Genomic DNA, 57,671 nt, shown 5'->3' with positions numbered 1-57,671 from the left:
AAGGCGCCCTTTTTCTACGTTGAAACGTGCACCTGCAGTCGTCGTCCGACGACATCCATCAAATCACAGCCATCGCGCAGTGAAGTCACCAACACCCGCGCCAGCTCACTGTGGACACCCTCGCCAAACGCAATGCTCTCCAGCAGTTGCGTTGCGGTACGAATGCGGTAGGCCGCGGTTTCATGCAACACGTCCAGTGGTGCTTCAGTGTCGATCAGCAATGATGGGATGTTGCAGTCGATGCCAGTGATAGGCATGTATCGATCCATGATGAAAAACCTCCATTGGGAAAAGGCACACGATTATTCAGCGTTGGCAGTTGGACGACCTTCAGACGATCCCCGGGGCGGCTCCAGGTTGTCCAGCGCTCGATTGACCAGCAATTCGCCCAGCGCGGACAGTTGCTGAATACCCACAATGACATGGCGACGAGGGCCTTCCAGTTCACGGGCGAGATCGGAGGCCATGACACTCAGGGAGGCGAGGGTTTCAGAGGCGTGACAGAGCAGGGATTCCGTGTCGACATCCGGAACGACGGCGAAGAAATAGTTGGCAGATTCGGGACGTGTGTGAGTGCGCAGGGGCACGCTGACGAGTTGTTCGGTGACTTTGGCGGGATTGGATGAATCGACGGTGTTGTTGGGGGAATCGTTTGGTGATTCCGCGGATTGGATGGTGGATTTTTTCATAACAGAGCTCCTTGCAAAGTTAAAAAATGCAAGTCCCACACTGCCAGCCGGGACAAGGATGCTTACTGTACGCGTGTTATTAGAGAGGTAAAAACATTAATAATAAATTTAACTTTGTTAATCAAACAAGTGAACATCTGTGCAAAAAAATGATTATAAATGGTTAATATTTGTACATTTAGCAAGACTCGATAGCTACAAAAAAATAGACGATATATCCCCCGGCAAACTGTGCCGCACACGAAACAACCATTACTTCCTCATTTCTGTAAGAAATTTCGGTGATATGCCCCTACGCCCCCACCGCGACACATTATCTAACGTTTGCCAACGTGCTTACGGCATTATTTTGCACATAATTCAAGCATTCAGGATGTAGGGCTCTCTGAAAACAACACCACCATCGTTACTCAGCTGTATCGGGGAAATTTTCTCTAGCAATAAACAAACGGTGATATTTAATGCACAGAAAGAAAAAACAGAAAACTTGAAAAACAATATTAAGTATCTGATAAAAAGTCGCGGAGAAACACAACTATCACTATGCAACTCAATTGGTTTAACCAGAACTACGATATACAACATTTTGGAGGGTAAAGTTGTAAATGTTCAACAGTCCACAATTCGCAAGATTTCTGATTTTTTCGGAGTATCCTATAAAGAAATAGAAAGCATAGATTTTGAGGAGAAAGAGATAATCGAAAGTAGTATTTCCCTTCACGGAAACATGAATCCAGCCGCAGTCCCCATAATCAAAGAAAGCCTGCTTATTCAGAGTTTGGACAAAAGAATCGGTGAGCTAGCGACACTTCATCCCTTGACATACTATTTCGGTGCTGCGTGCAATTTAATCGGCGTGCTTCTTGAGAGCGAAATCAGTGGGACCAATGAACCTGGAGACCTGTTAATAATAAACAAGGGACATTTGAACAGCGATAGAGAAAAATTAATATACAACAAGACCACAAGAAAATTATTTATAGCCAATGATCGCGCTCTTACTTCTGATGTTTTCTGTGTAGTAGGGGAAATCATTGAGGAAAGGTTTAATGATTAACAAAGACGCGATCGAGAACAGTAAATATAAATTATTGGGATTTGAAAACGATAAAAACCTAGCAATAATCATGATTCTCTCCACTGGAAAAGTTATAAAAATAACGCTGAGCTCGCTATTAAAAAGCGAGATACTGGATAATTTAAACAAAGCAGAAATAAAAAGCGTGTATCGGAAGTTCTATTCTCGCGGAACCGCACCGACCGCATACGAAGTAAATGATCGTCACGAAGGAGCGTGGATTATTTTTGTTGTATTAAATCTAATACTTTTTACGCTGTACATCTTTACAAACTTCGCCACGGCAAAATTGTTTTATCTAGAGCAATTTAGCGTCATTGTCACCCCAGGTGTCTTCCTGTATCCATTGACATTTTTAATAGTCGACTTATTGAACGAATTTTATGGATTCAGGCTTGCAAGAAAAGCTATATTGTTCGCATTCTTAAGTAACGCTTTTATTTTTGCTCTATTAAACGCCACTAGCTATCTTCCAGGACTGCCTAGCTGGAAGCTTGATACTTCTTATGGCGAACTCATCAGCCATGTTTCATCCGTATTAGTGGCGTCTTCCGTCTCTTTTCTTTTTTCCGAGTACGTAAACTCTTATTTGCTATGTAATATAAAAGAGCTTACAAACTCCAGACTTATTTTTCTGCGAGTCTTTTTTAGTACATTCTTCGCAGTGATAATCGACAGCTTCCTTTTTTGCTTTATTGCGTTTTATGGAACCATGCAAAACAGCGAAATACTACATATAGCCTATGTTCAGATAGCTATAAAAATGTGTTTTGCTTTTTTTAATATTCTACCTGCCTACGGGGCGAGGTCATTGTTTAAAAGGTACACCGCTCGCATCCAAACACCATAAAACCAAGGGGAGCTAGCAGTTAATAGCTCCACCCTGATTAGCAAGTTTCATTTCACAAACCTAATTGAATTTTTAGACTACTTGTGATTTCTGCTCTGCTTTCCAGAAATTCATTTAATCCTTTCGCACGAAGAACACATGCATCGCAGTCGCCGCACCCACTTCCCATTACTCCGTTATAGCAAGTCAATGTGTGGTAACGAATCAAATCCAACTGCTTATGGTAATCAGCCAAAGCCCAAGTCTCAGCTTTATTAAGCCGCATAAGCGGCGTCTCGATTCGAATCTTATAACCCATGCCCAAGTGAATGGCGCTGTTCAACACCTTGACAAACTCATCACCACAATCCGGGTAGCCAGAACTCTCTGTTTCACAAACGCCTGTGATGACAGCCTCAGCGCCCACTTGATAGGCATAAATAGAAGCCAACGTTAAAAACAAAATATTCCTGCCTGGCACGAACGTATCAGGCACACCGCTCCCCGTACTTCTTGCAATTGGAATGTGGTCGCGCGTCAAACTACTAATGGCCAGTTCGCTCAACAATGAAGCGTCTATTACTTTGTGTACCTTCACACCAAGCTGTTTCGAAAGCTGTTGCGCCACTTCGATTTCCGCACGATGGCGCTGGCCATAATCAAACGTAATGCAATGAATTTCATCGTACATCGGCAATGCATGGATCAAGCAGGTGGTTGAGTCTTGTCCGCCGCTGAAAACGATAACGGCCTTTCTGGTCATGGTTCGTTCTTCCTTGGGGTGTCCCGGCAGGGTACCGGGGCCGTTGACCCTACCGGGAAGCTCAAACTCTGGGTGTGGGAGGTTTCCGAAATGACCGTCTCCGATTTCCGTTTGTGTCAGTTCTATGCTGGATGCCCGATGGATTTTCCAACCAGTCATCACTGATGACCCGCTTCAAACGGCAGTTACGCGGTCTCATTGATTACTTGGGCAATTCGACAATGGCGCTTTCAAACCTTTGGAAGATCCATTCTGTAACCCGCCCCCGGCGCGCCTTCATGCAACGCCGACTGAATGTTCGCATACAAGGCGTTCGCCTCGTGGGTAGTGATTGATCGCGAACAATCACGCAGTACAACGCGCAGAAGCACATTTTCCTGGCCCGGCAGCAGTCCGAGGCGTTCAATTGCCTGCACAGGTAAATCCGAGAATCCCCAACGTCCCTTGACCTGCATCTCCTCGATCCAGTCAGAGTTGTCGCCAGCAGCTTGTAACATCCTCTCGGTCAACACTTCCTCGCTTAACCCTGGCGTTACCGCCAACGAAATATCACGAGCAATCGAAGGCAAACGTGATACAGCGCTCCAGGGATTCAAATCATGCATCTGCGCCTGTACTCGTACGTTCTGATCACGCAGCAAGCGAATATCCGGAATCCCCTTGCGCAGCATGGTCAGTCGATCCAACCCCATCCCGAGCGCCAGCCCTCCATGACACTGCGGATCAATCTTCAAGCGCTCTAACAAAGACGTAGCAATACGACCGCACTCCAGCACCTCGACCGCAGCGCCGTCATTCAACACATTCACTTCTATTCCGCCCTCCGTGTAGTGATGCGGACTATCGCTGTAGACCCAACGCTTGTCAGGAACGGCTGATTTGAGGATATCGCTGACCAGACGCAACACGTGGTCATGCGTCGACAGTTCCGGATCACCCAGCACCCAGATATCCATTTGATGTGGTTCTGCGCAATGCCAACGATCCCGACTATCTCGACGAAAAGTGATACCTGGCGCGGCCAGCAATATCGTTTCCCCCGGTTGCCGCACATGAGCTGCACGCTGAAGTGCCGCCGGAATTTGACTGGTGGTTTGTGTACGCAAAAGGGAACACTCATCGACCCAACGGGTGTGTTCACTTCCAAGAGTGACTTCTGCTGGGTCATAACCCAGCAAACCGTAATTTTCTTCAGCGGACACAATTCGTGGTCCGGTCTGAAGTTGCGCTTGGGGCCAGCCTTTTTCAGCAAGCTCCTGAAGAACTTCATTTAGCAATAGTCGGACGGCGTGATCGGGTGCGCTTGCCTCGGTAAGATCAACCAGTAGTAGAGCTTGATGGACAGACGTATCTGTCAGGCATTTCTTTGATGCATGCACTATATAACCCTCTATTAACAGTTGAACATTTGCTTTCAAAAAACAAAACCCATAAATAAACCTAACGACATCAGGTCATCAGCCACAACCAAAAAAAAGGAAAATATTAAATTTTCAGAACAATATTACAGATACGCCCTACACAAATAACCTATAGAGCTTTACGAGGACTCCAACAGTAAATTAATTCTAAAAAACTCCTAACAAATTATTTAACACATCAAAAACCCTGTATTAATTAGTCCACTCCCAAGCATTTCAGGGAGTACAAACCAACAAAATGAACAAGGAAGATCAGATGAAAAAGAAAAACATCATCAAAGAAAAACTCAACCGAATCACTTCTGGCCCGGATAATTTTGGTTGGGCACCTCTGGCTTGGGCTCACACGGGGAAGTAAATAATACCAATGAGCGACAAGAACTCTCTTGCCGCTCATTGGAAAGAAGAGGAGGATTTTATGCCAACATCAAAAATAATATCGACGCTCTTTGGTCAGGGGGAGTTATCAATAATTTCGGATTCAGAAGACTTCCTCAGAGAATGTGCGCACCTAGGTTTCAATACGGCAAATATTTCTGAGATTGAGAAACTACCAGAAAACAGTATTATTTTTTAATTTAGCAATGACGCTGCAAAATTGACGTTTGATATCGCAAAAAACACAAAAAATAAAAAAGTTTTTTTTGCGCAACGCCATGTCGTCCTCATCCGAAATGCCGTTGCCACCGGCCACTACACCGAATTCCGAAGCGCGTTGGCACCTGGAGTCCTTGTTGTGGGAAATGCCGGAACAGGCGGGTGAAGCCTTTCTGCTCTCCCAGATTCACGGACATGACCGCACCCGGATCGCAGCGCAGCAGTCGGTGCACAAAAAACCGCTGACGCGTCGACAAACCCTGGCTTATCTAGCCTTGCTGTTGATCGCCTGCCCCGTTGGGCGCCCGTGACCTTCGAACCCCTACGCTCGCTTGCGCAGCCACTGCAAAAACCCCTTCTTCTGCACAACCTTAGGCGCTTCTTGAGTCAACCTCTGGGCCTTGTTCAAGCGGAAATCCAGCAACGCCTTCATCGCTTCGCCGATGTCATGCCGCGCATCCAGGCACGGTTGGAGGTATTCCCTCTCGATCCGGTACACGCTGCAGACCGTCTTGGCGCTGAAGTCCGCCGGCAACGCCGTATCCGACAAAATCCCGCCCTCGCCGATCACCTCTCCCGGCCCCATGCGCCCGGTTTCGAACTTGACCCCGCCTCGGCTCAGCTCCACCGATACGACGCCGGATTCAATGATGAACAAATGATCGCTGACCTCCCCCGCCGACAGGATCATTTCACCGGCGCGGAAGGTTTGCAGTGTCATGTTCTGGCTGAAGGTTTCTTTCTCTTCCTGACGCAGGGTCGAGAAAATGTTCGACGCGTCCAGCAATGCCCGTGGCCGTGACAGGTTGGCCGGTGCATTCGGTTCGTCGTTCGACAACAGGCTGACACCACTGGCCTGCAAGTGCCGGAACGCCAGGTCGAACAGCAGATTACGAACCATGCGTTTCTGGTCCATTGAGACCACGAAACCGCTGATTTCGTATTCCACGCCGGTGGCGCTGGTGCCCTTCAACGCTACGCTCGGCGCCGGTTTGTTCAACAGATAGCGGCATCCTTGCATCGCCCGTTCCAGCGCGTCGATCACCGTTTGCGGACGAGCGTGCGGGCTCAGTTGCAAGCTGATGGATACGCCGAAAATATCACTGGGCCGGCTGAAGTTGATGATCTTGGCCTTGGCCGCCAGGGAGTTGGGGATCACCGCCATGCTGCCCTGGGCCGTTTGCAGGCGCGTCGCGCGCCAGTCGATATCGGTGACTCGACCTTCGGTGCCGTCGATGGAGATCCAGTCATCCAGTTGATAGGGTTTGGTGGTGTTCAGGACGATCCCTGAGAACACGTCGCTGAGGGTACTTTGCAAGGCCAGGCCGACAATGATCGCCAACGCACCAGAGGTCGCCAGCACGCCCTTGACCGGCAGATCGAGTACATACGCCAGGGCGGCGATGATCGCAATCAGGAAAATCACCGCGCCGAGCAAATCCTGCAGCAAGCGCCCGGTGTGCCCGACCCGTTGCGTCATCACCGCGCCGATCAGCACCGTCAGGGTTCGTGCGCCGAACAGCCACCAGCCGATCTGCAAACCGGTGGCCGCCAGGTGCACCGGGACGTTGTCGGCCCAGGGCGCCGGCTCCATGGGGTTCATGCCCTCGTTGAACAGCAGGACACTGAACAACGAGAAAATCACCAGCCGCACAAACAGTTTCCAGTGGCTGCCATTGGCACTGAGCAGACGCCACAGCCCAAGATCGATAACGATCAAAGCCATCGCGCAGAGCAAAGGGTGATCGGTGAGCAGTGACAGCATCAAGCAACTCCAGCGAAGGCCAATGAGCGGAAGATCGCACACATTTCGCTTGTGGAGTTATAGCTTTGAAAAAATCGGCATAGGGGGCGGCCTTCATAGGCCACTCCCCTGCCACACCACCCGGCATGCGGGTCCGCACCGGGCGGTTCGAGAGATTGAGGTTATGAGAGTCGCACCAGTCCCAGCCTGTCGAACCATGCCACATCCAACACTCGATTCCGCTCAAATCGGCTGTTACGCCACCCGCTATTCGAGTTGGCCGCCACTTTCCGGGCCGTTTGACTGCTGGCTCCCAGCACCCTCAGTTCGCGGTAGATCGTCGGTCCACGCCGCCACTGCTTAAGCGGGATCGCTCGCAGTCGGTGTCGTATCCATTCGTCCAGCTCTCGCCAGATTTTCGGTGTTTGTGACAACCCAAAGTAAGTTTTCCAGCCCAAGAGATAAGGGCGTAGATTTTCGACGACTTGTCGCAGACTGCGGCCACCTGAGCGACGGGTGAGTTCGCGTATCCGTTGCTTGAACTGCTTGCGCGCCTTGTCCTCGACGTTCAAGCTCCCGATCCACTTCGTCCAGCAGCACATTCGCCAGCAACGGCGACACCGGGCCGCCTTGCGGCGCCCCGCAGCGGCTTTTCTCGGCCACGCCATTGATCAGCGTTCCCGCATCCAGATACGCCCGAATCAGCCGGATAACCGCCTGATCCGTAATCCGCTTGCGCAAACGATCCATCAAGATGTCGTGATCGACCCGGTCGAAGAACTTCTCCAGATCAACATCCACCACCACTCTGCGCCCACAAGACACATGGCGCTGAGCCGCCAGAACGGCGTCCTGCGCGCAGCGTCCCGGGCGAAAGCCGTAGCTGTGTTCACTGAAAGTCGGATCGAGTAATGGCTGCAAGACTTGCAGCAACGCTTGTTGGATCAAACGGTCGATGACCGTCGGAATTCCCAACTCGCGCTGACCACCGTCGGGTTTGGGAATGACCACGCGGCTTACCGGACTGGGCCGGTAGATACCGGATAGAAGCTGTTTACGAGTCGCCGCCCACTGAGTCAGTAGATGTTCGACGGTCTGTTCATCACCAGCAAGATCTGGGTCGCCAACTTCGCCAGGGATCGACTGATCGACAGCCTCAAAAAAAGCCTGCAAAAGCTGCAAACCGACTACCTGGACTTGACCCTGATCCACTGGCCGTCCCCGGAAGATCAAGTGCCGGTCGAGGCGCTCATGGGCGCCCTGCTAGAAGCCAAAACACTCGGAGTGATTCCTTCGTCGACCAAACGCATCGCGCCACACTGGGATTAAGCGTCAGTCTCTCTTGAGGCTCTGATCAAGGCGTGACATGGCGTGCTGCAATTGATCGACGGCCTCGTCGATCAACGTCGCGCGCCCCTCGGCGCAGGCACGCTCCAGATGTTCGCAGCACTCGATCAAACGTTCTGCACGGACCATGCGCGCACCACCTTTGATGCGGTGCGCCAGGTCTTGCAGACGGTGACAATTGCCACTGACGTGCGCTGCAAGCAGATCATCGCGATCGTAGAGGTTGGTCACGGCCAGTTCGCGCAACAATTGATTGATCAGCGTCCGGTCGTCACCGACGTATAGCTCCAGGCCGGTCAAGTCGATCTCGGACGTTGATTGCTCTTCAACCGGCGCTGGCGGCTCACTCACAAATCGGGACGCCAACCAGGCACGCAAATCCGCCAGCCGAATCGGTTTGAACAGGCAGTCATCCATGCCCGCCTCCAGGCAGCGGACCTTCTCTTCAGGTTGTGCATTGGCGGTAAATCCCAGAATCAGCGTCGGCGGCAATCCATGGGCACGCTCTTCATCGCGTATCGCACCTGCCAGCTCATAACCGCTGACCACTGGCATATTGCAGTCGGTGACGACTAAATCGAGCTCATGTTCGCGCCACTGCGCAAGACCGCGCTCGCCGTTCTCCACCTCCAGCACACGATGCCCCAGATAGCTCAGCTGGCGTGAGAGCAACAATCGATTGGCCGGGTAATCGTCGACCACCAGAATCGTCAGCGGCCGGGTCAGCACCTGCAAACCGCTATCCACCCACTCGCGGGGCAACAACGGTTGCAACGCGATCAGATCAAGGCTGACTTCAATCTGCGTCCCCAGTCCGAGGACGCTGACGAGCTGCAATCGGCCGCCCATCATTTCGCACAGAGAACGGCTGATGACCAGCCCCAGGCCGGACCCGTTACGGCCGGACTGCTGGCTGCTGCCGGCCTGCACGAACGGGCTGAACAATCGCTGTTGATCGACCAGACTGATCCCGATGCCGCTGTCCTCAATGCGCACACTGACTGCCAGATGCCCCGGCAAACCCGGGTCCACTTGCAGCGTCAGGCTCACCTCACCTTCACGGGTGAACTTGATCGCATTGCTCAGCAGATTGGACAGCACCTGCTTGAGGCGCGTGGGGTCGACCAACACGTCACGGTCGCAGTGCTCACCCAATTCCACTCGCCACTGCACATTCTTCTGCCGTGCCAGGCCTTCGAACACCTGGCACACCGACGCCACGAGTGTCCGCAGATTCGCTCGCGCAGGGGTCAACGACAAATGCCCGGATTCAATGCGGGCGATGTCCAGGATGTCGCCGATCAACGCCAGCAATTGCTGCGCGGCTTCGGACGCCACTTCAATGGCAGAACGGTCAGTGACGCCCTCCTCCGCTTGCTTCAGCGCCAATTCGAGCATGCCGATCAGGGCATTCATCGGCGTTCGGATTTCATGGCTCATGGTCGCCAAAAATGTGGTTTTGGCGCGATTGGCATCATCGGCAGCGTTCTTGGCGTCTCGCAATTGCCCGAGCAGTTGTTGGCGCTGACGGATCTGCCGACGCTGCCAGGCAATCCAGGCAAGTGCGAGCAACAACAAGGCGCCGGCCGCAGCAAATGCCTGGAAAATCCCTTCGCGATGACGCAGCCAATAGCTGTCATCCACCACCACATCATTGCTCCAACGGGCGACCAGTTCGTCCATCTCCTGGGGCGAAATGCTCAGCAACGCCTTGTTTAGAATCGACTGCAACTGCGGCGCATCACGACCGATGGCCAGGGCAATGCGCGCCGGTTCATCGCCCACGGTGCTGCTGATCCGCAGACGCTCGCGGTAATACCGGGCAATCAGGTAACGGGTCATGAACAACGAACTGAGCGCGGCATCGGCTTGCCCCTTCATGACCAACTCCAGACCTTGGGCCGGGTTTTCGACATCCACCATCCGCACATCCGGCGCCTTTGCCTGAATGAACGAGCGCATCGGATGGCTGTGGTAAATCGCCAGGCGTTTCCCTGCCAGATCGTCCAGCGTCCTTGGGCTACCGGGGCTGATTGCACTGACCAGCGTGTACGGATTCGTCACGTAGGGGCTGGTAAAACGCAGCTCGGCGACGCCTTCGGTCGTAGGGATGAGGGCGGGCAACACGTCGATCTCGCCAGCCTTGAGTTGCTGGATTTGCTGGTCCAGGGAATGCCCCCGCAGCACGTTGAAGTTCAAGCCGCTGCGCTGGCTGATCAGCGTCAGCAGTTGCGCCGTCAACCCGCTGAATCGCCCTTCGGCGTCGTAAAACGTCAGCGGCGCAAAATTCTCGACCACGCCGACATTCACCGTCGGGTGCTGATCCAGCCAGCGCTTTTCACTCGCGCTCAGACTCACGCGCTGCTGACCCATCATTTTGGCCTTGCCCACGCTCCAGCGATGCTCGATGGCCGAGCGTTGATCCATGGGGATCGCCGTCAGGGCCTTGTCGACAATGCTTTTCAAACGCACATTGCCCCCAGCCAATGCGAAACCGAACGGGTTAGCGTCGAGGCCGGACGGCCCCACCAGGTGAACGTTATTGAGGTTGTTGTAGTTGATCAGGTAATTGGCGCTGATGAGGTCACCGAGGTACACGTCATCCTGCCCATACGCCACCGCCCCAAGCGCATCGACCACCGAGGCATAACGTTGCAGGCTGGCCTCGGGATAGAAGGCTTCGACGGTCTGCGACGGCAGATAGTCATCGACCATGGTGATGCGTTTACCCGCCAGATCGACGGGCATTTGCTCGTCCACTCGGCTCACCAGAATGGGCTGATCTTCAGCATAAGCACTGGAACGGGTCAGCTCGGGATCGGCCGCCTCGAAGTTGTTGGACGTGCCGAGCAGGTCCAGATCATCGTGTTTGAGCGCATTCATGGCCGCTTCGCGTGTGCGGTAACGAAGCACTTCGATTTTGACGTGCAGCAGTTGCGCCACCAGCGCGGCATAGTCTGCGGTGATGCCTTCCAGTTCATCAACATTGCGCGTGATCTCAAACGGCGGATAATCCGGCCCCGACACCCCGAGGCGCAAGACTCGCTTGTCGCGCAGCCACTGCCAGTCCTTTTGATTCAGTTGGACCTGATAGCCCTCCACCGAGGAACGTCCCAGCAAATGCAAAAGCTGTGGCTCGTCAGCTTCCGCAACCGGTGCTCCCGGTACACAGAACAGCAACAGAGCCCACAAACAATTACGCATGATCAGGCTCACTCAGATCAGATGATTACGCTTGGCAAAATCCCTCAGGTGCACCGACGCTTCCACGTTGAGTTTTTCAATCAAACGGGTCTTGTAGGTACTGACGGTCTTGTGGCTCAGGTGCATGATGTCGGCGATTACCTTGTTGCTCATGCCTCGGGCCAGATGCTGAAAGATGGCCAGTTCGCGGTCGGAGAGTGTGTCGATCATCTGTTTTTCACTGAGTTGCAACGTGTTCAGCGACACCGACGCACAGGGAAGCTGGGCGAAATAGGTATAACCGGCCATCACGGCGTGAACCGCTTTGTGCAAATGCTGCAACGTGTTGGTCTTGGCGACATAGGCCGCGGCACCGGCGCGCATGCACCGATCCTGATAAAACATAGGCTCCTGCGACGTGAAGACCAGCACTCGGCACGGCACCTGACTGGCGTGGATCCGCGCCAGCACATCCAGCCCGTCGCCACCGGGCATCACCAGATCCAGCACCACCAGATCGGGTGAATGCTCCCGGACAATCGATAAAACCTCGTTACCGCTGGACGCTTCGTATATTTGTTTGAAGCCTTCTTCTTTCAATACCATTTTGACCGCGGCACGGACCACCGGATGATCGTCTCCAACCAGTACTGACGGCACTGACTTCATGTCAACTTCCTGTGCAAAAAACACGACGATTGAGAACTCAATGCCCATGAGCCCGGCCCGGTTAAACGCACCGGCTGCGCAAAGACTTTTGCATGAAAATCCGGACGCAACTACCTGACAGAAATGACAGTGCCGACGAACGGGAGACGAGGATCGATGATCGCCATCAGCCGCTGGATGGACGGCAAATCAGGCAACGTCGCATGGCTCACCTGAACGGTCTGTTGATCGCAGGCAGGAATGGGCGGCAACTGCGCCTGCTGGCCGTCGTAGATCAAAGCGTGATGAACCTGTTGGTTATCGAGGAAGAAATCGAGCAGGTTCAACGCTCCACCCGCCAGCGATGCATTGATGACGACCAGATCAACTGGCTCGCAACCGTATTCGACCAGGGCCAATAGCTCTCCCAGGCTGTGCACCGGCGCTATCCGGTAGTAGTCGAGTTGATTGAACAACCGCTCAACCTTCATGCGGTGAAAATGCAGCTCGTCGGCGATCAGGATACGTATGGCTTTGTTCGACAACAGGGGCCCCCAGAAGGTGTCGGATTTATGAGGGCGCAAGGCTACGGAAGACCTGTCGCGTTTTCTGTAGGACCTTTCCTAAATGAGCACCCTTTACTGCCAACCAAACCGGCGAATGTAGAAGCCTTTCACCGCGTGGGTCAGTGCCATGTACGCCAGCAAAATCACTGGCAAAAACACAAAGTACAGCGACGGCAGCGCCTGCGGTTTGAAGTAGTGCGCCAGTGGTCCCATCGGCAGGAAGATACCCACGGCCATAATGATCACGGTCATTACCATCAGTGGCATCGCCGCGCGGCTTCGCAGGAACGGAATCTTTGGCGTGCGGATCATGTGCACGATCAGGGTCTGGGTCAGCAGCCCGACTACGAACCAGCCGGACTGGAACAGGGTCTGGTGATCCGGGGTATTGGCGTCGAACACGTACCACATCAGGGCAAATGTGCTGATGTCGAAGATCGAGCTGATCGGTCCGAAGAACAGCATGAAACGCCCGACATCCGCCGGTTGCCAGCGCTGGGGTTTGCTGAGCATTTCTTCATCGACGTTATCGAACGGGATGGCGATCTGCGAAATGTCATAAAGCAGGTTCTGCACCAGCAGATGCAACGGCAGCATCGGCAGGAACGGAATGAACGCGCTGGCCACCAGCACCGAAAACACATTGCCGAAGTTCGAACTGGCGGTCATTTTGATGTACTTGAGCATGTGGCAAAGGTCCGGCGCCCTTCCAACACGCCATCCTCCAGCACCATCAGGCTTTTTTCCAGCAGGATGATGTCCGCCGCTTCCTTGGCGATGTCCACCGCGCTGTCCACCGAAATACCGATATCAGCGGTGCGCAGCGCTGGCGCGTCGTTGATGCCGTCGCCCATGAAGCCGACGACATGACCGTTGCCCTTGAGCAGACGCACGATGCGTTCCTTGTGCGACGGCGTCAGTTTGGCGAAGACATTGGTGGACTCCACCGCCACCGCCACCGCCAGTTCGGCGTCGCTCATGCGCTCGATGTCGTTGCCCATCAGCAGACCTTGCTGCTCCAGGCCGACTTCGCGGCAAATCTTCGCGGTCACCCGTTCGTTGTCGCCGGTCAGCACTTTCACCGCGACGCCGTGGGCGGCCAGCGCTTTGAGGGCTGGCCCGGTGCTTTCTTTGAGGTCAGCGCCTGTTCGCGTGGAGACTGCCAGCACTTCTTCCACCGCGCCCTTGCAGATCAGCAAGGGCGAATGATCTCGCTCGGCGACCACCACCGACATCCGTCGGCGAGTGAAGTCGAACGGGATCACGTCGACCTTGCAAAACGCCGTGCCGACTTTCAGTTCACGGTGGAGTTCCACGTGTTCGAGTACTGCCACGTCCAGCAGGTTTTTCAGGCCGGTCTGGTAGTAGCTGTTGAGGTAGGCCATTTCCAGCACGTCATCGGAGTCGTTGCCCCAGACATCGACATTGCGCGCCAGGAAGATCTTGCCCTGAGTCAGCGTGCCGGTCTTGTCGGTGCAGAGCACGTCCATGGCGCCGAAGTTCTGGATCGCGTCGAGGCGTTTGACGATGACTTTTTTGCGCGACAGGAACACCGCGCCCTTGGCCAGGGTCGAGGTGACGATCATCGGCAGCATTTCCGGGGTCAGGCCCACGGCAATCGACAGCGCGAACAGCAGCGCTTCGGTTCAGTCACCCTTGGTGAAGCCATTGATGAACATCACCAGCGGCGCCATGACGAACATAAAGCGGATCAGCAACCAGCTGACTTTGTTGACGCCGGTCTGGAATGAGGTGAGTGCGCGATCCGTAGCGCCGACCCGCTGGGCCAGGGCACCGAAATAGGTGTTGTTGCCGGTGGTGAGAATCACCGCCATGGCCGTGCCGGACACCACGTTGGTGCCCATGAACAGAATGTTGTCGAGGTCAAGCGGGTTGCGGGTGTCGCTGTCCTGTTGACGGGGAAATTTTTCCACCGGCATCGATTCGCCGGTCATCGCGGCCTGGCTGACGAACAAGTCCTTGGCGCCGAGCACCCGGCAATCGGCGGGGATCATGTCGCCGGCCGACAATACGATCAGATCGCCCGGTACTAACCGTTTGATTGGCAACTCGGTACGTGCCGCGTCCCGACGCAACACCGTGGCGGTGTTGCTCACCATTGCCTTGAGGGCATCGGCGGCCTGGTTGGATTTGGTTTCCTGCCAGAAGCGCAGCAAGGTCGAGAGCACCACCATGGAAAAAATCACGATGGCGGCTTTCATGTCCTCGGTCAGCCAGGAGATCACCGCGAGCAATGTCAGCAGCAGGTTGAACGGGTTTTTGTAGCAGTGCCACAGGTGAGTCCACCACGGCAGAGCCTGTTCGTGCTCGACTTCGTTGAGGCCGTATTGCGCGCGCAGTGCATCGGCTTCGAGCTCGCTCAAGCCATCGGTGTGGCTGCCGAGTTTGTCCAGCAGTTGGCCGGTGTCGCTGTTGGCGGCGCTTACCAGGGTTTGCGCCAGGGAGGGCGGCACCTCGCGGCTGACCGTGGTGGCGGTGAAGTTTTCCAGCAGCGCCAGTCGACGGAAGTGTCGGGCGATGTGGCGGGTGCGCAGGAATCCGGCGAAGAATTCTTTGAGCAGGGTCAGGTTCATGGTAGTTCCCCAAGGGTCGGCCGGGAAACCTTCGAGCAGGCGTGTCGATACGCCGCGATGACGACGAAAAAGTCGAACATCACGCACGGTTCAGCGTCGATGAGAGGACGTCGGGAATCGGGCCAGGACTGGCCGCGTTCGGGATGCCGCTGCTCGCTTTTCGGCGAGACAACGGCACGAAAAGTGGCGCGTTATCTTGCCGGGAAGGTGCCGGTTATCGAAACCGGCCGACTACTGTCACTCGAACAAGTACCCACTGTGGGTCTCCGCTATTGATTGAAAACGCACGAAGCTTACGCCCCGATTTCTGGAGAGTAAACGATGCAAAGGCGTGGGATGGGGGAATCGCGAGGTTCTTCAGGAAGGGTTCAGGATTGCTGCGCAGATCGTTCCCACGCTCCGCGTGGGAATGCAGCCCGGGACGCTCCGCGTCCCATTCAAAGCCGAACGCGGAGCGTCCGTTGAGGCATTCCCACGCAGAGCGTGGGAACGATCAAGGTGTGGAGTCAGCTCGCGGTGGCTAGCAACAAATCCACCACCGAACGGCTGTGTCCACGGTTTTTGCCATGGTCATACAAAGAGCCGGCAATCTCATCGGCGCGGATCGGCAGGATCGACAGCAAGGTGTCGCTCAAGCCGTGGCTGGCCTGGCAGAAGCCCTGCATATAAATGCCAGCCTTGCAGCGCTCGTCAGTGATCAGTTTGTAGTTGCGATCGACTTCGAAATCACCCAGGTATTGCTCCAGCGGCGCCAGCAGTTTGCGGTGCATCTGGCGCTCGTACCCGGTGGCCAACACCACGGCGTCGTAATGACGGACCGTGACTTCACCCGTGGCGTTGTTGCGTACTGCCAACTCGATACCGCGCTCGGTGGCGGTGGCTTTTTCGATCGTGGTCAGGGTGCGGAACGCATGGCGCGCGATGCCCGACACTTTCTGACGATAGAAGATGCCGTAGATGCGTTCGATCAAGTCGATGTCCACCACCGAATAGTTGGTGTTGTGGTACTCGTTGACCAGTCGCTCGCGCTCGCTGTTCGCCTGCTGGAACACCAGGTCAGTGAACTCCGGCGAGAACACTTCGTTGACGAACGGGCTGTCGTCCGCCGGCTTCAGAGCCGAGCCGCGCAAGATCATGTCCACCTGTACCGAAGGGAAGCTGTCGTTCAGATCGATAAAGGCTTCCGCCGCGCTCTGCCCACCGCCGATGATCGCGATGCTCATCGGCTGATTGTTCACGCACGCCTGCTTGGCCATCTGCGCCAGGTACTGGGAGTGATGGAAGACGCGACTGTCACCCTTGAGTGCCTTGAACGCTTCGGGAATGCGCGGTGTGCCGCCAGCGCTGACCACCACCGAACGGGTGGTGCGAACGTGCTGTTGACCTTGGGAATCGCGCGAGATCACCCGCAGTGCTTCGACCTGCTGGTTGTGCAGCACCGGCTCGATGGTCAGCACTTCTTCGCCGTAACGGCTTTGCTCGGTGAATTGCCCGGCGACCCAGCGCAGGTAGTCGTTGTACTCCATACGGCACGGATAGAAGGTGCCGAGGTTGATGAAGTCCACCAGACGGCCGTGGTGCTTGAGGTAGTTAACGAACGAGTAAGGGCTGGTCGGATTGCGCAGGGTCACCAGGTCCTTGAGGAAGGAAATCTGCAACTCGCTCTGGGTCACCAGGGTGTTGCCGTGCCAGCGGTAGTCGGCCTGCTTGTCGAGAAACAGAACATCCAGCTCGCCCTGACTCGGCCCGCGCTCCTGCAGAGCGATGGCCAGCGCCAGGTTCGAAGGGCCGAAGCCGACGCCGATCAGGTCGTGAACGATGGGCGATGCAATTGCCTGTGTCATTTCCAGTGTCCTCTGGATGAACCCCTCTACTGCGGGGAATAAGCCTACGTGACCTGACCGGCCTTGAGCAGGACAGCAAGTCGTCTGTTGAAGGGAACGAGGACAATGAAACAAAATTTAACGCAATGTTGATGAAGCAGAAAAGATCAATGGGCATCCCATTGACGCATCCGCACACGGCAATGCTTCATCGCATTGACGATGTGTTTCTCCACCAGGGCCCTGGAAATACCCAGGTGTTGGGCGATCTCCGGGTGCGACAGGCCATCGATCTTGCGCAGCAGGAAACTCTCGCGACACAACCGTGGCAATTCCGCCAATGCACGCTGGAGCATCTCCAGGCGTTGACCGTGATCGAGGCTGTGGTGAGGCGATGGGGTGAAGTAGCGCTCTTCGTTGTCGAGCACTTCCAGCGATTCGACCTGACGCAGGGCATTGCGCCGATGGTCGTCGATCACCAGATTGAGCGCGGTGCGATACAGGAACGCCCGAGGCTGCTCGATCGGCGTGTCGCTGGAACGCTCCAGTACCCGCAGATAAGCGTCATGCACCACATCTTCGGCCACCTGACGGTTGCCCAGCTTGGCGTTCAAAAAACACACCAGCTCGCGATAGTAGTTTTCCAACATGACTCCCGGCCGCAGGGGTGCGGTTTCTGTCCTTGAGCCAGATCGACGACCGCCGACATGGGCAGTGGCACGATAGTGGCAGTTCGAGGCGCGTAATTTATAGTAATTCTCATATAGATTTAAAGTGTTGCTTCACCTTGCCCGACAAATAGTCTTGAACTGTGGGAGCGTCGTCGCCTAAATTTCCTGCCACTTTCCTCGTTTACAGGACAGCTCCCCGTCCCTATTCAACGGTTTTGAACGACGGGCCGATATTCATTGGCCGGAACCCTGCATGAAACGTCCCCGACAGACCCGACGCGCACTGCTTGTAGCACTTTGTCTGATCCCCGTTATCGCCGTGGCCGCCTGGCGGATCATCCCGCCCGGCCGCGACCAGTTCGCCACCGTTCAGGTCACCCGCGCCGACATCGAAAGCAGCGTCACCGCGCTGGGCACTCTGCAACCTCGCCGCTATGTCGACGTGGGTGCCCAAGCGTCCGGGCAGATCCACAAGATCCACGTGGAAGTCGGTGACACCGTCAAGGATGGCCAGTTGCTGGTGGAAATCGATCCCTCCACGCAGCAGGCCAAACTCGACGCCGGGCGTTTCTCCATCGAAAACCTCAAGGCACAGCTGCAAGAGCAATGGGCGCAGCACGACCTCGCCCGGCAGAAATTCCAGCGCCAGCAGAACCTCAAGGCCGGTGGCGCCACCCGTGAAGAAGATGTGCAGACCGCCGAGGCCGAACTGCGCGCCACCCAGGCCCGTATTGACATGTTCCAGGCGCAGATCCGCCAGGCCCAGGCCAGCCTGCGCAGCGATCAGGCGGAATTGGGTTACACCCGAATCTATGCGCCCATGAGCGGAACCGTCGTTGCACTCGACGCCCGTGAAGGCCAGACCCTTAACGCCCAGCAGCAGACGCCACTGATTCTGCGCATCGCCAAGTTGTCGCCGATGACCGTCTGGGCCGAGGTGTCGGAAGCCGACATCGGTCACGTCAAACCCGGCATGACCGCCTGGTTCACCACCCTCAGCGGCGGCAACCGTCGCTGGAACAGCACCGTGCGGCAAATTCTGCCCGTGACGCCCAAGCCACTGGACCAAACCAGCCAAGGTGGCGGCAGCCCGGCCAGTTCGAGTAAAAGCGGCAGCGCTCGCGTGGTGCTGTACACCGTACTGCTGGACGTCGACAACGCCGACAACGCGCTGATGGCGGAAATGACCACACAAGTATTCTTCGTCGCTGAGCAGGCGAAAAACGTCCTCACCGCGCCCATCGCGGCCCTGCAAGTCGGCGCTCAAACCCACAATCAGACCGACAGTCAGACCGCGCAGGTCGTCACCAAAAATGGCCGCATCGAACAGCGCGACGTTCGCACCGGCATCAGCGATCGCCTGCGGGTGCAGGTCCTCGACGGCTTGCAGGAAGGCGATCACCTGTTGATCGGCCCGGCCGACGGGAGTGGCGGCTGAATGCTGACGCCCCTGATTGACCTGCAGGACATCCGCAAAGCCTACGGCGGCGGCGACTCACCTGAAGTTCACGTGCTGCGCGGTATCGACCTGTCGATCCATGCTGGGGAATTCGTGGCGATCGTCGGCGCTTCCGGCTCCGGCAAGTCGACGCTGATGAATATTCTCGGCTGCCTCGACCGTCCGACCTCGGGCGAGTACCGCTTCGCCGGCGAAAACGTCGCCGCACTCGACAGCGACGAACTGGCCTGGCTGCGCCGCGAAGCCTTTGGTTTTGTCTTTCAGGGTTATCACCTGATCCCGTCCGGCTCGGCCCAGGAAAACGTCGAGATGCCGGCCATCTACGCCGGCACTCCGGCCGCCGAACGCCACGCCCGCGCTGCCGCCCTGCTCGACCGTCTCGGCCTGGCTTCACGCACCGGCAATCGTCCGCACCAGCTCTCCGGCGGCCAGCAACAACGGGTGTCGATCGCCCGCGCCTTGATGAACGGCGGCCACATCATCCTCGCCGACGAACCCACCGGCGCCCTCGACAGCCACAGCGGTGCCGAGGTCATGGCCCTGCTCGACGAACTGGCGAGCCAGGGCCACGTGGTGATCCTCATCACCCACGACCGCGAAGTGGCGGCGCGGGCCAAACGCATCATCGAAATTCGCGACGGGCTGATCATCAGCGACAGCGCCCGGGACAACCCCGAAGTACAGGCGTCGGCCAATCCCGGCGCGCTGCAAGCGGTGGACTTGCGCAAGCGCCTCACCGAAGGCGCCGAAGCCACCGGGGCCTGGAAAGGCGAACTGGTCGATGCCGTGCAAGCCGCGTGGCGGGTGATGTGGATCAACCGCTTTCGCACCGCGCTGACGTTGCTAGGGATCATCATCGGCGTCGCGTCGGTGGTGGTGATGCTGGCGGTGGGTGAAGGCAGCAAGCGCCAGGTGATGGCGCAAATGGGCGCGTTCGGTTCCAACATCATTTACCTCAGCGGCTCGTCGCCAAACCCGCGAACACCACTGGGCATCGTCACCCTGGATGACGTCGCAGCGGTGGCGAGCCTGCCGCAAGTGATGCGTATCATGCCGGTCAATGGCCAGGAGGCCGGGGTGCGTTTCGGCAACCTCGACCACTTGAGTTACGTCGGCGGCAACGACACCAACTTCCCGAACATCTTCAACTGGCCGGTGGTGGAAGGCAGCTATTTCACTCAAGACGATGAACGTAATGCGGCGGCGGTCGCGGTGATTGGCCACAAGGTGCGGACCAAGTTGCTCAAGGACGTCGCCAACCCGATCGGCCAGTACATCCTGATTGAGAACGTGCCGTTCCAGGTGGTCGGCGTGCTTGCCGAAAAAGGCGCCAGCTCCGGCGACTCCGACAGCGACGACCGCATCGCCATTCCGTATTCCGCTGCGAGTGTGCGGCTGTTCGGCACCCACAATCCCGAATACGTGGCCATCGCCGCCGCCGATGCGCGCAAGGTCAAGGAGACCGAAAAAGCCATCGAGCAATTGATGCTGCGATTGCACAACGGCAAAAAGGATTTCGAACTGACCAACAACGCGGCAATGATTCAAGCCGAGGCACGCACGCAAAATACCCTGTCGTTGATGCTCGGCTCGATTGCCGCGATTTCGTTGCTGGTGGGCGGCATCGGCGTGATGAACATCATGCTCATGACCGTGCGCGAACGGACACGTGAGATCGGTATCCGCATGGCCACCGGCGCGCGCCAACGCGACATCCTGCGCCAGTTCCTCACCGAAGCGGTGATGCTTTCGGTGGTCGGCGGGCTCGCCGGGATCGCCCTGGCGCTGATCGTCGGCGGCGTGCTGATCCTCAGCGAAGTCGCTGTCGCGTTCTCCTTGATAGCGGTGCTCGGCGCCTTCGGCTGCGCCCTGGTCACCGGTGTTGTCTTCGGCTTCATGCCGGCCCGCAAAGCTGCCCGACTCGACCCGGTCACGGCCCTTACCAGTGAATGATCTCTCCATGAAGCCGCAACTCAGTCTGCTGACCCTCTGCCTGCTGCTCGGCGCCTGCGGCAGTCCCGCCCAGCGCCCGGACAGCGGCCTCCAGCCGCCCGCCTCCTGGCAGTCGCCGCATACCGCCAATGCCACACGCAGCAACCTGCAATGGTGGACGCAGTTTGGCAGCCCCGAGCTTGATCGCCTGATCGAACAGGCCCGGGTCGGCAGTTACGATTTGGCCGCCGCCATCGCCCGGGTGCGCCAGGCTCGGGCTGAAACGGTCGTTGTCGGTGGTTCGCTGCTACCCGAGGTCAAGGCCGCCCTGAACGCCAATCGGCAAAAACTGCTACGGGGCAACGGCTACAGCCAGCTTGATGCCGACAACGACAACGACAACAAGGCCGTCGATTACTTCAACGCCAGCCTCAGCGCCAGTTACGAAATCGATTTCTGGGGCGGTCAACGGGCTTCCCGTGACAGCGCACAATTCGGCTTGCAGGCCAGCGAATTCGATCAGGCGACCGTGGAGTTGACGCTGCTCAGCGGCGTCGCCAACAGTTACGCGCAAAGCTTGTCGTTGCGTGAGCAAAGTCGCATTGCCGAGTTGAATCTGGCGAACGCGCAGAATGTTTTGAAACGGGTGCAGACGCGTTTTGACTCAGGCTCGGCGACGGCGCTGGAATTGGCGCAGCAGAAAAGTCTGGTCGCCGCACAACAACGACAATTGCCGCTGGTGCAGCAACAGGCTCAGGACGCGCAGATCAGTCTTGCCGCCCTGCTCGGCCGGCCGCTACAGGAATTGTCTTTGGGCCAGGAACGCTTTGATCAACTGTCATGGCCAACCATCGCTGCCGGTGTGCCCAGTGAACTGATCAGCCGTCGACCGGACATCGCCCGCGCCGAAGCACAACTGGCCGCCGCACAGGCCGACGTCACCGTCGCCCGCGCCGCCATGCTGCCGGCCGTGACCCTGAGCGCAGACATCGGCTCCGGTGCCGACCGCGCAGCCGACATCCTGCGCAGTCCGTTCTACAACCTGACCGCTGGATTGCTCGCGCCAGTCTTCAACAATGGTCGCCTGAGTGCCGAGCGCGACAAGGCCACGGCCCGCCAGGAAGAACTGCTGGAGACGTATCGCGGGGCGATCATCAATGGGTTCGCCGATGTGGAAAAAGCCCTCAACAGCATTCGCGGACTGGACGAACAGCGGCAGTGGCAAGGTGAAGAACTGAACCAGGCGCAGACGGCATTCAACATTGCGCAAAGCCGTTATCAGGCCGGAGCCGAGGATTTGCTGACGGTGCTGGAGACGCAGCGCACGTTGTATGCGGCGCAGGATTTGAATGTGCAGCTGCGGTTGTCGCGGTTGCAGGCGAGTATTGCGTTGTACAAGGCGCTGGGTGGGGGGTGGAAGGCGCTGTAATTGATCGTTCCCACGCTCCGCGTGGGAATGCAGCCCGGGACGCTCTGCGTCCCATCGAGAGCCGAACGCGGAGCGTCCGTTGAGGCATTCCCACGCAGAGCGTGGGAACGATCATGTGACGACCGGTTTGGCCTTCAAATGCCGCGCATACCAAGGCCGCTGCGGCACCTTGCGGAACAAATCCTCCAGCTTCTTCTCGTCATCCCCAAAGGTAATCCGCAACGCCAGCTTCATAGTTTCCGGGTCCATCTCGACCGACTTGCCGGTCTGTAACCCCGGCGTAGTGCTGCAACCATGAGTGCTCGGGCCGAGCCACGGGTCGTCGATCTCGACCCAACGTCCCGGCGCAAACCAAGGCACACCCTTCACCTCAAGCCGACTGACCTCCCCCGGATGAAAACGCTCATGCGCGCGGAACCAGTCTTCCAGACGATCGTCGATCCAGCCATGGAAGTGCCAGAACACCGGGTTGACGTGGGACGAAAACGGATCGCCTAGGAAGTCGTTTTCCGGAGCAAACCAGCGAGCGGAAAAGTCCGCCGGATCCCGGGCAAACGGCACCGGCTGACCGTTGGACGGATCACGCGGCACCGAGGCCCAACGCATGTGCAGCCAGTCGTGCAGCCCCAATTCCACCTCTGAACCGAACTGACCCAGGGTCAATGTCGACAGATAACGCGGATCGCGGTACTGCGACTCCCAGACCTGGAAATTGCTGTGGTAGGTCTCGGCGGTCTTGATGTCGCTGACCCATTGCGAGTACTCGGCATCGTCATCGGCCAGCCAGGTCGGCGGCAGCGCGGTGCCGTCGTGGTTGTCGAAATAATCGGCAAACCCGAGTCGATCCCGCGCCAGTTCCGGCTGTGGCAACGGGAAATGCGGCCAGGACGGCAAGTCCTGCAGGGAGCGCGCCGTGCCGAGCATGTGCCGGTGCATGAAGAAAAAATCCACCCCCGAGCCGTTGCGATCCTTGCGCGCGCCACGGGCATCACGCTCCTTGTCTCGCGGGCCAGGCTGCCAACCAATGCCGCGAAGGGCTGCGCGCTTGTCTTCGGACAGTGTGTGCCATTTGTCCCGGGAGGCATGCCAGAGCTGGTGGAACAGTCGATGCCCGGGCGAAATCAGCCAGGCCAGCAGCGTCGGATTGAGGCCGGTTCGCTCGCGGGCTTCGGGGAACACGCGCTTGACGGCAATGAAGCGATTGTCCTGCGCCGTCAACATCAACGGACGGTCCAGATTCAACACCCGACCACTGAGGGTGCCGCTGCCGGCGTTGCCGAAACCGGCCCAGACCTCGTCCAGCGCCATGCTGAATTCATAGTCCGCTGTGCCGCTGGCGCTGAGCAGTCGCCAGCGCAACTGCGCCGGGTTGGCGCCGGCCAGGTCGCCGAGCACCCGATAACGCGGCGCTTCGCTCGAACGCAAACGTTCGGCGGTGTCGAGGAACCCGCTCAAGCCGCGACCTTTGTGACCGATGTCGAGAAACACCTCCAGCCCGTCCCGTGGCAGGCCTTCGATGCCAGCGTCAGGCCCCTCGAAACGAATCTGCCAGACACCGCGCAAGGTGTTCGCCAAGTGCTGGCCAGCGACATCCGCGACATCGAACGAAGCTTCGCCGGGGGTGATCGTCGGATCCGGTTTCGTCCATTCACGATGCCCATAAAAAGCCGCAGGCACCGCGGCGCCGGTCAGCGCCAGGCCTGCCATGAACCATCGTCGAGAAATCGTCATTGCCCTACCTGTGTCAGCCATGAAGCAGGCTTTATCCAAGCTAGAACGTTTGTTGCCACCGAAAATTTATGATGCCCCCGAAAGATCGTTCCCACGCTCTGCGTGGGAATGCAGCCTGGGACGCTCCGCGTCCCTTCAAGAGCCGAACGCGGAGCGTCCGTTGAGGCATTCCCACGCGGAGCGTGGGAACGATCACCATGGTGTCAGCACAAACACCTAAATTCTCTCGTCGGTCACTCGTTCTTCCCAGATGGCAAAGGCCTCTGCGCCTGCCCCCCAACGGCGAACCTGACTGAGACGGCAATGACAAAACCACGTTCGAAAAAGGCGCTTTACATCGGCCTGCCGCTGGCCCTGACGATCAGCGCCGGTGCAGGCTTTGCGGCCTGGGATTACGGGTTCAAGGACAATCCCGGTTACTCGGTCAAGGTAATGAAACAGGCCGATGAGTTGCACGAGCGGATCCTTTCCTTCGACAGCCACGTCACCGTCCCGCTGGACTTCGGCACCGCCGGCAATGAAGCGGACAAGGACGGCACCGGGCAGTTCGACCTGGTCAAGTCCGCACGCGGACGCCTGTCCGGTGCGGCCCTGACAATCTTCGGCTGGCCGGAAATCTGGAACGGCGAAAACGCCCCGCACCGCCCAACCGCCGGCTTCGTCGACGAAGCACGGTTCGAGCAGGAAACCCGCTACAAAATCATCAGCACCCTGGTTCGTGACTTCCCCAATCAGGTCGCCATCGCCTACACCCCCGACGATTTCCGCCGCCTGCACGGCGAAGGCAAGTTCGCGATTTTCATGAGCATGCTCAACGCCTATCCGCTGGGCAACGACCTGAATGCCCTGGACAAATGGGCGGCCCGGGGCATGCGCATGTTCGGCTTCAGTTACGTGGGCAACAACGCCTGGGCAGATTCGTCCCGGCCGTTGCCGTTTTTCAATGACTCGCGGGACGCCCTCGGCGGCCTCTCGGAGATTGGCAAACAAGCCGTGCACCGCCTCAACGACCTCGGCGTGATCATCGATGTTTCGCAGATGTCGACCAAGGCACTGGAGCAAGTCGCCCAGCTGAGCCGTGCACCCATGGTCGCTTCCCACTCGGCGCCACGCGGGCTGGTGGACATCCCGCGCAACCTCAGCGACCAGGAAATGCAGCTGATCAAGAACAGCGGCGGCGTGGTGCAGATTGTCGGTTTCCCGACCTACATCCGCCCACTCAGCCAGGCCACCCAAGACAAACTCAACGCCCTGCGCGCACGCTTCGACCTGCAACCGTTGCAAGGCCTGGAGATGGCGCTGATGCCGGGAGATCCGGTGATCACCGTCTGGTCCGAACAACGCTTCGGCGAATACGCTAGCCAGCTCTACGCCATCGTCGACGAGGAGCCCAAGGCCACGCTCAAGGACTACGGCGACGCGATCGACTACGCGGTGAAGAAAATCGGCATCGACCACGTCGGCATCAGTTCCGACTTCAACGATGGCGGCGGCCTGGACGGCTGGAAAGACGTCAGCGAGGCCCACAACGTAACGGCCGAGCTAATCAGTCGCGGCTACGGCGAAGCCGATATTGCCAAGCTCTGGGGCGGCAATTTCCTGCGGGTCTGGGACCAGGTGCAGAAGTCTTCCAGGCCTGTCGCCAAGAACTGATCCCCTCTTTTGCAAAAGCGAATCGAGCTCATGACCAACCGTCGTTCATTCCTCAAGCAGGCCGGTATTCTCGCGGCCGGCCTGCCCTTGGGCGCAGCCGTGAACCTGCCGGCGCTGGCCGCCAATCCGGCGTCGCTGCCGAAGGATAAATGGGCGCAACTGCGCCAGATGTTCAATCAGGACCCGGACTACCTGCACTTCGCCAATTTTCTGGTGACCTCACACCCAAGACCGGTGCGTGAAGCCATCGACATGCACCGCGCCAACCTCGACCGTAATCCCGGTCGGGCCATGGACTGGGACCTGGGGGAAACCGAAAAGCGCGAGCAAGCAGTGCGCGTCTGGGCCGGTCGCTACCTCAAGGCCAAGCCCGAGCAAATCGCCCTCACCGGCAGCACCACCGAAGGCCTGTCGCTGATTTATGGCGGCATTCATGTGCGCCCCGACCAGGAAATCCTCACCAGCGAACACGAACATTACGCCACCAACTACGCCTTGGCGTACCGCCAGCAAAAGGACGGCGTCAAGGTTCGCAAGCTCAAGTTGTTCGAGAACAGTCACACCCTTTCAGTGGATGAAGTGCTGGGTTCGATCGCCAAAGGCATTCGCCCTGAAACCCGAGTGCTCGGCATGACGTGGGTGCAATCGGGCAGCGGTGTGAAACTGCCGATTGGCGAGATCGGCAAACTGGTGGACGAACATAATCGCAACCGCGAGGACAAGGACCGCATCCTGTATGTAGTGGACGGCGTCCATGGCTTCGGCGTCGAGGACCTCGACTTCCCCGACATGCACTGCGATTTCTTCATTGCCGGCACCCACAAATGGATGTTCGGCCCGCGCGGTACCGGGATCATCTGCGCGCGTTCGGCCGAACTCAAGGACGTGACGCCGACCATCCCGACGTTCTCCGAAGCCACCACCTTCTCGACCCTCATGACCCCCGGCGGCTATCACAGCTTTGAGCATCGCTGGGCCCTGAACGAAGCCTTCAAGCTGCACCTGGAGCTGGGCAAGGCCGAGGTCCAGGCGCGCATCCACGCGCTCAATACCTACGCAAAAAACCGTCTGCTGGAGCACCCGCAGATCGAAACAGTGACGCCAAAAAGTCCAGACCTGTCGGCCGGTTTTACCTTCTTCCGGATCAAGGACCGGGACTGCGAAAAAGTCGCCGTCCAGCTGATGGAAAACCGCGTGGTCTGCGACTCGGTGGACCGCGACGTCGGCCCGGTGATCCGCATCGCCCCCGGCCTGCTCAACACCGAAAACGATATCGACCGCTTCATGGCCGTGTTGAGCAAGAGCCTGTGATTTCCTTTAATCGAGATGATTCATGAACCGTGATCTGCTGACTCTGACGCTGACTGCCCTCCTCGCAGGACTGCTGCCGACCGCCGCCCAGGCCGCCGCACCGGCGCAACCAGGCAAAGTGTTCAAGGACTGCCGGGACTGCCCGGAAATGGTCGTGCTGCCGGCTGGCACCTTCACCATGGGTACGCCGGACGACGAAGTCGGGCGCGAGCCTGATGAAAGTCCGACGCACGAGGTAACCTTTGCCAAACCGTTCGCCATGAGCCGCTTCCAGGTCACCGCCGGCGAATGGGACAGCTACGTACGCGAGAGTGGCGTGACCATCGCCAATGGCGACACCCGGCCAGGTCGCGAGTGCGTCGCCAGCAAGCCGCGTTATCCGCAGAACCCGCGTCAGCCCGCGGTGTGCATGAACTTCGACGACGTCAAAAACTATGTCACCTGGCTGTCGAAAAATACCGGGCAGACGTACCACATGGTCAGCGAAGCCCAACGCGAATATGCCGCGCGTGGCGGCAGCAAAGGGCCGTTCCCCTTCCCGTTCGATGAAGGCAAGGAATACAGCATCGCCAAGCACGCCAATACGTATGGCCCGGCGGACGGTTACAGCTACAGCTCGCCAGTGGGCAGCTACCCGCCGAACGCCTTCGGCCTGTACGACATGCACGGCAACGTCTACGAATGGGTCGAAGACTGCGAACACCCTGATTACGTCGCAGCCCCCACCGATGGCAGCGCCTGGGTCGAGCCCACGTGCGAAGCCGTGCGGATTCGCGGCAACGACTGGGGTGAAGCGCCGGTGTTCTCGCGCTCCGGCAACCGCAACAGCCAGTACCCGCAAGAGCGCGGCGACTGGATGGGATTCCGTATCGTGCGTGACCTTTAAGCCGTCGTCCCCAACCGGTCGCCGCCAGTCGGCGGCCGGCTAAATTAAGCCTTCCACCAGACGTTCTACTGGGTATCTGCCTTTACGACCCAAGGAACTGTCTTCCATGACCCAGCCTACCCGTGGCGCCATCGGCGAATTGTTCGCCCTGTTGAAACCCTTTCGGCTCATCGTCGCCGCGTCCATTTTCCTGGGCATGGTCGGCGGCCTGAGCGTCACGGTATTGCTGGCGACCATCAACAACGCCCTGCATTCGGACACCGGCCTGACCCAAGGCGTGGTCGCCCTGTTCGCCGGCCTGTGCTTGCTGGCACTGGCCAGTTCGATTTGTTCGGACATCGGCACCAACTATGTGGGCCAGCACATCATCGCCAAACTGCGTAAACAGTTGGGTGAAAAGGTTCTCTCGGCACCGATCGAACACATCGAGCGCTATCGCAGCCACCGGTTGATTCCGGTGCTGACCCACGACGTCGACACCATCAGCGACTTCGCTTTCGCCTTTGCGCCGCTGGCCATTTCCGTCACCGTGACCCTGGGCTGCATGGGCTACCTGGCCATTCTGTCGTGGCCGATGTTCCTGATCATGGTCGCCGCGATCCTGATCGGCACCGCTATTCAGGCTTACGCTCAGAGCAAAGGAGTGCAGGGTTTCATGGCTGCCCGTGAGGCCGAAGATGAACTGCAAAAGCACTACAACGCGATTGCCGAAGGTGCCAAGGAACTGCGCATTCATCGTCCACGCCGCCAGCGCATGTTCGTCTCGGGCATAAAGGCAACGGCCGAGTTCATCTGCAACACTCAGGTGCGCTCGATCAACACCTTCGTCATTGCCAAGACGTTCGGCTCGATGCTGTTCTTTGTGGTGATCGGCCTGGCCCTGGCCCTGCAAACCTTTTGGCCGAGTGCCGACAAAACCGTGATGAGCGGCTTCGTGCTGGTGCTGCTGTACATGAAAGGTCCGCTGGAGCATTTGATCAGCACCTTGCCAATCGTCAGCCGCGCGCAGATCGCCTTCCGCCGCATCGCCGAACTCTCGGAGCAGTTTTCCACCCCGGAACCTCACCTGCTGCTGAGTGATAAAGGCAACGTCAAACAAGCGGTACACGAACTGAAACTGGCCGATGTGCGTTTCAGCTTCCCGGCTGCCGAAGGTGCTGCGCCATTCCAGCTCGGGCCGGTGAACCTGACGATCAAGCAAGGCGACATCACCTTTATTGTCGGCGAGAACGGCTGCGGCAAGACCACGCTGATCAAGCTGCTGCTGGGCCTGTACACACCGCAACAGGGCGAAATCCGCGTCAACGGCGAAGCGATCGACGCGCAGAACCGCGATGACTATCGCCAGTTGTTCACCACCATCTTTGCCGACTATTACCTGTTCGATGATGTGGTCCAGGGCGATCAGCACATCCCCGAAGATGCGAACCAATACCTGCAACGGCTGGAGATCGCGCACAAGGTCAGCGTCAAGGACGGCAACTTCACCACCACCGACCTCTCCACCGGCCAGCGCAAACGCCTGGCCCTGGTCAATGCCTGGCTGGAGGAACGTCCGGTGCTGGTGTTCGATGAATGGGCGGCCGATCAGGACCCGACCTTCCGCCGGATTTTCTACACCGAGTTGCTGCCGGACCTCAAACGTCTGGGCAAGACCATCATCGTGATCTCCCACGATGACCGTTATTTCGACGTGGCGGACCAACTGGTGCGCATGGAAAGCGGACGGGTCGTCACCGAGTTGGCCCCCGCCTGACAACCCGGCCCCCGTAGGAGCCAGCGGTGCGGCGATCCGACTTGCCGGCGAAAGCGATCTTGAGGACGCCTTCGCCGGCAAGCCTGGCTCCTACAACCACCTTTCGACATTTATTTTTCCGGTTTCTTTCCGGTTTTTCGTTCGTGCTGCGTCTAATAATCATTCCTATTAACAAAAACTCTGCACAACTCTTTTTCTGGAGCTCAGGTAAGTAATGCGACCTCAAACACGCCGCACACCTCTCGCGCTGGCCGTACAGCGCCCGACTTTGCATCGCACCCTGTTCACTAGCGTATTGCTGACCGCCACCTTGCTGGGGAGCTCGATGGCCAATGCTGCACCTGTGAAAGTGAACATTGCAGGTCAATCGCTTTCCAACGCGCTGACCGAGCTGGGCATGCAGACCAATCTGCAGATCCTCTACAGCCCGGACCAGGTTGCAGGCATCAAGTCCCGCGCGGTGTCCGGTTCGCTGGAACCGTCCGACGCCCTGAAGGCCCTGCTGCAAGGCACCGGCATCGCGTTCCAGATCAACGGCAACAGCGTCACCCTGGTGTCCGGCGGTTCCTCGAGCCTGCAACTGGGCGCGACCACCATTTCCGGCCAGGCCCTGGGCCTGACCACCGAAGACACCGGTTCTTACACCACCGGCGCGACCACCAGCGCGACCAAGCTGCCGTTGACCCTGCGTGAAACACCGCAATCGGTAACCGTGGTGACGCGTCAGCAGATGGACGATCGCGGCGCCAAAAGCGTCGGTGACGTATTGCGCAACACCCCCGGCATCACGTCGCAGAAGTACGACAGCGACCGTACCGAGTTTTCCGCCCGTGGCCAGGCCATCACCAACTTTCAGTACGATGGCGTCAACACCCTCTACGACGGTGTTTACGGTGAAAACCCGAACAACAGCGACGACGCTGCCAGCCTGGACCACATCGAAGTCATTAAAGGTGCTACCGGCCTGATGACCGGCACCGGCGACCCTTCCGCCACGGTCAACCTGATCCGCAAGAAGCCGACCAAGGAATTCAAGGCCTCGGTCAGCGCCACCGCCGGCTCGTGGGATAAATACCGCGCAGAAGGCGACATTTCCGGCTCGCTGACCGATTCCGGCAACGTGCGCGGTCGCTTCGTGAGCACTTATCAGGACGCCAACTCTTACCTGGATCATTACAGCCAGAAAAAAGACCTGTTTTATGGCGTCCTCGAAGCCGACCTCACGGACGACACCCTGCTGACCTTCGGCATCGACAAATCCAGCGCCACCCCGCGCGGTACATCCTGGACAGGTAACCCTACCTACTTCGCCGATGGCGGCCGTACCGACTTCTCTCGCAGTTTCAACTCCGGCGCCGACTGGAGCCGTCGTGATTTCGACAGCACCACCTACTTCGCATCGCTGGAACAAGCGCTGGCCAATGACTGGAAACTCAAACTCAGCCTGGACCAGAAAACCACCGATCACGATACCCAACTGGCCTCGGCCAGCGGCGGCAGCCCGGACCGCGCCACCGGTGAAGGCATGTTCCTTTACTGGGGTCGCTGGGAAGGCCATCGCGTGCAGAACACCGCTGACGTCAACGTCTCCGGCCCGTTCACCCTCGGCGGTCGCGAACACGAAGTGGTTGCCGGTGTCATGGCATCGCACTCGCGCCAGACCGGCTCGACTTACGACTCCAGCGCTTTCCAACTGGTGCCGGGTAGCATCTATGACTGGGAAGGCAATCTGCCGAAACAGGAGTTCCCGAAAAACGGCAAATACGAACGCACCCAAAGCCAAAACGGTATTTACCTGGCCACGCGCCTGCGTCCGACCGACGACCTGTCGTTCATCCTCGGCAGCCGTCTGAGCACCTTCAAGTACAACGAGGATTACTCCTACACTCCGGGTGGCACCCTCTCCGACACTCACGCCAGCTACAAGGAACACGGCGTCGTCACACCGTACGCCGGCGTGGTCTATGACCTGAACGACACGTACTCGGCCTACGCCAGCTACACCACTATCTACCAGCCACAAATCTACAAGGACGCCAACGGTTCGACCCTGGCACCGGTTGAAGGCAGCGCCTACGAAACCGGTCTGAAAGCGGCCTACTTCGAAGGCAAACTGAACGCCAGCCTGGCCTTCTTCCGCATTGAGCAGGACAACGTCGCCGAATCGATCGGCACCAACCCGGTCACCAACGAAGGCATTTACAAAGCCATCGACGGCGCTACCACCAAAGGCGTGGAACTGGAACTGGCGGGCGAACTGGCCGAAGGCTGGAACCTGTCCGCCGGCTACACCTACGCCCGTACCCGTGACCAGGACGAGCAACGTATCTTCGGATACCCGCTGTCCACCACCCGGCCGGAACACGTCGTGCGTACATTCACGACTTACCGTCTACCGGGCGTCCTGAACCCGTTCACCGTCGGTGGCGGCGTCAGCTGGCAGAGTGCCTACTACGGCAAGATCTACAGCTCCAGCGTGGGCGACTACACCCAGATCAAGCAAGGCGGCTACACCCTCGTGGATTTGATGACCCGTTATCAGTTCGACGAACACCTGAGCTTCACCGTCAACGCCAACAACGTCTTCGACAAGCGATACCTGACGGGCCTTGGCAACTTCGATACCACGTTCTACGGCGAGCCACGCAACCTGCAGCTCACCGCGAAGTATGATTTCTGAGTTGCTGAGCTGAAATGAAAAATGCCCGTGTCGTGAGATACGGGCATTTTTTATGGCTACTCCATGATCGTTCCCATGCTCCGCGTGGGAATGCATCCCGTGACGCTCTGCGTCACCTTCAGAAGCGGAACGCGGAGCGTCCCTGGCGGCATTTCCACGCAGAGCGTGGGAACGATCAGGTGTCAACTATTCAGGTTGATCGAGTCTATCCAGCGCCCGGTTCACCGCCAGCTCGCCCAGCATGATGACTTGCGTAATGCCCAACAGGGAATTTCGACTCGGCCCATCCATATGGTCCGCCAGGTCCATGGCCATGACATTGGCCGAGGCCAGCGACTCGCACGCATGGGCCAGCAGGGTTTCGGTATCGAGCTCCGGGTTGACGGTGAACATGGTGCTGAGTTTGCGCGGGGTGACGTGGATGAAAGCGGCAGGGTGGAGGTGGTAATCGAGGGCGCGGTCGGCGGCTTCGTGGCGTTTTTTTGAAGCAGGGCTTTCGTGCGGGGATGCTGGATCGGTGTCTGGTGGATTCGGTGTAGGTTTGAACATTGGTGGTGTTCCTCATAGGGCCACACCCATTCCGCTACTACACGAAAGGGTGGCGGCTGTGCGCAAGTTAGTAGACCGGTAACACCCACCAAACCCGGCGCGTCCGAGGACGCCATGCGCACAGCCACCATTAAGTGCAGGTGAACCTGACTGAATGACGCTTATGCAACCGATGGTGGGGACTGCGGGCTACTAAACCCGATCACTGACAATCAGTGACGGGAACCAAGTTACCGGCCGGCCCCAAGGCGCACAAGCCGGCGGATTCTGGCGTAACTGTAGGCAACGACGCAAGGCGTTGTAGCTTTCATGAAGTAACGCTGCGGGGAATTAAACAAGCGCGATCAAACGACGTTTAACGATCTGAGCCAGACTTCAGATCACAGCCGCGAACGCACCCACCCCGCCACTTCCGAATGAATCCCCTCAACCTCCCCCAACAACCCCGCCATGCGCAAAAAGTCATGGGTCATCCCTGGCTGTTCCAGCAACGACACGTCGTTACCGGCGGCACGCAACAGCTCGGCGTACGCCAACCCTTCGTCATGCAACGGATCATGCCCGGCCAAATACACCAACGCCGGCGCCACACCTGACAGATCCGCCGCCAGCAACGGCGAACAACGCCAATCCGCCAAATCCTCAGGCGTGCGTGCGTAATGCCCGTAGAACCAGTCCAGCGTCGGCGTCTCCAGCAAGTAACCCTCGGCGAAATCCCGATGCGACACCCGTTTCGTCGTGGCATCCGTCACCGGGTACACCAGCAATTGTGCCTTGGGTTTCAACGCCAGTTCCTGAGGTTCACGCACCGCCATGATCGACAACACCGTCGCCAGCGTCGCACCCACGCTGTCACCGGCCACGGCTACTCGCGTCGCGTCCAAACCACGTGCCGCACCCTCGCGCACCAGCCAGTTCCCCGCATCGCAGGCATCCTGCACCGGCGTCGGGAAACGCCATTCCGGTGCCAGGCGATAACCCACGGTCAACAACGCAAAACCACCCTGTGCCGCCAATCGCCGGCACAGCGCATCATGGGAATCGAGGCTGCCGACCACGTAGCCGCCGCCATGGAAATACAACACCACCGGCTGCAACCCGTCGACCGTGTGCCCATCGCGATAAAGCCGTGCCGACAGGCTGTGACCGTCACGCGCAGCAATCCTGAAGTCTTCGCAGGAAACGCTGTCCAGCGGCACATCGAGAAACCCGGACGACGCTTCAAAATCGATCCGCGCCTGTTGCGGCGACAGTTCGTGCATCGCGCGACTTTTGCCGGTCATCCGGCCGAACTCGGCGAGTTCTAAAAATGCTTCAAGTTCTGGCAACACAGCCATGGGACGAATCCTTCACACAAATAGGTCAATAACCGGGCGCGGTGAAGCACCCGGCTGTTTTCAAATGATCGCCAATCGGCGTTCCAGCAAGTCTTCAAGCGCGTCGAGCAACTCATCACCGCGCAGCAACTCGTAGTGCCCGCCCGCCAACAAGCGATCAACGCCGTGGCTACCAACCTGAGCCTCGAACACTCGGCGTTCGTCGTCGCGCTCGGCCACCCACCAGCGATGTGCCGTGACCTGAATCGCCGGCAGTTGCCGATGCGCCAGGGCCAGTTGCTTGAGCCGTGAACCGGTGGCGAAGATCTGTGTGAGTTCCCCCGCGCCCAACGCAGATTGTTCATTGGAGCCGTGCATGGCCGCCTCGATCACCGCCGTGGAACCCTCGCGTTCATTCAAATCAGCGGCTTTCAGCGCAATCAGCGCTTGAGCCTCATCGGCCGGCAGACCGAGCACAAACTTCAGGAAGTCGCCCAGGTCCTCGCGCCAGTCCCCCGCTTCTGCGGTGCCGGCCACGTAACTGTCGACCAGCCCGGCAAACGCCACCGTCTCACCCTGGGTTTCCAGTTCGTGAGCGACCAGTTGCGTCAACGCGCCGCCCAACGACCAACCCAGCAAGTAATACGGCCCCTTGGCCTGCTGACTGCGAATCCGTTGCGCGTAGGCCTGAGCCATGGCCAGCAGCGACTCGTCCTGCCAGTGCGGGTCGAGCAACATGCGGCATTGCAGGCCGTACACCGTGCGCCGTCCTTCCAGTCGGCGGGCCAGCGGTTCGTAGTCGAACACCGTGCCGAAACCGGCGTGCAGGCAGAACAGCGCCGGCACGTTGGGGATCCGCGCATTCAGCGCCAGCAATGGGTCTGGCGCCTTGGCCGGCTCGGCCGCCTGATAACCGCTGAGTTCGGCGATGCAGGGTTTCTGCATCAAATCCCGCAGCTTCAATTCGAAGCCCAGTTGCGGCTGACTGCGCACCCGCGAGATGACTTTGAGCACCTGCAACGAGTCGCCACCGAGTTCGAAGAAGTTGTCGTCGATGCCCACTTGCGGCACGCCGAGCACCTCTTGCCAAATAGCAGTCAACGCCGTTTCCAGCGCGTTGCGCGGTGCGCGATAACCGCCGAGCGCCCATTCAGGCGTAGGCAGTGCGCGACGGTCGAGCTTGCCGTTGGCCGACAGCGGGAAGCGCTCCAGCACCATGATTCGCGCCGGCACCATGTAGTCCGGCAGTTGTGCTTGCAGTTCAGACTTCAAGCGGCGATCAAGACCAACAGCACCGGCAGCCACCACGTAACCGACCAATTGTTTACCAGTCGGCGTTTCGTGCACCACCACGGCGGCATCCTGCACCCCGGCGCAGTCGCGCAGACGGGCTTCGATTTCGCCGAGTTCGATGCGGAAACCACGGATCTTCACTTGCTGATCAAGACGCCCCAAATAGTCGATCAACCCGCACTCGCGCTGGCGCACCAGGTCACCCGTGCGGTACATGCGGCCACCGGCCTCGAACGGATCGGGGATGAAGCGCTCGGCGCTCATACCCGGACGCTGGTGATAACCCCGCGCCAGGCATTCGCCACCCAGGTACAACTCGCCGCTGACACCCACCGGCAACGGATTGAGGTCGGCATCCAGCACGTACAAGCCACGCCCGGCCACACCACGACCAATCGGCGCATAGGCCGCGTCGCAGGTTTCGCTGACTTCGGCGCGCCACAACAGCGGCGTGACCACGGTTTCGGTCGGGCCATAACCGTTGATCAGACGCTGCGGACGCAGAGCCCGCTTGACCTGCTCGAAACTGGCCTCCGGCACCGCATCACCGCCAAAGCAATACACCTCGACCGCTGGCGGATTGCCCAGACGTTCAGCCACTTCGGCCATCTGTTGCAGGTACGCCGGCGGGAAGCAGGCCACGGTGACGCCATGACGCTGCAGCACGTCCAGGGTTTGCTCCGGCGTCCACACACTGTCATCGCGGATCACCAGACTGCCGCCGGCCAACAGCACACTCAGCCAACGTTCCTGAGCGCCGTCGAAAGCAAACGACATGAAGTGCAGCTCGCGGCTGCGTGGTGCCAGTTCGTAGAGCTCGATGATACCGCGGCAATGCCGGGCAATCGGTCCGCGCGCCACGGCCACGCCTTTCGGCTGGCCAGTGGAGCCTGAGGTGTAAATCAGGTACGCAAGGTGCTCCGACAACGGATGGAAAACCGGGCACTCAACGTTGTCGGCAACCGTCAGTTGATCGAGCAACAAGCGCGGCGGGCTATCAGCCAGCGTCAACCGTTCACCCAGATCGCTGTCGCAAAGCAACAGGCTGGCCGCCGAATCGCTCAACATATAAACCAGCCGCTCGGCCGGGTACGCGAGATCCAAAGGCAGATACGCCGCCCCTGCTTTAAGCACCGCGAGGAACGCAACGATGGTGCGCTCGGAACGCGGCAGCGCCACCGCCACCAGACTTTCCGGGCCAATACCGCGACCGATCAGTTGCTGCGCCAACCCATTGGCCTGCGCCTCAAGCTCGGCATAACTGACGTCCCGATCTTCACAGATCAAAGCAATTTTCTGCGGCTGCGTGTGCACATGCAGATTGAAGGCGTGCAGCAAATCGGCGTTGTCGTCGGACACCTGCGGCAAACTCAAACGCGCTTCAGGCAAGCCAATGTTGCCGAGCAGACAAGCAGCATCCTCAGGCAACGCACGCAGCAATCCCTCGAGCTGCGCACGAATCCGCTGCACTTCCAGTTCACTGAAGCGATCACGCAGGAACAGGTACTCGACCTCCAGACCTTCTTCGTTGGCGCTGACCATCAAGTCCATCGGGAAGTTGGTCACGCCACCGCTGCCGACTTCGGCAAAACGCAATTCACCTTCCTCGCCCCCTTTCAAGGCCCGGTCCACCGGATGGTTTTCGAACACGATGATGCTGTCGAACAAGCCCTGGCCACCCTGCCCGGCCCAGCGCTGAATGTCCGACAATGGCGTGTGTTCGTAGTCGCGCACCATCAGGTTGTAATCCTGCAACGCGCGCAACCACTCGCCCAGCGGTTGCTCCGGATCGAGGGTCTGGATCACCGGCAAGGTGTTGATGAACAGGCCGAGCATGTCCTGCGCGCCGGCCAAACCGGTCGGGCGCCCCGCCACCGTGGCACCGAACGCGACGCTGCGTTGGCCGCTGTGACGTTGCAGCAACAACAGCCAGGCGCCTTGCACCAGCGTGTTGAGGGTCACGCGCTGACGCTTGGCGAAGCTGTGCAGTTTGCGCGTCGCCTCGGCGTCGAGGTTGCTGTACATCACGCCATGACCGGAACCTGCGGCGCCCGAGGCCTTGGCCAGAATGGTCGGCGCTTCGAGCACTGCCAGTCGCTCGCGCCAGAAACCTTCAGCCTGCACGCCGTCCTGACGTTGCAGCCAGGCAATGTAGTCAGCGTATCGACCGGTCAGGGTCGGCAGGCTGTCGTTGTGGTACAGGCGCAACATGTCGCCCAACAGCCGCGAAGCACTCCAGCCGTCAAGCAGCAAGTGGTGGTAGATCCAGATCATCTGGTAACGGTCATCGCCCAGACGCACCAGAATGAAGCGCATCAACGGCGGGCAGCTCAGGTCGAAGCCTTTGGCTTGTTCCGCTGCCGCCAATTCACTCAGCGCCTGCTCGGTGTCGGTGCGGTCGCGCCAGTCGAACTCTTCGATCGGCAACTCGACGTCGGCGAACACCGCTTGCAGTGGATCGGCCAGACCATCGCGCCAGCGGAACGCCGCACGCAGCACTTCATGACGCTCCACCAGCGTTTGCCAGGCCGCGCGGAAACGCGGCACCTGCAAACCATCCACCGCCACGCTCAACTGGTTGACGTAGGGGTTCAGCTCCGGCGAATCAAGGCAATGGAACAGCATGCCTTGCTGCATCGGCGACAGCGGATACAAGTCTTGCAGCCCCTCACGGGCGGCCACATCGATGTGCGGCACCAGCGCAAAGGCTGGGACTTTCGGCGCTTCGATCAACGCCGCTTCACGGCTGCTGGCGACTGCGGCCAGAGCACGAATGGTCTGCTGCTCGAACAGTTGCTTCGGACTGAACACCAGCCCGCGCTGCCCGGCACGACTCACCGCTTGCAGGGAGATGATCGAGTCACCACCCAATTCGAAGAAGTTCTCGGTGACGCCCACCGAATCCAGCCCCAACAGCGCTTGCCAGATCTCCACCAGCAACGCTTCGACCGGCGACGCGGCGGCCACTTGATCGTGGTTCTGACGCGACGCTTCGGGCGCCGGCAGGCCCTGACGGTCGAGCTTGCCGTTCGGCGTCAGCGGCAACGCGGCCAGGCACATCAAGTGCGCCGGCAGCATGTGCGCCGGCAGACGGCTGCGCAGGTGCAACGTCAGCGCTTCACGCAGGTCCTGCTCATCAGCGAGCGGATCGCGCGGCACCACATAACCAACCAACTGGCGGCTCACCGGGCCTTCGCGATCGATCACGAACGCTTCACGCACACCTTCGTGTTCAAGCAGGCAGGCTTCGATTTCACCCAGCTCGATACGGAACCCGCGAATCTTCACTTGCTGGTCGATACGGCCGAGGTACTCAACGACACCATCGGCACGGAACCGCGCGAGGTCGCCACTGCGATACAAACGTGCGCCCGGCACGAACGGATCGGGCACGAAACGTTCAGCGGTCAGGTCCGGACGTTGATGGTAACCACGCGCGACGCCCTCGCCGCCCAGGTACAACTCGCCCGCCACGCCAACCGGCAACGGCTGCAAGCCACCGTCCAGGATATAGGCGCTGCGGTTGCCGACCGGCCGACCAATCGGCATGAACGCCGAGTCGAATTCAGTCTCTGGATACGCCAGCCAGATCAGCGGCGTGATCACCGTTTCGGTCGGGCCATAGCCGTTGATCAGGCGCTTCGGTTGCAGCACTTGCTGCACCTCGTCGAACGCATGCTTGGCCATCCCTTCCCCGCACGGGGTGTAGGAACGGATCGGCAGATCACGCCCCGCTTCACCCATGAAATCGGCCATCTGCAGCAGGTAACTCGGGGTGAAGCAGGCGAGGGTGATGCCGTGCTTTTCGATCTCGGCGCAGGTGCGCTCCACGCTCCACAACTCGTCATCGCGCGGCATCACTGCCGAACCGAACACCAGCGGTGTCAGCCAGCGCTCGTGAGCGCCGTCGAAGCTGATGGAGGCGAATTGCAACTCGCGATCATCCGGGGCCATGCCGTACAACTCGCCGATCGACAGGCAATGCATGGCCAACGGACCATGAGCCACGCTGACGCCTTTTGGTCGCCCGGTGGAGCCCGAGGTGTAAATCAGGTACGCGAGGTTCTCGCCGCAGGTCAGGTTGACCGGGTTGGTGTCCGCCATGAACGCCAGCGGTTCGCGGTCGATTTCCAGCACCGACAGGCCTTGCGGCAAGGGCAGTTTTTCTCGCAGCCACGATTGGCTGATCAGCAGCAAAATGCCGCTGTCTTCCATCAGATAGCGCAGACGCTCGGCCGGGTACGCCGGGTCCAGCGGCACGTAGGCGCCGCCCGCCTTGAGGATCGCCAGCAGGCCAATGATCATCTCCGGCGAGCGTTGCATCGCCAGGCCGACCCGCACCTCCGGACCAATGCCCAGTGCACGCAGGCGATGGGCCAATTGGTTGGCGCGGCGGTTGAGTTGGTCGAAGCTCAATTCCAGGTCGTTGAAGATCAGCGCCGTGGCGTCTGGTCGGGCGACGGCCTGGGCCTCGATCAACTGATGCACGCAGAGCGGGTTTTCCGTCGCGGTGAACGCTGGATTCCACTCCACCAACTGCTTTGCTCGCTCTGGCGCAGTGAGCAGATCCAGTTCACTCAATGCAGCGTGTGGCGCGGCAACCATCGCCGCCAGCAACGCGGCCAAATGCTCGCTCATGCGGGCAATCGCTTCGCTGCTGAAGTGCGCGCACTGGTAGCTCCAGTTCAGGCTGAGTTGGCTTTCGGCAGTGGCCGCCAGCGTCAGCGGGAAGTTGGTGCGTTCGTGGTTCTGCGGGATCGAGAAGCTCAAACCGGCTGGAGCGCCCTGTTGCAGCGCTTCGGCCACCGGGAAGTTTTCGAACACCAACAGACTGTCGAACAGCGGTTCACCGGCACGTCCGGCCCAACGCTGAATATCACCGAGGGCGGTGAATTCATGCTCTCGCAGTTCCAGGTTTTGCGCCTGCAAGCGGGTCAGCCACTGGCCGACGCTTTCGACCGCGTCCGGTGTGCTGATCACCGGCAGGGTGTTGATGAACAGGCCGAGCTGGCTTTCGGCGCCCGGCAAGTCCACTGGACGCCCCGCCACCGTGGCGCCGAACGCGACGCTGCGTTGACCGCTGTAGCGTTGCAGCAAGAGTGCCCAGGCACCTTGGACCAAGGTGTTGAGCGTGACTTTTTGCTGACGGGCAAACTCACTGAAGCGCTTGCTCGTGGCGACATCGAAGGTCTGGCGATGGTCGGCGAACGCTGCCGTCGCCTGCTGTTTGAAATCGACATGCGCCAGGCTCTGCGCCAACAGGGTCGGGTTGTCGAGGGCCGCCAGTTGCTCGCGCCAGAAGATCTCGTCGGCGTGGGCATCCTGCCGTTGCAACCAACCAATGTAATCGGCGAAACGCCCGGTCGGTGCCTGCACTTCCTGCCCGGCATAACGCTGCAGGACTTCGCTCAACAGCAGCGAATTACTCCAGCCATCGAGCAACAGGTGATGGTGGGTGTAGATCAGTTGCTGACGCTCATTGTCCAGACGCACCAGGGTCAAACGCATCAACGGCGCCTGGGTCGAATCGAGTTGCAGGCGCTCACTGTCGATCAACTGCGCCAGCGCGTCGGCTTGATCGCTGCGGCCGCGCCAGTCGAGGCAGGTCAGCGGCAAGTGCAGATGACGATGCACCAGTTGCACCGGCGCTTCGAAGCCGTCGGGGAAGTGGAAGCTGCTGCGCAGGATTGGATGGGTGTCGAGCACCGCTTGCCAGGCGCGGCCCAAACGCTCGGCGTCGAGACCTCGCGCTTCGACGCTGAGCTGGTTCACGTACGCGCCGGAATCGGATTCGTACAAGCTATGGAACAGCAAACCGGCCTGCATCGGCGACAGCGGATACAGGTCCTCGATCTGCGCTGGCGGCACCGGCAGGCCATCGAGTTGCGCTTGAGTCAGGCGCGCCAACGGGAAGTCCGCCGGGGTCACGCCGCCCGCGCCATCGCTCAGGCAATGGGCGATCAGCGCCAGCAACTCGCTGCGGAATTGCGCGGCTAGCGCCTCGATCTCAAGCGGGTCAAAGCATTCGCGGCTGAAGGTCCAGTCGAGTTTCAGTTCACCGCCATACACCTGGCCGTCCACCGACAGCCAGTTCGGCAACGGTGCGTCCGCCGATTGCGCGGCACCGCTGGATTCGCGAGCCGGGGTGAACAGGGCGTCTTCGGCGAAGCTCTGGTCGAACTGCCCAAGGTAGTTGAACGTCACGCGCGCTTGCGGCAGCGCGGCCAATGCCGCTTGGGTCGCGGCATCACCCATGTAACGCAACAGGCCGTAGCCCATGCCTTTGACCGGAATCTCGCGCAATTGCTGCTTGATCGCCTTGATCGAACCCGAAAGGTTGGCGGTCGGCGTCAGGCGCACCGGGAACAAGCTGGAGAACCAGCCAACGGTGCGGGTCAGGTCAATGTCATCGAACAGCGCTTCGCGGCCATGGCCTTCGAGCTGAATCAGCGCCGATGCGTGGCCGGTCCAGCGGCTGAGGGTTCGGGCCAGCGCGGTCAGCAGCAGGTCGTTGACCTGCGTGCGGTAGATCGCTGGCGCCTGTTGCAGCAACTGGCGGGTCTGTTCGCGGTCCAGACCGATGCTGACGCCCTGGCGCAGATGCCCGGCCTGACTGGCCCCGGTATTTGCCGCTGGCAACGAATCATTCGCGACGCGAAGGTGCGCCTGCCACCAGTCCAGCTCGCTGGCAGCGGCATCGGAGCGCGCATAAGCGTCGAGCTTATCGGCCCAGGCCTGGAAGGCGCTGGTCTTCGGCGGCAGGTCTTGCCCTTGGTAAGCCGCCTGCAGATCTTCCAGCAACACCCGCCAGGACACACCGTCCACCGCCAAGTGGTGGATAACCAACAGCAACCGCTGGGAACCATCAGCCTGGGCGATCAACGCGACGCGCAGCAACGGACCGTCTTGCAAACTAAGGCTGCGCTGGGCTTCGTCGCACACCGCTTCCAGCGAGGCATCGCTGGCCACGCGAGCGGTCCAGAGCATGTCGATGACATCGCAGCTGTCGGCACCGACGTAGCGCGCCGACCATTGACCGTCGACCTGGCTGAAGCGCAAACGCAGCGCATCGTGCTGCTTGAGCAAACGTTGCAGCGCGGCTTGCAGACGCGGCAATTCGAGGGTTTCGCGCGGCACCAGCAACACCGCCTGGTTCCAATGCGCGCGCTGCGGGATCGGTTCGTCGAAGAACCAGCGCTGGATCGGCGTAAGTGTTTGCACACCGTCCACCGGCCCTTGTTGCGCCAGCGGTGCCGCCTGCTCTTTGACCACAGCGGCCAACGCTTGCAAGGTTTGCTGCTGGAACAGGTCACGCGGCTGCAGGCTCAGGCCGGCTCGACGCGCACGGCTGACCACCTGAATCGAAATGATCGAGTCGCCGCCCAGTTCGAAGAAGTTGTCCTGACGCCCGACCTGCTCCAGGCCCAACACGTCCTGCCAGATCTGCGCCAGCACCTGTTCATGTTCGCTGCGTGGCGCTTCGAACGCGCGTTGGCTGACCTGTGCGGTCGGCGCGGGCAGGCGTTTGCGGTCGAGTTTGCCGTTCGGACTCAGCGGCATTTGCTCGATCAGCACGGTCTGCGCCGGCACCATGTAATCCGGCAGGCTGGCGAGCAAATGGCTTTTCAGGGTTTCGCGCCACGCGCCTTGTTGCTCTGCATCGACGCTGACCAATGCGCGATCCTGCGGCACGATGTACGCGACCAATTGCTTGCCGCTCGGTCCGTCGAGGGCCAACACCACGGCTTCCTGAACGTCGGCATGCTCTTGCAGACGCGCTTCGATTTCGCCCAATTCGATGCGCAAACCGCGAATTTTCACTTGATGGTCGATACGACCGCAGTAGTCGATGGCGCCGTCAGCGCGATAACGCGCCAGGTCACCGGTGCGGTACAGGCGCTCGCCGCTGCCAAACGGGTCGACCACAAAACGCTCGGCGGTCAGCGCGCCACGACGGTGGTAACCGCGAGCGAGGCCGACGCCGCCCAGGTACAACTCACCCACCGCGCCGAGTGGCAACGGCTGCAGTTCGCTGTCGAGGATGCAGGTGCGCAGGTTGGCAATCGGCCGACCGATCGGCACGCTGTCGCGGCCCTCTTCCACGCAGGTCCAATGGGTCACGTCGATGGCTGCTTCGGTCGGGCCATACAGATTGTAGAGATTGGCTTGCGGCAGGCTGCGCAGGGTCTGCCGTTGCAGCTCCACCGGCAGCGCTTCGCCGCTGCAAATGATCCGTTGCAACGACGTGCAGGCCAGCGCCTCGTCGGCACCGATGAAGGCCGAGAGCATCGACGGCACGAAGTGCAGCGTGGTGATCGCCTGCTCGACGATCAACCCGGCCAGACGTTGCGGATCACGATGCTCGCCCGGAGCGGCGATGACCAAAGTGGCGCCCTTCATCAGCGGCCAGAAAAACTCCCACACCGACACGTCGAAACTGAACGGCGTTTTTTGCAGCACGCGGTCGCTCGGCAACAGGTTGTAGGCTTGCTGCATCCACTCCAGACGGTTATGCAGCGCCACATGGCGGTTGCCGGCGCCTTTGGGTTTACCGGTGGAACCGGAGGTGTAAATCACATAGGCGAGGTTTTCAGCGATTGCCAGGTTGGGTAAATCAGTACCCGGCCAATCGCTCAGCCAATCGCCTTCGGCGTGCAGGCAGAAGGTGCGCACGTTGTCCGGCGTCGGCAATTGCGCCAGCAAATGATCCTGGGTCAGCAACAGCGAAATGCCGCTGTCTTCGATCATGTAGCTCAGGCGATCGAGCGGGTACTCCGGGTCCAGCGGCACATAGGCGCCACCGGCCTTGAGGATCGCCAGCAGACCGACGACCATTTCAAGCGAGCGGTCGCAGGCAATCCCCACCAGCACTTCCGGGCCAACACCTTGGGCGCGTAAGTGATGGGCCAAGCGGTTGGCGCGCCGGTTCAGCTCGGCGTAACTCAGGCGCTGGCCCTGGAACACCAGCGCCGTCGTTTCACCGTCTTCAGCCACGCGCGCCTCGAAATGCCGCTGCACGCAGACTTCACCCGGATAGGTTTGAGCCGTGTCGTTCAGGTCGTCGAGGATGCGCAGGCGCTCGTCGGCATCCAGCAGTGGCAACTCCGCGAGCGGGCATTGCGGATTCGCCAGTACGCCGGCCAACAAATTCTTCCAATGACGCGCTAAATGCTCGATGCGCTCGGCGTCGAACAGATCGGTGGCATAGGTCAGGCTGGCGAACAGCTTGTCGCCCTCTTCCTGAGTGTCCAGTTGCAGGTCGAATTGCGTGGTGTGCGCCGTCGCGTTCAGTGCTTCGACGCGCAGGCCTGCGAGCAAACCGCTGACCGCCGCCGGTTTGGCTTGCTGGTGGTTGAACATCACCTGGAACAACGGGCTGTGGCTGAGGCTGCGTTCACCTTGTAACGCTTGCACCAGACGTTCAAACGGCAAGTCTTGATAGGCCTGGGCATCCAGCGAAGCGGCACGGGTCTGGTCGAGCAACTGGCTGAACGGCAGACGTCCATCGAGTTCGGCACGCATCACCTGGGTGTTGACGAAGAAGCCGATCAGACCCCGGGTTTCCGCACGATTACGGTTGGCAATCGGCACGCCAACGCGCAAGTCGGACTGGCCGCTGTAGCGATAGAGCAAGGTCTGGAAGCTCGCCAGCAACAGCATGAACGGCGTGACGCCGCGCTGTTTGGCCAGGCTCATCAGGCCGCTGGCCAGGGTCGCGTCGAGGGCGAAATCCAGACGCGCACCGCGCTGACTCGGCTGCGCCGGGCGTGGACGGTCGGTGGGCAATTCCAGCAGCGGTTGTTCGCTGCCCAGCGTTTCACGCCACCAGTTGAGTTGACGTTCCAGCTCGCCCGCTTCCATCCAGCGGCGTTGCCACATCGCGTAATCGGAATACTGGATCGGCAACGCTTCCAGCGCTGCGTTCTGACCTTGGCAATGCGCGGCGTAGAGCCGGGAAAATTCTTCCACCAATACGCCCATCGACCAGCCATCGGTGACGATGTGGTGCAGTGTCAGCAACAGCACGTGGTCCTCGGTATCGAGCTGCAACAAGCTGACCCGCAACAGCGGACCGTGCTGAAGATCGAACGGCCGGGCAATCTCGTGCTCGACGCTTTTCATCGCCAGATCGAGGCGCTGTTCCTGAGGTTCGGCGCGCTGGTCGATCTGTGCGATCGGCAGCGACGTGAACTCGGCCAGTGTCTGCACCACCTGACCGTCGTCTTCGACGAAACGGCTGCGCAGGCTCTGATGCCGCTCCAGCAGCACGTCGAAACTTTGCTGCAACGCCACGACATTCAGCGGCCCGTGCAAACGCAACGCAGCAGGAATGTTGTAGGCCGAGCTCTGCGGATCAAGCTGCCAGAGGAACCATTGGCGCTGCTGCGCGTACGACAGTTCGAAGGTCGTTTGCGGCTCGGCAGCCGGCGGAATCGGCAGTTGCCCGAAGCTCACACCCTGCTCTTGCATGCGTTGCAGAAACTCGCGGCGCTTGTCAGCAGGCAGGCCGGCGAAGCGAGTGGCGATACGCTGGGCAGTGGTGTGTTCCATCAGTTGATCTCCATCTCGTCGAGAAGCGACTCAAGCGCATCAAGACGTGCATCGTTGTCAGCCGGGGCGTGTTGCCCGGCCATGGCGGCATAAGCCTGAAGGTCGGTGGATTCGAACAGCGCGCGCAGCGGCAGCTCGATGCCCAGTTCCAGTTCCACACGGGCACTGGCCTGGGCGGCGAGCAGCGAATGCCCGCCCAGTTCAAAGAAGTTGTCGCGCCGACCGATCTGCGCCACGCCCAGCACGCTGGCCCAGATGTCTGCCAGTTGTCGTTCGAGATCGCCTTCGGGGGCCTCGAACGGTCGCTGCCATTCCTCGGCATCGGGCACCGGCAAGGCCTTGCGGTCGAGCTTGCCGTTGCCGGTCAGCGGCAAGGCATCGAGCAGCAACCAGTGGCTCGGCACCATGTAATCCGGCAGATCAACCTTGAGCGCGGCGCGCAGATTGTCGCGCCAGGCGATCGGGTCGTGCGGGGTTTGCTCGGCCACCACGTAAGCGCACAGCTGCGGGCCGCCGTCGCCTGCATGCACGCTCAGTACCGCTTGGCGCACGCCCGGCTGCACCAGCAACGCGGCTTCAATTTCACCCAGCTCGATGCGGAAACCGCGAATCTTCACTTGCTGGTCGATCCGTCCGAGGTAATCGATGCTGCCGTCGGCACGCTGACGCGCCAGGTCGCCGCTGCGATAGAGGCGCTGGGAGGCCTCGAACGGACTTGGCACAAAGCGCTCGGCGGTCAGGCCGAAACGTCCGTGATAACCGCGCGCCAGACCGGCGCCGGCGATGTACAGCTCACCCGCCACACCCACCGGCACTGGCTGCAACTGGCTGTCGAGCAGGTACCAGCGCAGGTCGCGAATCGGCAGGCCAATCGGGCTTTGGGCCTTGCCATCGAGGTCGGCCAAACGGATGGCGCGGTAGGTCACGTGCACCGTGGTTTCGGTGATGCCGTACATGTTGACCAAGGTTGGCTGGCGGTCGCCGAAGCGTTCGAACCAAGGACGCAGGCTTGCGACTTCGAGGGCTTCGCCGCCGAAAATCACCTGACGCAACGCCAGGTTTCGCTCGCTGGCGCAGGCAATCGGTAACAGTTGACGGAACGCGGTCGGGGTCTGGTTCAACACCGTCACGCCCTCATCACAGAGCAAGCGGTGAAACGCTTGCGGCTCGCGGCTGATGTCATACGGCACGATCACCAGACGCCCGCCAGTGCACAGCGAACCGAACAGCTCCCACACCGAGAAATCGAAGGCGTAGGAATGGAACAGCGTCCAGACATCGTCCGGGCCGAAGTTGAACTCGGCAGCGGTGGCCGTGAGCAGGCGCCCGACGTTGCCGTGGCTGAGCAAGGCACCCTTCGGCCGGCCGGTGGAGCCAGAGGTGTAGATCACGTAGGCGAGATTTTCCGGGGTCGCCAGCGCCGGCAAGTTGTCGGCGCTGTAGCCATCCAGTTGCAACGACTCCAGGCTCAACACTTGCACACCGTCGCGGGACGGCAAACCGTCGATCAGGTGTGGCTGGGTCAGCAGCAGCGTGATGCCGCTGTCTTCGATCATGTAGCTCAAGCGCTCGGCCGGGTAATGCGGGTCCAGCGGCACGTAGGCGCCGCCGGCCTTGAGAATCGCCAGCAAGCCCACCACCAGCGGCATCGCCCGCTCGGTGGCAATGCCGACCCGCACCTCTGGCCCGACGCCCTGCTCACGCAGTTTGCGCGCCAGTCGATTGGCCTGAGCGTTGAGTGCGGCGTAGGTCAGTTGCTCGCCTTCGTAGACCAAGGCGATTGCGTTCGGCCGCTCGGCAGCCTGGGCTTCGAACAAGTGGTGCAAGGTGGGCGACGGCGGTTGCGCCTGGAACGTTGGGTTCCAGTGCTGCGCCAAAGCCTCCCGTTGCAGCCGGTCAATTATTGGCAGTTCCGCCACCCGCTGCTGCGGATCCGCGACCACCGCTCGCAGTAGGTTCAGCCACTGCTCGGCGAGGCGCTTCATCGAAGCCTCATCGTACACATCAGTGGCGTAGGTCAGGCTGGCGTCCAGCGCTTCACCCTGCTCTTGAGTGTCGAGCACCAGATCGAATTGCGTGGTGTGTTGCTGCCAGTGCAGACGCTCGACCTGCAAGTCGGCAACCGTGCGCTCGACACTGGCACCCAATTGCTGTTGATGGTTGTAGAGCACCTGGAACAATGGGCTGTGATTGAGGCTGCGGTCGGGCTGCAAGGCGTCGACCAACTGCTCGAACGGCACGTCCTGATTGGCCTGCGCGCCAAGTGCTACCTGTTTAACCTGTTGCAGCAAGGTGCTGAACGTCTGCTGCCCGTCGATCTCGGCACGCAGCACTTGAGTGTTGATGAAGAAGCCGATCAGGCCTTCGGTTTCGATACGCGAACGACCGGCGCTCGGCACGCCGACGCTGATGCTCGACTGCCCGCTCTGGCGATGCAGCAAAGTCTGGAAACTCGCCAGCAACAGCATGAACAACGTCACCTGTTGTTCCTGGGCGCGTTGGCGCAAACCGGCCAGCAACTCGCGATCAACGTTCAGTGCCAGGCTGGCACCGCGCTCAGTGCGACGGGCCGGACGGGTCAGTTCACTTGGCAACTCAAGCGGTACCTGGCTGCCCGCCAGTTGCTCGCTCCACCACGTCAGTTGGCGTGCGCCCTCCCCGGCCTCCAGCCAGTCGCGCTGCCAACGGGCGTAGTCGCTGTAGTTCACCGGCAGGTTGGACAGGTTCGCCGGATGCCCTTCGACGGCGGCCTGATACAGCGCGCTGAATTCATCGACCATGATCTGCATCGACCAGCCATCGGCGGCGATGTGATGCACGGTGAGCACCAGCACGTGTTCGTCGGTGTTCACTTGCAACAGCAACACGCGCCACAGCGGACCGTTGCGCAGGTCGAACGGACGGGCGATTTCTTCGGCCACGGCATTGTCGATCGACGACTGATCGAGTGTGCGTTCATCCAGTTGCAGCGCCAGAGTGTCGTGCAGCACCGGACGCGCCTGTTGACCATCCTGTTCAAAGGTCGTGCGCAGAGTTTGATGACGGGCCTGTAACTGGGCGAAGGCTTCGCGCAGGGCGTCGTGATTCAGCGATCCCTTGAGGCGCAGCGCGGCGGGAATGTTGTAGGCCGGACTCTGTGGGTCCAGCTGCCAGAGAATCCATTGGCGCTGTTGGGCGTACGACAGGATCTGCGGCTGATCGACCGTTGCACGTTGCAGCACCGGTTGGCCGCTGACGTTCGACAGTGCGGCACGCTCGGCGAATTGCGCCAGATTGGCGGCGGAAAACAGGCTGCTCACGGACAGTTCAAGTTGCAGTTGCTGACGCACACGGGAGATCACTTGAAGCACCAGCAACGAGTGCCCGCCCAACTCGAAGAAGTTGTCGTCGCGACCCACTTGCTTGACCTGCAACACCTCCTGCCAGATCAGCGCCAGTTGCGCTTCAAGCCCTTCGGCCGGCGCCACGAACGCCCGTTGTGCATCGGCGGCTGCCGCACGCGGCAAGGCTTTGCGGTCGAGTTTGCCGTTGTTGTTGAGCGGCAGTTTCGGCAGCAGGATCAGGTGATTCGGCACCATGTATTCCGGCAACGACTGGCGTAAAACTGCTTTGAGTTCTTCCAGATAATCAGCCTGAGAAATCACCGCGCCGCTGGCCACGATATACGCCACCAGTTGCGTCCCGTCCTGAGCAATGACGGCGGCTTCGCGCACCTCCTCCCGAGCTTGCAGGCAGGCTTCGATCTCGCCCATTTCAATGCGGAAGCCGCGAATCTTCACTTGATGGTCAATGCGGCCGACGTATTCCAGATTCCCTTCAGCGTTGTAACGCGCCAAATCACCGCTGCGGTACAAACGCGCGCCCGGCTCACGGGCAAACGGGTCTGGCAGGAAACGCTCGGCGGTCAGTGCCGGGCGATCAAAGTAGCTTTGCGCCAGGCTGGCCGGAGCACCGATGCACAATTCGCCGACGCCACCGTTTGGCAACAATTGACCGGCCGCGTCCAGCACGTACAGCGCCCGACCTGCGATGGCTCGACCAATCGGGATGCCAAACGCGTCGCTGGCATCGTCGAGACGGCATTGATGAACGCTGGACACCACCGTCGCCTCAGTCGGGCCGTAGGTGTTGAGCAAACGCACGTGGGTCAAACCGGCCTGGTGCCACAAGCGCAGACCTTCGACCGACATCGCTTCGCCGCCAACGTGAACCTGGCGCAAATCACCCAGGTTGCTCACCGCGCCGCTCGCACATTCGCGGGCCAGCAAGTACCAGTAAGCGGCCGGCAAGTCCGCCACGGTCACGCCCTGCTGAACGATTTCGGCGGCGAGTCGGCCGGCATCCCACACGTCATCGCCGCGCATGATCAACGCCGCGCCGACGCACAGCGCCGGGAAGCACTGCTCGACGAAGCCATCGAAGCTGAAGGTCGCGAACTGCAACACGCGGTCGGACGCCGACAGTACTGAATAGTTGGCGGCGGTCTGGCAGAACTCGCGCAGCGCGGCATGGGCGATGGCCACGCCTTTGGGTTGACCGGTGGAACCGGAGGTGTAGATGACGTAGGCCAGATTGTCGGCGACCGCATGGTTTTGCGGATTGCTGTCGGGGTAGTCGGTGCTGTCTTCAAGGCTGAGACGTCGCACGCCGGGCACATCTTCCAGCACACCGGACTCGCACAGCAGCACATCGAGACGGCTGTCGTCGATCATGTACGTCAGGCGTTCGGTCGGGTATTTCGGGTCCAAAGGCACATAGGCCGCGCCGGCTTTGAGTACCGCCAGCAGGCTGACGATCAGTTGCGGACCACGATGCAGCGCCAGACCGACACGCGAGCCTGGGCCGACGCCGTTGTCGATCAGGCGATGGGCCAAGCGGTTGGCCTGAGCGTTCAACTGGCCGTAGCTCAACGACTGACCGCCCACCTGCAACGCCACCGCGTACGGGGTGGCTGCGGCCTGAGCCGCGATTTGTTCGTGCGCCAAAAGTGTTGTGGATAACTCAACTGCAGCCGGTTGGCTGACCGCGAGCACCGCATTTTTTCCGGCCTCATCGAGTAACTCCAGCGCGCCCAATGCCGCGTCCGGCAGCGCCACCCATTGCGCCAGCAGGTGCTGAAAATTGGCCGACAACTCAGTGACCTGAGCGGCACTGAACCGCGCCGCGTCGTAGCTGAAGTCCAGGCTCAGGCCTTCGCCCAGTTCGATGCCCAGCGTCAGCGGATAGTGCGTGCGCTCGTGGTTGTGCAGGTTGCCGAACGACAGCCCGGCCGGCGCGCCCTGTTTCAGCGCTTCGGCCACCGGGAAGTTTTCGAACACCAGCAGGCTGTCGAACAGCGCCGAACCCTGCTGCCCCGCCCAGCCCTGAATGTCGTAAAGCGGCACATGCTCGAACTCGCGCATGGCCAGGTTCAGCCCTTGCAACTCGCTCAGCCACTGACTGACGGTTTGATCCGGCTTCATCGCGCAGACCAGCGGCAACGTGTTGATGAACAGCCCAAGCTGCTCTTCGATCCCCGGCAGCGGCGCGGATCGACCGGCGACCGTGGCACCGAAGACCACGCAATCCTGGCCGGTGTAGCGTTGCAGCAACAGGCTCCAGGCCGCTTGCAGCAGGGTGTTAAGGGTGACTTTCTGCTGGCGGGCAAACTCGGCCAGACGCTGGGTCGCGCGGCTGTCGAGTGCTGCGCGATATTCCTCGTTACCTTCGGCGCCTACCGGTGGCCGCAAGGCTTCGGCCAGCAACGTTGGTGCTTGCAGCGGTGCCAATGCGGTTTTCCAGAACTGCTCGCCAGCGACGGCGGATTGCTGCTGCAACCAGCCCAGATAGTCGCGGTATTGTCCGATCGGCGCTGGCAGCGACTGCTCGGCGGCGTAGTGCTGGATCACTTCGGCGAGCAACTGCGCGTTGCTCCAGCCGTCCATCAAAATGTGATGGCTGGTGTAGATCAGGTGCCAGTCATTGACGCCCGTGCGGACCAGCTTCAAACGGAACAGCGGCGCAGTGCCCAATTCAAAACCTTGAGCACGCTCGGTGTCGCCCAGCGCATCGGTGTCGGTCGCTTCAAGCACTTCAAGCGGCAGCGCCACTTGGCGGACAATCGCCTGATGCGCGGTGTCGAGGCCCTGCCAGTGGAAACTGCTGCGCAAAATATCGTGACGCTCCAGCGCGGTCTGCCAGGCCTGAGCGAATCGCACGGGATCGAGGCCCTGGATGTCCAAACGCAACTGGCTGATGTAGGCGCCGACTTCGGGTTCGTACAGGGTGTGAAACAGCATGCCCTGCTGCATCGGCGACAGTGGATAAAGGTCTTCGAGGGTCGAGACAGCGACCGGCAATGCGTCGAGTTGCGCCTGACTGATGCGCGACAACGGGAAGTCCGACGGTGTGGCCTGGCTTTCCTCAAGCGTGCAGCAGTGCTCGATCAGCGCGTTGAGTTCCAGTGCGTAATCGTCCGCCAGACGCTGGATGGTTGCGCTGTCGAACATCTCACGGCTGAAGCCCCAGCTCAGCGACAACTCGCCGCCGTAAACCTGGCCTTCAACCGTCAGCCAGTTGCCCAATGGCGCTGAGGTGTCTTGGGCCACACCGTTGCCTTCGGTGGACGGCACGAACATCGCGCCGTCGTCGAACTGACGGTCGAACTGCCCCAGGTAATTGAAGGTGATACGTGGTTGCGGCAACGCCGCCAGTTCGGCGCGCATCGCCGGAGTGCCGAGGTAACGCAATGCGCCGTAGCCGAGACCTTTGTCCGGCACGACACGCAGTTGTTCCTTGATGGTTTTGATCGACGCGCCGAGATTGCTGGAAGGCATCAGGTTGACCGGGAACAGGCTGGTGAACCAACCCACGGTGCGGGTCAGGTCGATGTCATCGAACAGGTCTTCGCGGCCATGGCCTTCGAGCTGGATCAGCGTGCTGCCCTGCCCGCTCCAGCGGCACACCGCTCGCGCCAGGGCAGTCAGCAACAGGTCGTTGACCTGCGTGCGATAGGCCGCCGGGGCCTGTTGCAGCAGTTTGCGGGTTTGCTCGGTGTCGAATTTGAGTTCGAGTTTCTGCTCGAAGCGGTTTTCCAGCGCGCCAGTTGGACGGTCGCACGGCAGATCGTTCGGTGCGTCGCGCAGTTGGGCCTGCCAGTGACCGAGGCTGTTTTCAAAGGCTGGAAGATGATCGTGCAGACGGGCGACCCAGCGTTGATAGGGGCTGGTTCTCGCCAGCGAAACAGGGCTGCCGCTGTAGAACTGCTGAAGATCTTCCAGCAGCACACGCCAGGAAACACCGTCCACCACCAGGTGATGAATGACCAGCAGCAAACGTTGCGAGCCGTCGGCCATCGCCACCAGCAGTGCGCGCAGCAACGGGCCGTTCTGCAGATCAAGACTGCGCTGGGCTTCGTTGCACAGGGCATTGAGTTCTTCAACCGATTGCGCCTGACGCTGCCACAACACCGATTCAGTAGTCGGCGCCGCGTAGGCTTGCTGCCAACCGTTTTCGGTCTGCTCGCAGCGCAGACGCAAGCTGTCGTGATGAGTCAGCAACTGCTCTAAAGCACGATCCAGCGCCTCGACGCTCAACGCCTCGCGCGGCACCAGCAGCAGCGACTGGTTCCAGTGCTGACGCTCAGGAATGGCTTGTTCGAAGAACCACTGTTGTACCGGCGCCAACGCCACCGCGCCAATGGCCGGACCTTGGTCGATCAACGGCTGCTCGCCGCTGCGGGCGGCCTGGGCCAGGCTGCGGACGGTCTGGTGCTGGAACAGGTCTTTGGGGCTCAACACGACCCCGGCCTGACGCGCACGGCTGACCACTTGCATCGAGACGATGGAGTCGCCGCCCAGTTCGAAGAAGTTGTCTTCAAGACCGACGTTGTCGATGGCCAGCACGTCCTGCCAGATCGCCGCGAGGGATTTTTCCATCGCAGTGCGCGGCGCGACGTGTTCGCGTTGTTGCTGGGTACCGTCAATCGCCGGCAAGGCCTTGCGGTCGAGTTTGCCGTTGGGGGTCAGCGGCAGCTGTTCGAGGAACAGCAGAAATGCCGGGACCATGTAGTCCGGCAAATGTCGGCGCAGCGCAGCTTTCAGGGTTTCACGCAGGGTCGCTTGAGCGTCGAGATCGTCCAGCAACATGGCCGGATCGGATGGCACGATGTAGGCGACCAGTTGCTGACCGTTGACGCCGTCCTGTACCAGCACCGCCAGCTCACGCACGGCGTCCTGCTGCAACAGCCGCGCTTCGATTTCACCGAGTTCGATGCGGAAACCGCGGACCTTGACCTGATGGTCGATGCGCCCGACGTATTGCAGCGTGCCGTCGGCCTGATAACGGGTCAGGTCGCCGGTGCGGTACAGGCGCTCGCCATTGCTGGCGAACGGGTTAGGCACGTATTTTTCGGCGGTCATGCCCGGACGCGCCAGGTAGCCGCGGGTGATGCCGGCACCAGCCAGGTACAGCTCGGCGGACACGCCTTGAGGTACCGGTTGCAGGTCGGCGTCCAGCAAATAGCTGGCGGTGTGTTTGAGCGGGCGGCCGATGTTTGCGCGACCACCGGCCTCGCGACGGGTCCAGGTTGAGTACGTGGTGTCTTCCGACGGACCGTACAAATCGTAGACATGCTCGACGGTCGGCTGCTGATACAACGCATCCACCAGGCTCTGCTTCAGCGGCTCGCCGGCAAGGTTGATGATGCGCACGCTCGGCGGGATCTGCCCGTCACGCTGCAACGCATTGATCGCCGACGGCACGGTGTTGATCAGGCGCACTTGATCACGGGCCGGCAGCTGCGGTAATTCCAGGGCATTGCGGGCAATGATCAGCGAGCCGCCGTTGGCCAAGGTCACAAACAACTCCCACACCGACAGGTCGAAGCACACCGACGTCGAGGCCAGCACGCCTTGAATGTCTTCGCGGCTGTAGACCGACTGCGACCAGTCGATCAGCGCCAGCACGTTGCGATGGGCGATGGCCACGCCTTTGGGCTTGCCGGTGGAACCGGAGGTGTAAATCACGTAGGCGAGGTTATCCGGCGTGACGCGGGTCACCGGCGCGCTGCTTGGGTAATCGGCACACTCCATACCTTCCATCAGCAGGACTGGGGTGTCGGCGGCGACGGTCAATGTCGCGGCGACAGCCTGTTCCGTCAGCAGCACCAGGGCGCGGCTGTCTTCAAGCATGTAGGCAACGCGTTCGGCGGGGTAATCCGGGTCCAGCGGCACGTAGGCGCCACCGGCCTTGAGCACGGCCAGCAACGCTACCAGCAAGTTTTCGGAGCGCTGCATCGCCACGCCGACCCGGACTTCCGGGCCCACGCCCAGCTCGATCAGCTTGTGGGCCAGGCGGTTGGCCCGAGTGTCGAGTTCGGCGTAAGTCAGCTGCTTCGTGCCGAAGGTCACCGCCAATGCATCCGGGCTCGCGGCGGCTTGCCGGGCGATCAACTCATGAATGCACAGGTCCTGGGCGAAGCCTTCGTCAGCGCGATTCCAGTCATGCACGATGCGCTGATATTCGACTGTCTCAAGCAGCGGCAAATCGCTGATGCGTTGTTGCGAATCACTGACCATGCCGTGCAGCAAATGCGTCCAGTGCTGCGCCATACGCGCGATGGTCGCGGCGTCGAACAGGTCGTTGGCGTAGGTCAGCGCGGCGTGCAGCTTGCCGCGCTTCTCGTAAGTATCCAGCGTCAGATCGAACTGAGTTGTGCGCCCTTCCCACTCGATCACGCCCAGCGCCAGACCGGACGCGGTGCTGACCGTAGAAATGTCCGCGACCTGCGGCTGGTGGTTGTACATCACCTGGAACAGCGGCGTGTGGCTGAGGCTGCGTTCCAGCTTCAGCGCTTCGACCAGGCGCTCGAATGGCAAATCTTGATGAGCCTGGGCGCCGAGGGCGGTTTCCTTGATGGCGCGCAGCAAGTCGTCGACCCGGATTTGACCGTCGAGCTGGGTGCGCAGCACTTGGGTGTTGACGAAGAAGCCGATCAGCCCTTCGATTTCGGCGCGGTTGCGGTTGGCAATCGGCACGCCGACGCGGATGTCGGTCTGCCCGGTGTAGCGATGCAGCAGCGCGTTGAACGCGCCGAGCAACAGCATGAACAGGGTGATGTTGTGTTTCTGCGCCGTGGCCCGCAGTTGCTCGGCCAGTTGACCGTCGACCGCGAATTCGTAACGGGTGCCGCGATAGCTCGGCATCGCCGGACGCGGATGATCGGTGGGCAGCTCCAGCACCGGATGCTCAGCGCCCAGTTGCGCCTGCCAATAGTCGAGTTGGCGCGCCTGTTCGCCGGCCTCCAGCCAGCGGCGTTGCCACAGGGCATAGTCGCTGTACTGGATCGGCAATGGAGCGAGTTGCGGTTGCGCGCCCGCCTCGAAGGCGTCGTAGCAGCGGATGAATTCGTCGATCAGCACGTTCATCGACCAGCCGTCGGAAACGATGTGGTGCAGGGTCAGTAGCAGGACGTGTTCCTGCTCGGCGAGTTTGAGCAAGGTGACGCGCAGCAGAGGGCCGGCCGAGAGATCGAACGGCAACACTGATTGCTGCTCGGCCGCGCGGGCGACTGCTTGCTCACGTTCATTAGCCGACAATGCGCTGAAATCCACCTGATCGATCACCAGAGGCGCGCTGGCCGGCACTTGCAGCAGGTTGCCGTCGGCCTGACGCTGGAACACCGTGCGCAGGGTTTCGTGGCGCGCGACGAGGCTAGCGAAGGCTTGCTCCAGCGCTGACAGATTCAGCAGCCCGGTCAGACGCACCGCGCCGGGCAGGTTGTAGGCGCCGCTTTGCGGGTCCAGCTGCCAAAGAAACCACATGCGCTGCTGGGCGTACGACAACGCCTGGCGATCGTCGGCTTCAACGCCGGCAGGAATCGGAAAACGGGCGAAATCAACGCCCTCCTTGTGCAAGGCCGCAAGGAACATCTGGCGCTTTTCCAGGGGCAACCCGATAAACCGGCGAGCTAGTTTCAAGGAGTCTTCAGCATTCATTTCTTAGCATCCGGATCAGTGGCGGGAAGCACAAAGGCACGTCGTCCCTATAAAACGAATGCAGACCGGAAAAATTAGCGAATGAGAACAAGTATCAGAAAGGAAGGTTGTAGCGAGGAAAGTCAGGTTGTAGCAATTCAAAATAATGAAATGGCTACCCCCGCCGCCCCCTGTGATCGCCCACTAAGCTTTCACA

27 protein-coding genes and 3 pseudogenes are annotated in these 57,671 nt (G+C 60.0%); 13 read left to right on the top strand and 17 right to left on the bottom strand.

Features of this window, described 5'->3' with window-relative positions; translation table 11 throughout:
* Positions 1-14: 14 nt before the first annotated feature.
* Complete coding sequence (locus QK293_RS15945) at positions 15-269, bottom strand: hypothetical protein (RefSeq protein ID WP_282378559.1); 255 nt, start codon at positions 267-269, stop codon at positions 15-17.
* 33 nt (positions 270-302) lie between these two features.
* The gene (locus tag QK293_RS15940; protein WP_282378556.1) at positions 303-689 is read right to left on the bottom strand and encodes a DUF6124 family protein; all 387 of its coding nucleotides are present in this window, start codon (positions 687-689) and stop codon (positions 303-305) included.
* 487 nt (positions 690-1,176) lie between these two features.
* Here QK293_RS15940 and QK293_RS15935 point away from each other — a divergent pair, with 487 nt between their 5' ends.
* Positions 1,177-1,746, top strand: coding sequence for a helix-turn-helix domain-containing protein (locus QK293_RS15935; RefSeq protein ID WP_282378553.1), 570 nt, complete (start codon positions 1,177-1,179; stop codon positions 1,744-1,746).
* Entirely contained in the window at positions 1,739-2,617 is an 879-nt protein-coding gene (locus tag QK293_RS15930) for a queuosine precursor transporter (RefSeq protein WP_282378551.1), read from the top strand. The genes QK293_RS15935 and QK293_RS15930 overlap by 8 nt, the downstream gene beginning before the upstream one ends.
* A gap of 52 nt (positions 2,618-2,669) precedes the next feature.
* On the opposite strand, the gene queC is transcribed toward QK293_RS15930, so the two are convergent.
* A complete protein-coding gene (gene queC, locus QK293_RS15925; protein ID WP_282378739.1) occupies positions 2,670-3,359 on the bottom strand; it encodes a 7-cyano-7-deazaguanine synthase QueC in 690 nt (229 codons plus the stop codon).
* Between the two features lie 230 nt (positions 3,360-3,589).
* Positions 3,590-4,738 (bottom strand): hypothetical protein, encoded by a 1,149-nt coding sequence (locus tag QK293_RS15920; protein WP_282378737.1) that lies wholly within the window; start codon positions 4,736-4,738, stop codon positions 3,590-3,592.
* 409 nt (positions 4,739-5,147) lie between these two features.
* Between QK293_RS15920 and QK293_RS15915 the strand changes: the two genes are divergently transcribed.
* Both QK293_RS15915 and QK293_RS15910 read left to right on the top strand, forming a co-directional pair.
* Positions 5,148-5,357 (top strand): hypothetical protein, encoded by a 210-nt coding sequence (locus tag QK293_RS15915; RefSeq protein WP_282378549.1) that lies wholly within the window; start codon positions 5,148-5,150, stop codon positions 5,355-5,357.
* 79 nt (positions 5,358-5,436) lie between these two features.
* Complete coding sequence (locus tag QK293_RS15910; RefSeq protein WP_282378546.1) at positions 5,437-5,688, top strand: hypothetical protein; 252 nt, start codon at positions 5,437-5,439, stop codon at positions 5,686-5,688.
* An 11-nt stretch (positions 5,689-5,699) separates the two neighbouring features.
* On the opposite strand, the gene QK293_RS15905 is transcribed toward QK293_RS15910, so the two are convergent.
* Together QK293_RS15905 and QK293_RS15900 are read right to left on the bottom strand one after the other, a co-directional pair.
* Positions 5,700-7,142, bottom strand: a complete 1,443-nt coding sequence (locus tag QK293_RS15905) for a mechanosensitive ion channel family protein (RefSeq protein WP_282378544.1) — start codon at positions 7,140-7,142, stop codon at positions 5,700-5,702.
* Positions 7,143-7,303: 161 nt separating this feature from the next.
* A pseudogene (locus tag QK293_RS15900) lies at positions 7,304-8,222 on the bottom strand (reverse transcriptase domain-containing protein); the annotation flags it as partial.
* On the opposite strand from QK293_RS15900, the pseudogene QK293_RS15895 reads away from it, so the two are divergent.
* A pseudogene (locus QK293_RS15895) lies at positions 8,217-8,408 on the top strand (aldo/keto reductase); the annotation flags it as partial. The pseudogenes QK293_RS15900 and QK293_RS15895 overlap by 6 nt on opposite strands.
* Before the next feature lie 45 nt (positions 8,409-8,453).
* Here the strand turns inward: QK293_RS15895 and QK293_RS15890 are convergent.
* The 6 genes and pseudogenes from QK293_RS15890 to QK293_RS15865 all read right to left on the bottom strand — a co-directional run bounded on the left by QK293_RS15890 (position 8,454) and on the right by QK293_RS15865 (position 17,932).
* Positions 8,454-11,672, bottom strand: coding sequence for a transporter substrate-binding domain-containing protein (locus QK293_RS15890; RefSeq protein ID WP_282378542.1), 3,219 nt, complete (start codon positions 11,670-11,672; stop codon positions 8,454-8,456).
* A gap of 12 nt (positions 11,673-11,684) precedes the next feature.
* Positions 11,685-12,311 (bottom strand): response regulator transcription factor, encoded by a 627-nt coding sequence (locus QK293_RS15885; RefSeq protein ID WP_282378734.1) that lies wholly within the window; start codon positions 12,309-12,311, stop codon positions 11,685-11,687.
* 119 nt (positions 12,312-12,430) lie between these two features.
* Positions 12,431-12,844 (bottom strand): response regulator, encoded by a 414-nt coding sequence (locus QK293_RS15880; RefSeq protein ID WP_282378540.1) that lies wholly within the window; start codon positions 12,842-12,844, stop codon positions 12,431-12,433.
* Positions 12,845-12,937: 93 nt separating this feature from the next.
* A pseudogene (mgtA, locus tag QK293_RS15875) lies at positions 12,938-15,459 on the bottom strand (magnesium-translocating P-type ATPase).
* Between the two features lie 506 nt (positions 15,460-15,965).
* Entirely contained in the window at positions 15,966-17,303 is a 1,338-nt protein-coding gene (locus QK293_RS15870) for a SidA/IucD/PvdA family monooxygenase (protein WP_282378537.1), read from the bottom strand.
* 146 nt (positions 17,304-17,449) lie between these two features.
* On the bottom strand, positions 17,450-17,932 hold the full coding sequence (locus tag QK293_RS15865; RefSeq protein ID WP_282378534.1) for a sigma-70 family RNA polymerase sigma factor: 483 nt from the start codon (positions 17,930-17,932) through the stop codon (positions 17,450-17,452).
* Between the two features lie 274 nt (positions 17,933-18,206).
* Here QK293_RS15865 and QK293_RS15860 point away from each other — a divergent pair, with 274 nt between their 5' ends.
* The 3 genes from QK293_RS15860 to QK293_RS15850 are packed head-to-tail and all read left to right on the top strand — an operon-like array spanning position 18,207 to position 22,773.
* On the top strand, positions 18,207-19,391 hold the full coding sequence (locus tag QK293_RS15860) for an efflux RND transporter periplasmic adaptor subunit (RefSeq protein ID WP_282378532.1): 1,185 nt from the start codon (positions 18,207-18,209) through the stop codon (positions 19,389-19,391).
* Positions 19,392-21,365 (top strand): MacB family efflux pump subunit, encoded by a 1,974-nt coding sequence (locus QK293_RS15855; RefSeq protein ID WP_282378530.1) that lies wholly within the window; start codon positions 19,392-19,394, stop codon positions 21,363-21,365.
* Positions 21,366-21,372: 7 nt separating this feature from the next.
* Positions 21,373-22,773 carry an efflux transporter outer membrane subunit gene (locus tag QK293_RS15850; protein ID WP_282378528.1) on the top strand — a complete coding sequence of 467 codons (1,401 nt, stop codon included), beginning with the start codon at positions 21,373-21,375 and terminating at the stop codon, positions 22,771-22,773.
* A 111-nt stretch (positions 22,774-22,884) separates the two neighbouring features.
* Here QK293_RS15850 and QK293_RS15845 read toward each other — a convergent pair whose 3' ends face one another.
* On the bottom strand, positions 22,885-24,504 hold the full coding sequence (locus QK293_RS15845; protein ID WP_282378525.1) for a PvdJ/PvdD/PvdP-like protein: 1,620 nt from the start codon (positions 24,502-24,504) through the stop codon (positions 22,885-22,887).
* 303 nt (positions 24,505-24,807) lie between these two features.
* Between QK293_RS15845 and pvdM the strand changes: the two genes are divergently transcribed.
* The 5 genes from pvdM (at position 24,808) to QK293_RS15820 (ending at position 32,790) form a co-directional block, all read left to right on the top strand.
* Positions 24,808-26,157, top strand: a complete 1,350-nt coding sequence (pvdM, locus tag QK293_RS15840) for a pyoverdine-tailoring dipeptidase-like protein PvdM (protein WP_282378523.1) — start codon at positions 24,808-24,810, stop codon at positions 26,155-26,157.
* A 30-nt stretch (positions 26,158-26,187) separates the two neighbouring features.
* The gene (locus QK293_RS15835; protein WP_282378521.1) at positions 26,188-27,468 is read left to right on the top strand and encodes an aminotransferase class V-fold PLP-dependent enzyme; all 1,281 of its coding nucleotides are present in this window, start codon (positions 26,188-26,190) and stop codon (positions 27,466-27,468) included.
* A gap of 22 nt (positions 27,469-27,490) precedes the next feature.
* A complete protein-coding gene (locus QK293_RS15830; RefSeq protein ID WP_282378518.1) occupies positions 27,491-28,354 on the top strand; it encodes a formylglycine-generating enzyme family protein in 864 nt (287 codons plus the stop codon).
* 106 nt (positions 28,355-28,460) lie between these two features.
* Entirely contained in the window at positions 28,461-30,110 is a 1,650-nt protein-coding gene (locus tag QK293_RS15825) for a cyclic peptide export ABC transporter (RefSeq protein WP_282378515.1), read from the top strand.
* Positions 30,111-30,324: 214 nt separating this feature from the next.
* Positions 30,325-32,790 carry a TonB-dependent siderophore receptor gene (locus QK293_RS15820; protein WP_282378513.1) on the top strand — a complete coding sequence of 822 codons (2,466 nt, stop codon included), beginning with the start codon at positions 30,325-30,327 and terminating at the stop codon, positions 32,788-32,790.
* 186 nt (positions 32,791-32,976) lie between these two features.
* Here QK293_RS15820 and QK293_RS15815 read toward each other — a convergent pair whose 3' ends face one another.
* The 4 genes from QK293_RS15815 to QK293_RS15800 all read right to left on the bottom strand — a co-directional run bounded on the left by QK293_RS15815 (position 32,977) and on the right by QK293_RS15800 (position 57,475).
* Positions 32,977-33,339, bottom strand: coding sequence for a DUF6124 family protein (locus tag QK293_RS15815; protein ID WP_282378511.1), 363 nt, complete (start codon positions 33,337-33,339; stop codon positions 32,977-32,979).
* 380 nt (positions 33,340-33,719) lie between these two features.
* Positions 33,720-34,676 carry an alpha/beta hydrolase gene (locus tag QK293_RS15810; RefSeq protein ID WP_282378509.1) on the bottom strand — a complete coding sequence of 319 codons (957 nt, stop codon included), beginning with the start codon at positions 34,674-34,676 and terminating at the stop codon, positions 33,720-33,722.
* Positions 34,677-34,736: 60 nt separating this feature from the next.
* Positions 34,737-46,499, bottom strand: a complete 11,763-nt coding sequence (locus QK293_RS15805; RefSeq protein ID WP_282378507.1) for a non-ribosomal peptide synthase/polyketide synthase — start codon at positions 46,497-46,499, stop codon at positions 34,737-34,739.
* The gene (locus QK293_RS15800; protein ID WP_282378505.1) at positions 46,499-57,475 is read right to left on the bottom strand and encodes a non-ribosomal peptide synthetase; all 10,977 of its coding nucleotides are present in this window, start codon (positions 57,473-57,475) and stop codon (positions 46,499-46,501) included. Before QK293_RS15800 ends, QK293_RS15805 begins: the two co-directional genes overlap by 1 nt.
* Positions 57,476-57,671 lie beyond the last annotated feature (196 nt).

Origin of the sequence: Pseudomonas sp. AL03 (assembly GCF_029960815.1) — a bacterium.
Classification (GTDB): Bacteria; Pseudomonadota; Gammaproteobacteria; order Pseudomonadales; family Pseudomonadaceae; genus Aquipseudomonas.
Note: the sequence above shows the minus strand (reverse complement) of the source record. Positions and strands in the feature narration are given on the sequence as shown.

Coding starts and splice junctions, on each gene's coding strand:
- QK293_RS15860 (WP_282378532.1), top strand. CDS start 18,207: ATGAAACGTCCCCGACAGACCCGACGCGCACTGCTTGTAGCACTTTGT.
- QK293_RS15815 (WP_282378511.1), bottom strand. CDS start 33,339: ATGTTCAAACCTACACCGAATCCACCAGACACCGATCCAGCATCCCCG.
- pvdM (WP_282378523.1), top strand. CDS start 24,808: ATGACAAAACCACGTTCGAAAAAGGCGCTTTACATCGGCCTGCCGCTG.
- QK293_RS15865 (WP_282378534.1), bottom strand. CDS start 17,932: ATGTTGGAAAACTACTATCGCGAGCTGGTGTGTTTTTTGAACGCCAAG.
- QK293_RS15825 (WP_282378515.1), top strand. CDS start 28,461: ATGACCCAGCCTACCCGTGGCGCCATCGGCGAATTGTTCGCCCTGTTG.
- QK293_RS15910 (WP_282378546.1), top strand. CDS start 5,437: ATGTCGTCCTCATCCGAAATGCCGTTGCCACCGGCCACTACACCGAAT.
- QK293_RS15830 (WP_282378518.1), top strand. CDS start 27,491: ATGAACCGTGATCTGCTGACTCTGACGCTGACTGCCCTCCTCGCAGGA.
- QK293_RS15855 (WP_282378530.1), top strand. CDS start 19,392: ATGCTGACGCCCCTGATTGACCTGCAGGACATCCGCAAAGCCTACGGC.
- QK293_RS15915 (WP_282378549.1), top strand. CDS start 5,148: ATGAGCGACAAGAACTCTCTTGCCGCTCATTGGAAAGAAGAGGAGGAT.
- QK293_RS15940 (WP_282378556.1), bottom strand. CDS start 689: ATGAAAAAATCCACCATCCAATCCGCGGAATCACCAAACGATTCCCCC.
- QK293_RS15805 (WP_282378507.1), bottom strand. CDS start 46,499: ATGGAACACACCACTGCCCAGCGTATCGCCACTCGCTTCGCCGGCCTG.
- QK293_RS15905 (WP_282378544.1), bottom strand. CDS start 7,142: ATGCTGTCACTGCTCACCGATCACCCTTTGCTCTGCGCGATGGCTTTG.
- QK293_RS15870 (WP_282378537.1), bottom strand. CDS start 17,303: ATGACACAGGCAATTGCATCGCCCATCGTTCACGACCTGATCGGCGTC.
- QK293_RS15845 (WP_282378525.1), bottom strand. CDS start 24,504: ATGACGATTTCTCGACGATGGTTCATGGCAGGCCTGGCGCTGACCGGC.
- QK293_RS15810 (WP_282378509.1), bottom strand. CDS start 34,676: ATGGCTGTGTTGCCAGAACTTGAAGCATTTTTAGAACTCGCCGAGTTC.
- QK293_RS15945 (WP_282378559.1), bottom strand. CDS start 269: ATGGATCGATACATGCCTATCACTGGCATCGACTGCAACATCCCATCA.
- QK293_RS15820 (WP_282378513.1), top strand. CDS start 30,325: ATGCGACCTCAAACACGCCGCACACCTCTCGCGCTGGCCGTACAGCGC.
- QK293_RS15930 (WP_282378551.1), top strand. CDS start 1,739: ATGATTAACAAAGACGCGATCGAGAACAGTAAATATAAATTATTGGGA.
- QK293_RS15835 (WP_282378521.1), top strand. CDS start 26,188: ATGACCAACCGTCGTTCATTCCTCAAGCAGGCCGGTATTCTCGCGGCC.
- QK293_RS15800 (WP_282378505.1), bottom strand. CDS start 57,475: ATGAATGCTGAAGACTCCTTGAAACTAGCTCGCCGGTTTATCGGGTTG.
- QK293_RS15890 (WP_282378542.1), bottom strand. CDS start 11,672: ATGCGTAATTGTTTGTGGGCTCTGTTGCTGTTCTGTGTACCGGGAGCA.
- queC (WP_282378739.1), bottom strand. CDS start 3,359: ATGACCAGAAAGGCCGTTATCGTTTTCAGCGGCGGACAAGACTCAACC.
- QK293_RS15850 (WP_282378528.1), top strand. CDS start 21,373: ATGAAGCCGCAACTCAGTCTGCTGACCCTCTGCCTGCTGCTCGGCGCC.